We start from the raw sequence: 57,671 nt of genomic DNA, 5'->3' as shown, positions 1-57,671 counted from the left end.
AGCTACTCGGTGCTGAATCGTCGCTATGGTGCCGTACCAACGGAGGCGGTCGCGGGTTTTTGCGCCGTCGGTGCCATTCTTGCTGCTTTCTGTCACCTGCGCTTCGAGCAATGGGTGACACCCCAGGGCGTGCCCGCACTCCGTTTGTGCTGTTTGCATGGGGTGCCATGGTCTCAACGCACCCCAACGCACAATCCCGACAACCACCAGCCACCGAACCAAACATGCCCGGCTGCGGTCCATCCGACATTGGCAACAAGACTGCGAGGCTTCCACATGAGCGGTGGCGAAATCATGGTAATCGGCAAGCTGATTCTGACCTTTGGCGGTTTGCTGGCCTTCGCCATCTGGGAGCTTTACAAGCTGAAGAAGTAGCCTGCCATGGCACCGGCTGCATCACGAAATCAGGGCCGTCGGGCGGTCCACCAGTTGCCGGCCCAATAGGGGTTATCCAGTTCGGAAAGCATCACGCCCTGGCTCGTAGAGGCGTGCAGAAACTGCCCGCTCTCCACGTAGATCCCCACGTGCCGGGTCTTGCCGGTGCGGAAGAACACCAGATCCCCGGCCTCAAGCTCGGTGCGCGCAACGGGCCGCCCCACCCGCGCCTGGCCTTCCGTGGAGCGTGGCAGGCGGCGGTCGAAATGGCTGGCGAACGTCGTCTGCACGAAAGCCGAGCAGTCAATGCCCCGTCGGCTGGCACCGCCAAGGCGATAGGGCGTTCCGGCCCAGTCATCATGCTGGGCATAAAGGGCCTCGATCACGGCCTGGCGCTGAAGGCGATGATCCGGTGCCGGCGACGCCGAGCGCTCAGCAGCAGCCGGTGCACTCGGCCGGGCGTCCACCACCGGCGCCGGCTCTCTGGGCGCACTGGCGCATCCGGCGAGCAAGCCTCCCAGCAGCAACACACCTGCCGTGTACTTCCAGCGCGTCCCTATCACCGCAGACTCCCGAGATCATGTCTGTGAAAAAGTGTACGCGGCGACCATGAACACGACGATGCTTCAGTTCACATGAACCAGACCTGAATCTGCTGCCTGGACGTTTACCCGGCGGGCTTTGCTATGCTCCCCGAACTGGTTTGCAAAGAGGAGACCGACCATGGGATTTGCATTATCGGACATGCGGCTCACCAGCAGCGCTTTCAGCAGCGGCGGTGCCATTCCGACCAGGCATACGGGGGAATCCGATGATGTCTCTCCGGACCTGGCCTGGGCCGGCGCGCCGGAGGGCACCAAGGCCTTTGCGGTGATCTGCCACGACCCGGATGCGCCGCTGGTCAGTCCCAACGGTACCTACGGATTCGTGCACTGGGTGCTCTACAACATCCCGGCATCGGTGAATGCGCTGCCTGAAGGAAGCTCCGACTTCACGGCGGGCAAGAACGACTTCGGGAACACGGGCTACGGCGGCCCGATGCCGCCGGAAGGCCACGGGGTGCATCAATACTATTTCTGGATTCTGGCCCTGAAGGACGATGTCCGCCTGGAGGGCGGGCTGTCACTGTGGGAACTGCTGGGACGGCTTGAGCCGGCAATTATCGGTATGAATCGCCTGGTGGGCACCTACCGCCGGGGCTGAAACGGGACATGAAGACGGAGACGCTGATTCATTCAGCGTCTCCCTGTCGTTTATCCAGCCTCTTCCATGCTGTCGACTACTTCCTTGGCGACCTTGAAAGCGTCGATGCCTGCCGGAAAACCGCAATAGACCGTAGCCTGGAGCAGGATCTCGCGGATCTCCTCCTTGCTGCAGCCGTTGCGAATGGCTCCCACGGTATGAATACGCAGCTCATGGGGGCGACCCAGGGCCGCCAGCATGGCGATATTGATCATGCTCCGGGTCTTGCGATCCAGGCCGGGGCGATTCCATATCGCATCCCAGCAGTAGTCGGTGACCAGTTCCTGCAGCGGCCAGTTGAAGTCATCGGCGCCGTTGATCGAGCGATCCACATATTCGTCGCCGAGCACCTCACGGCGCGTCGCGAGCCCTTTCTGGTTGAGTTTCTCTTTCATGCGCATTCTCCTGGTGATTACTTGGCGAGCACGTCCGGATTGGCCAGGTTCTTCGGCGCACCTTCGGCAAAAGCGAGGACGTTGTCGAAGGCGTCCCCGAAGTACAGCTCGTAGCTGTCGAGTTCGACGTAGCCGAGATGCGGCGTGCACACGGCACCGTCGCGGTGCAGCAGGGGGTGATCCACCACCGGTTCATTCTCGTAGACATCAACCGCCGCCATGCCCGGCCGTCCGGCATCCAGCGCTGCCTCCAGGGCGCCGCTTTCGATCAGTTCAGCACGACTGGTATTGACCAGCAGCGAGCCCGGCTTCATCCGCGCCAGATCGTTCGCGGTGACGATACCCCGCGTCTGGGGTCCGAGCCGCAGATGCAGGCTCAGTACATCGGACTGCTCGAACAACTGCTCCTTGCTCTCGACAACGTCGATACCGTCCGCCTGGGCGCGGGTGAGCGACCCCTCCCGGCCCCAGGCCAGCACATGCATGTCGAAGGCCTTGCCGTAGCGGGCAACAACACTACCGATCTTGCCGTAGCCATAGATGCCCAGCGTCCTGCCACGCATACCCACGCCCAGGCTGCGCTGCCACTTGCCGGCCTTCATGCCGGCGACTTCCTGCGGAATGCGGCGCATGGCCGCCAATGCCAGGCCCCAGGTCAACTCGGCGGCGGCGTAAGGCGCGCCGGTGCCGGTGGCCACGGCCACACCGCGGGCATTGCAGGTATCCAGATCCACGTGGGCAATACCACCACCGGTCTGGCTGATAATGCGCAGATTCGGCAGCCGCTCCAGCAGTTCAGCGGTGATCTGCGTGCGTTCACGAATGAGCACCAGGGCCTCGGCGTCCTTGAAGCGCTCCACGAGAGTATCAACGTCAGTGACGGTATCGTTGTAGACAGTGACCTCGTGGCCGGACAGCGTCTGGAAACACCGCAGGGTCTTGACGCAATCCTGGTAGTCGTCAGGTATGACAATTTTCATGATGGATGGACTCTCCAGTCTCAAGTTTGGTCCGGGTTTCAGCGTGCCGGCTTGTCCGCGACGCTGGCGGCATCGCCGCCGCGATCGGGAGTCGCCCGCTGCCAGAGGAACACTGCGCCGATCAGCACGAAGCCGATTACGCCGGTGCCGGTGGCCATCATCACCTCCAATAGGGTGCCCTGGCCCAGCAGCGGCGGATGATAGATGAACATGTAGGGGATCAGGAATCCACCCAGCGAAATCTTGGTCGCCGTCAGCGCCGTACTGAACCAGTGTGAGCCGGAATGGCGCTGCCGGTATAAGCAGCCAACGCCGCCGGCGGCGTCACACGGGAGAGAATGGCGAAGTAAAGAATGAACAGATGCGACGACAGGGCCGGCAACCCGGCCTCCACGAAGGCGGCGGCCACCACCGTGGCAGCGAGCATGTAGGCGGCCACGGTTGGCAGGCCCATGCCAAGGATGATGGCCACAACCATGGCCAGGATCAGGGTGATCACCAGGTTGGTGATGTACTCACTGCCACCAGCGATGCTGCTGGAGTTGAAACGACGGCCTTCGAAGCCTTCCTTGCATAACACGCATTGCAAAAACCCGCCTGAACGGGCACGCCTTGCACTCAGCGCCCATTCCTGGACAGTTATTGTCAAATCCGTGGTACTACGGTGCATCTGGAGATCAGGTCTGGAGCTGATCCGCCAGATCGAGAAAATCCCGGGCAACCAGATCGAAATCCGGGTCGGGTGTGAGATCGATGTCCGCGTCAGGGCCGTATTCCAGCGGACGCAACACGAATGCGGTTCGAAAGCCCTCCTGCCGGGCCGCTTGCAAGTCATCCTGGTGTGCCGCGACCATCAGAACCTCCTCCGGCCGGACATCCAGCAGGTAGGCGGCCATGCGATAGACCTCCGGGTCGCGCTTGTAATGCCGCGCGAGTTCCGAAGACAGCACGCAGTCCCACGGCAGCCGCGCATGCCTGGCCATGTTCACCAGCAGGGAGATGTTGCCGTTGGACAGCGTTGCCAGCACGAATTTTCGCCGCAGCCGGGTCAGACCCTCCACGGAGTCCGGCCAGGGCTCAAGCCTGTGCCAGGCCCGGTTCAGGTGGGCGATGTCGGCCTCCGCCAGCCCGGTAATGCCGAACTCGTCGAGCAGGCGATCCAGCGTCATGCGATGCAGTTCGTCAAGTCGGGTCCAGGGCAGTTCGCCACGCCGAACCCGGTCCATGGCCGGTGCGTAGCCACCACGCCAGGCATCCACCAGGGCTGCCCAGTCGACGTCAACACCGCGCTGCCGGCCCAGTTCCTCGCATTCCCGGATGACGCTGCCGCGCCAATCGACCACTGTGCCGAACACGTCAAAGGTGAGGCACTTCACGCCGGACAGCTTCGCGCTGCTCATTTGACGCTGCGCTCCACAACCACCTCCTCCGCCGATTCCTGCATGGCTCTCACTGCCTCGTCCCGCGTCAGCAGGTCGGCGTATTTCTGGCCCATGTCAAACAGGCTGGCCTCGTGGGCCCGCAGACTCCTGTCGCCGCAGCAGTCGGTCAGCACCACCGGGCGCAGTCCCCAGGACATGGCGTCAACGACGCTGGCCCTCACGCAACCACTGGTCGTGGCGCCGGCCACGAGTAGCGTCTGCACGCCCCGCTGCACCAACCATGGCAGGAGATCCGTTCCAAAAAATGCGGAGGGTACTGTCTTGCGAACAACCAGCTCGCCTCGTTGAGGCGTCAGGGACTCGACGATTGCGCTACTCCGGGCATGCTCTGTCAGTGCCAGCAACTTGCGGGACTTCAGAGCGAATATATTCGGTGTCGCATCGTCCGCAAAGACAATTCTGCTGTGGGCGACGGGCAGACCTTCTGCACGGGCCCAATCCAGCATCGGCAAAGTGGTCTCTATCGCCGCCGGGATGTTGCCACCCCCGAAGAGATCGGGATCGGCAAAACCGTTGACGAAGTCAACCAGCAGCAGGCCCACGGGCCCGGCGACACCGAGGGTGCCGCCGAAGCCCTGCCGTTCGAATAGCGCGTTCTCCGGTTCCATCACTAGCCCAGCACGAACGGGTTGGCGATGTCACCGGTGTTGATGTAGATGCTCTTCACCTGCAGATACTCCTTGATCATCTCCTGACCGTTCTCGCGGCCGATACCAGAGCGCTTGTAGCCGCCGAAGGGCGACATATAGCTGATGACCCTGTAGGCATTGACCCAAACCGTGCCGGCGCGGATTTTCTTCGTCATGCGCAGCGCCCTGGACATGTCCTGGGTCCAGACCCCGGCAGCGAGGCCGTAGAGCACGTCATTGGCGATATGCACGGCTTCGTCCTCGTCCTTGAAGGGGATGATGGACAGCACCGGGCCAAAGACCTCTTCCTGGGCGATTCGCATGTTGTTGCTCACGCCGGTGAAGATAGTGGGCTCGACAAACCAGCCATCGCCGCACTCGGGGCGATCTGCGGCCTTGCCACCAAGCACACAGGTCGCACCTTCCTCTTTCGCGATGTTGATATAGGACAGCACCTTCTCGAACTGCGGCCGGGTGGTCACGGGCCCGACCTGGGTGCCCATATCCATGGGATTGCCCATCTTGGCGGTTTTTGCCAGCGCGATGAGGCGTTCGACGAATTCGTCGTGGATGCTCTCCTGCACCAGCAGACGGGAGCCTGCCATACAGGTCTGCCCGGTGGCGGCAAAAATGCCCGAGATGGCGCCTTTCACGGCGTTGTCCAGGTTGGCATCATCGAAGACGATGTTCGGTGACTTGCCGCCGAGTTCCAGGGAGACTTTCTTGAGCCCCCGGGCGGCCGCCTCGTAAACCTTCACGCCACCGATCTCGCCACCGGTAAAGCCGATCCGGGCCACCTTGGGGTGTTCCACCAGCGCCGACCCCACATCCGGGCCGTAACCGGTGACCACATTGAAAACGCCCTTGGGGAAGCCGGCCTGCTCCACCAGTTTCGCCAGTTCCAGCATCGAGGCCGAGGTGAACTCCGAGGGCTTCACCACCACGGTGTTACCGGCAGCCAGCGCTGGCGCGATCTTCCAGGTGGCGAGTAGCAGCGGCGAGTTCCACGGCGTGATGATGGCGACCACGCCCAGGGGCTCGTACTGGGTGAAATTGAACATGCCGGCCTTGTCGGTGGGGATGTTGGCACCCTCCACCTTGTCCGCCAGACCGCCGTAGTAGTAGTACCACTCCGGCATGTACTGCATCTGGCCGTACATTTCGGCCTTCAGCTTGCCGTTGTCGGTGACTTCGGTATCCGCCAGGTGCTCAGCATTCTCGGCGATCAGGTCGCCCAGCTTGCGCAGCAGGGCGCCGCGACGGCTGGCGGTCATATCCGCCCACTCACCCTTGTCGTAGGCGGCGTAGGCGGCCTCCACGGCACGATTGGCATCCTCGGCCGCACCCTTGGGGATACGCGCCCAGGTCTCGCCCGTGAACGGGTTCTGGGAATCGATCCATTCACCGCTGGACGGATCCACCCACTGCGAATCGATCCACATCTGGTAGGTCTTCATGTCAGGTCTCCCCTTGAAAATATGGTGTTTAACTTCTCATGAGATCAGGCAGCCACATGACGATGGCCGGGAAAGCAAGCAGCAGTCCGAGGATGATCACCTCGACGACCAGGAAGGGCGCGACGCCCTTGAACAGATCCGTGGGCTGCACCCGCCCATCGGATGCGCTGAGCACGGCAAACAGGTTGAGGCCGATGGGCGGAGTCAGCACACCGATCTCCACAAGCTTGATGACGATCACCCCAAACCAGATGGGGTCGAAACCGAGGCTGGTGACCACCGGGAACACGAACGGCACCGTCACCACCACCATGGAGATGGTGTCCATGAAGCAGCCAAGGATGATGTACATCAGCATGATCACCAGCATCACGGTGAGCGGTGACACGCCAAGCCCTTCGATATACCAGACAATCTCGTCCACGAAGCCGGAGTAAACGAAAAGCCGTGACAACATTAGCCCGGCGATGATCACCAGGAACAGCACCGCCGTGGTCATGGCGGCGCTCTGCATGGCACCCCCGATCTTGCCCATGGACGGCATGTCCTTGCGCAACCAGCCACGCATCAACATGATCAGGAACGCACCGACTGCGCCCACAGCGCCTGCCGAGGACGGGAACATGGCGCCGGAGTAGATGCCACCGATCACGATCACCGCCAGCAGGACAAACGGCCAGATGGAGTAGAAGCTGCGCAACTTGTCCTGCAGCGAGAAACGCTCTGTCGGCACCGGCGCAATGGACGGCCGTATCGTCACCATCACCCAGATGGCAATCAGGTAGGCACCTGCCGTCAACAGGCCGGGAACGATGCCCGCTACCAGTAGCGTGCCAATGGACTGTCCCGTGAGCAGGGCGTAGACCACCATCATGATGGAGGGCGGTATCAGGGCGGCAAAGGTACCGGCAGCGGCAATACAGCCCGCAGCGATGGCCTTGTTGTAGCCGAAAGCCATCATTTGCGGCAGGGCGATACGGGTGAACACCACGGCATTCACCATGGTGGAGCCGGAGATCGCCGCAAAACCCGCCGAACTCAGGGTGGTCACCATGAGCAGGCCGCCGCGCACCCGGCCCAGCACACGGTAGAAGAAGGTGTAGAAGTCCTTGGTGATGCCGGATATCTCGGCAAAGGCCCCCATGAGGATGAACATGGGTATGACGACAAAGCCGTACTGGCTGGCGAACTGGTACGGCAGGCCCTCGATGGTGCCCAGCATCAGCGGCATGCCACCCAGATACCACAGTCCGACGATGGCCACGATAAAGATGGAAAACGCGACGGGAATGGACAGGGCGATCAACAGCAGCATGGTGCCAATGGCGATCAGCCCGATGTACAACGGATCCATGGTGATCAGCCCTTTTGCTCGAGTGAGCCGGTATCGGCCACGGGATCGGCGCCAGCCACTGCCGCGCGGTCACCACAGAACAGGAAGCGCACCAGCTCTCGCAGAATCTCCAGTGCGCAGACCAGCGCGCCCATCCAGAACACGAGCTTGATGGGCCAGAGCGGAAAACGCACCGACGCCACAGCGCGCTCGCGGATATTAAGGCTGTGCTGAGCCAGCTCCCAGGCCCCCCAGGTGATGAGGGCGAAGACACAAAGGCCGATGAACAGGGCAAGGCCCTCGGCAAACACCCGCAACGGGTGCGGAAAGAAACGCCAGAACAGATTCACTGAGATATGGGCACGCTGTCGCTGGGTGTAACTCATGCCCATCATCACGGTGATGGAAAGCATTGCGGCGGAAAGCTCGGTGGCCGAAGGCACCGGACGGCCCAACAGATTGAGCGATAACACATCGGCGGTGCCGATAAGCGCCATGATGGCGAGCAGCACCGAAGCCAGGATCATGAACAACCGCGCGAGCCGCTTGATGCCCGTATCCATGAGCTGAAAGACAAACGTCATGAGACCACCCTTGTCGCTCTGGTGGGTCGGGCCGGCCAGTGCCGGCCCGACGCGCAGGCCCAACTAGATGTCGCCGTGCTCCATCCAGTAGTCCAGCACTTGCTGGGCAGCCTCACCGCGGCCTTCCCGCTGCATGTTTTCGAGCCAGAGCGCCCGGAAATCGGGGGCACGGGCCCGCAGCTCGTCCGGCTGCTCGAACTCCACGACTTCGACGCCGGCATCCAGCATCCGCTGCAGGCTCGACTCCTGCACGTCCGCCAGCGCCTGCAGGCTGCGCTCCCGGGCCTCGTCACTCACTTCCATGATCAGTGCCTTGACGTTCTCCGGCATGTCGTTGTGCCAGCGTTCGTAGTTGACCCAGATCGGCCAGGTAGGCTGGGGGCCGAAACCGAAGTCACTCAGATATTTGGCAACCTCGTACAACCGGGTCTGGGCGTAGAGGTCGGTGGAGAAGAAGCCGCAGTCGATACGGCCACGCTGCAGGCCCTCATACTTCTCGGCGGTCATGACGTTCACGCCCACCGCACCCAGGGAATCCCACAGGTACGGCTGCCAGGCGCCGAAGGTGCGAACCCGCAGGCCCTGCCAGTCATCCAGATTCCGCACGGGCTTGGTGCAGAGTGGCTGGTAGGTGTTGAGCGTGTGGAAGAACAGCGGCCAGATGTTGTTCTGCCGCAGCTCATCCCGAATTGCCGGCACATCCTGCACCAGCCCCTCGATAACGCGGGATGCCGCTTCGTTGCTTTCGAAAGTCAGCGGCAAGGCGTTCGGAGCACTGGTGAGTGGCAACTCGTTGGGGAAGTAGCTTGGTGGCACCGCGCCCATGTCCACCGCGCCGCTGCGCACCAGACGCAGGATCTCCATGGGCTCGCCGCCGGCGCCGGCCCACATCATGGTGACGCGGATGCGTCCACCGCTGCGTTCACGGATCTGGTCAGCCCACCACTGGTCCACGTCGGTCTGGGCCCAGCCGGCGGGGAATGAATGGGCAACCCGAAGGTTCATTCGCGGATACTCTTCTGCGTTGGCGGGTGTGGCCGTCAGCGTCGTCGCTGCCAGCAACCCGGCCGCAGCCATGGTCGCAACAAAGGCTTTCATCGTGTACTCCTCCAGTTGACAGACTTCAGTTGACAGACTTGCCGTGTCGTTGTGGTTATCGACGCCCCCGCGGCAGATGCCGCCGGATAACGTCGTGTTCCTAACATTCAGAAGGGGTCCGTCCCGGGCGTCTACGCGCCCTTGCTCCAATTATCTCGCGTTGACAAAACCGCCGGACAACAGCGATCCGGCGTTGGGCACCACTGGGTCGAGCCCGATGGTCTGCAGAAGCACCTCTTGGCCGATACGAAAATTCCTCGGGGACCCCATATGCTCCTCCTGCTGCCGGCCTGCGTGTCCACCGGCCGGCGGGCTACAGTTCTCTATCGTTGTAATTGATATGGGCTAACGTATACAACTTATCCGTTTTGAGGTCAAATAATCGCTTATTTGTAGCATTTACGGAAGAATGGTATACGATATTGAGAGTCCAAGCTTGGACAATCGAGGAGTAGAATCAGGAGACCGCGCCCATGACCGCGGCAGATCGCGTTTACGGAGTCATCAAGAAGCGCATATTGAACGGCCGCTATCCGCCCGGATCCTACGTCCGGGAAGCGACGATCGGCACCGAACTTGAACTCAGCCGAACCCCCATTCGCGAGGCGCTCCGCCGCCTTGTGTCCGAAGGCTGGGTGGAGATCATTCCACACCACGGGGCCCGTGTGGTTTCGTGGACGTCCCGTGACGTTGAAGAAGTCTTCGAGATCCGCGCCTTGCTGGAACCCCATGTGGTGCGCAGGGCCGCCAGCCGCATCAGCGATGAACAGCTCGACACCCTCTCGGCTCTGGCGGACGAGATGGAAGGCCTGGCTGTCGATCCGGACGAAGACGCGCTGGAGCAGATCGCCGCTCTCAACAGCCGCTATCACGGCTGCCTGATCGATGCCGCCGACAGCCCGCGCCTGCAACGCCTGCTCGAGGCCCTGGTCCAGGTTCCTGTTGGACGGCGCAGTTTCGAACATTATTCGGCGGAGGAACTGCAGCGCAGCATGCAGCACCATCGGGAGATGATCCGCGCGCTGGCAGCGGGGGATGGCGACTGGGCGGCGCCGATCATGCGCGCCCACGTTCTGGCGGCACGCAGCGCTCATCTACGGTGGACCCGTTCACGTCAGGGCAAGGCTGCCGCAGCGGCCAGGAGAAGGGGGGCCGATGGCACCACTTGACGACATTCGCGTAATCGAACTGGGCCAGCTGATCGCCGGACCCTACTGCGGGCAGATTCTCGCCGACTTCGGCGCGGACGTGGTGAAGATCGAACCCCCCGGCAAGGGCGACGCCATGCGCCAGTGGGGACGACCTGACGCCCAGGGGCGCACCCAATGGTGGCCGATCATAGCCCGCAACAAGAAATCCATGACGCTCGATCTGCGCCAGCCGTCGGGCCAGGACGTGCTGCGCAGGATGATCGAGGAAGCCGATATCCTGATCGAGAACTTCCGCCCCGGCACCATGGAGCGCTGGGGGCTGGGCTGGGAGCAGTTATCGGCCATCAACCCCCGGTTGATCATGGTCCGGGTAACCGGGTTCGGGCAAACGGGCCCCTATGCAAATCGCGCCGGCTATGCATCGGTCTGCGAGGCCATGGGTGGCCTGCGATACATCTGCGGTTACCCCGACCGGCCGCCGGTGCGGGTCGGCATATCCCTGGGAGATACCCTGGCCGGCATCAATGCGGCGATGGGGGCCATGATGGCCTTGCAGGAGCGGCATCGCAGCGGCAAGGGTCAGGTGGTGGACAGCGCCATCTTCGAATCGGTACTCGGCGTCATGGAAAGCCTGATTCCGGAATACGCCAATGGTGGCCATATCCGGGAACGTGCCGGGAGCTTTCTACCCGGCATCGCCCCCTCCAACGCCTATCCGGCAAGGGACGGCCGCGACATCATCATCGGCGCCAACCAGGACACGGTGTTCGCCCGGCTATGCGAGGCCATGGGTCAACCCGAACTGGCCGAGGATACCCGCTACGCCACCCACAAGGCGCGCGGTCGGCATCAGCAGGAGCTCGACGCCCTGATTTCCCAGTGGACGCTGCAACATGACGCCGAGGTTCTGGTCGACCTGCTCGCCGAACAAGGGGTTCCGGCGGGCCTGGTCTACCGCGCACCGGAGATGCTGGCTGACCCGCACTTTCAGTCCCGGCAGTCCATCGTGTCCGTGGATGACGAGCACAACGGCACCGTGCCGATGCAGAACGTGTTTCCCCGCCTCTCCCGCAGTCCGGGCCACATCCGCCACAGTGGGCCGCAACTCGGCGCCCATACAGAGGAAGTGCTGCAGCAGTGGCTGGAACTGGACAACAAACAGATCAGCGAGCTGCGCGACGACGGCATCATTTGATACTCGTGCGCCAGGCGCATAGCAAGAGGACAGACCAATGAGCATCGAAAAGGATCGCGACGTCGACATTCTCGAAGTCGCACCCCGCGATGGCTTCCAGTCCATCGCCGAACCGCTGCCGACGGAAGAGAAGATCGCCATCATTGAGGATCTGCTGGCCGCCGGCTATCGACGCATGGAAATCGGTTCGTTTGTCAGCCCCAAGGCCGTGCCGCAGATGGCAGACATGGGCACCATCGCCGACCATTTCGCGGCGCGCCCCGGCCTGCGCCTTGCAGTGCTGGTGCCCAATCGAAAGGGCGCCGAACTTGCCATACAGCATGGCATGCGCGAACTGGTGTACGTGTTTTCGGCCTCCGAGGCACACAACCTGAAGAACGTTCGCCAGACCATCGAGCAGTCGCTGGGACAATTGCGTGAACTCGTCTCACTCGGGGCGGGCGGTCGCGATCTGCGTCTCCGGGTCGCCATCGCGACCTGCTTCGACTGCCCCTTCGACGGCCCCGTCTCCACCGATCAGGTGCGGCATGCGGTGGACCAGGCGCTTTCCATCGCACCCACTGCAGAGATTGCCCTGTGCGACACCACCGGCCGGGCGAATCCCTACCAGGTGCGCGAGCGCTTCAACCGCATCATGGCGGAGTTCGACGCCGACGGCCGGGACTGGGCGTTCCATGGTCATGACACCTTCGGCATGGGCGTGGCCAATGCCCTGTTCGCCTACGAGGCGGGGGTGCGCAATCTGGATGTATCCGCCTCCGGCCTGGGCGGTTGCCCGTTTGCGCCAGGAGCCACCGGCAACACCGCCGCCGAGGATCTGGTGTTCGCCCTGGAGAGCGGCGGCATTCGCACGGGCATCGACATGGAGCGCCTGCTGGCAGTGGCCGATCGCATCAACAAGTTGCCCGGGGCCTGTACCGGTGGCCATCTGCGGGTCGTCCCCAGGCAGCGTGCGGTGGCGTGATGGAGGGGCTTGGCGCGCCTTGCTGCGCTCAGTGAATGGTGCGTTACGCGCTGCGCGCTAACACACCCTACGAGAGGCACGGCCGAATGTAGGGTGTGTTAGGCCGAAGGCCGTAACGCACCGATTCAGCGGTGGCCAGGCCACCCTAAACTCCGTTCCCGGATAAGGGCTAGCAGGTAGAACCACTACCTGCGACACCTTGCTCCTTGCCACGAACGAAAACCGGACTCGAGCGCGGCGGCGTGAATACTTCAGCGCTTCCTTAAATCCGCTCCACGTCCACCGCGACCTTGGTCTTTTGCGTGCCACCGCCTCCGAACACCACGCCACGAATGGGGCTGATGTCGGTGTAGTCGCGACCGATGGCGGTGACAATGTGTTGCTGCGAGGGCGTGATGTCATTGGTGGGGTCGTACTCCCGCCAGCCACCCCCCGGTTCGAACACCGCCACCCAGGCATGGGACGCATCGGAACCCACCAGCTTCGCCTGTCCCGGTGGCGGCAACGTCTCCAGGTAACCGGACACATACCGTGCCGCGACCCCCAGCCCCCGCAACCCGGTAATGGCCAGATGGGCGAAATCCTGACAGACACCGCGCCGCGCCTCGAAGACCTTGCTCACCGGGGTCGACACGTTGGTGGCAGCCGGATCAAATGCGAACTCGCGATGGATCCGTTGAATGAAATCCCCCACCGCTTGTGAAAATCCCCGGCCAGGCTTGAATGACTCGGCGGCGTAGGCCACCACGTCCGGAGACGGCTCGATGAGCGGTGAATCCAGCAGGTAGGCCCTGGCATCCAGCCCTTCCGGGCTCGGATCAGCCGCCGTCGCGGCGACTACCTCCTCCCAGCTCATCCCGGAAGCGAGATAGAGTTCAGGCTCATCACCAAAGCGCTCCACCTCGCTTACGGCGGTCACCGTGAGGCGGCTATGGGGCCGCTGCAGGGTGAAATAGAAGATCTCGTTACCGAAAAAATCCAGTCGCCGGGACGTATACGCCGGCGGTGGATCCACCTCGACACGGTGGCTTAACACGCGCTGCCTCCCAAGATCACCACGCGGCGTGAGATGGGCCTCGTTGTAGCCAAGAGCCACCGGGGCGCTGTAGACATAGTCGGTGCGATGCGTGACCCGATACTTCACTGCGATGCCCCTGCCACGTTGCCCGGCGAGGGCTCACCCAGCGGTCGGGGTCCTTCCTGGTCGGTGAAGTAGGACAGTGCCAGCTGTTGCGCCGCGGCCTGCAGATCTCGCCCGGCCAGCTCCAGCAACTGTCTCAGCGCGGCGCGCTCCAGGGGATCTCCGGATGGCTCGGCCAGATTTGCACAATCACCCAGCCTGAGGCTGGTTTGCGCCTCCAGAACAAGGCGCTGCTCGACACTCAACACATCGGGCTCCTGCTGATCGCTTGGCAGGCTGTGCAGCGCCTCGACGAGACGGGTTAACTGAAAACCGAGGGCGCGCGGATTGACCTCACTGACAAGCACCAGCCGCAGCACGGTATCGACCCTGGGCGCATCGTGATATTGGCGCCGATAGGCGGCCAGGCTCTCAAGGCAACCAAGCAAGGCCTCCAGCATACCGGGCTCGACACGGGCATCCACGGGGGTGAGGAGAGTCGCCCGCAGCAGTGTGCCCGTGAGCAGGCCGCGCTCAATACGCCGCCCCATATCGAGGAAGCGCCAGCCCTGGCCGTGGACCATGCCGTCCTGCTCCAGACCGCGCAGAGCAGCGAGCAGCGTAATGAGCTCATCGAGTTCCGCGGGCAGATCGCGGAACACCAGATCACTGGACGAGCGGGCGCTGGAAAGCCGCATCCGAATGGTGGTCAGCACCCGGAGCGTATCCGTGGACAGGCGGTCACGCACCCCATTGGCGGCGTTCAGCATGGCGTGCAGGTTGAACGCCAGCGTGCCGGTGCGCCGGCCGTCGAAAACAAGGGACGACAGCTCCGGCATTGGGTCGGCCATGCGCGCTTCGGCCTCTGGCCCGGCGAATCCGGGGAAGGTCGCCGTCACCCGGGTGAGCGCCTGCTGGAGCGTGCCAAGCACCCGCTGGTCCACCCAGTCGTCGTACTCGACCACGGCGCGGTGCAGGCGCAATACCGCCCGCAGCATCCGAATGGACAGCTCTGCGCGCTCAGCGTAGCGCCCCATCCAGAACAGGTTTTCCGATGCCGCCGGCGGCAGCATGACCCGGACCTCCGAACCACTGTAGGTTTCCGAAACACTGGGCATGAGGCTGACTTCACGGACCGGCTCTGTTGCCTGGATCCAGATGTCCTTGGACAGACCACCCACCTGGTTGGAGACGCTTAGGCTGTCCATGCTGGGCGCCACGCGGGCGAGACCGCCGGGCATCACGCTATAGCCACCCTTGCGCCCCACCATGAAGGTGCGCATTACCGCAGGCCTGGGGCTCAACCCCGTCTCCGACAAAGCCGGCACCGACGAAAGCTGGCCGTGCTCCTGGCCCACGTACGTCTGCGGTCGGGCGCGGATGCGCTCGGCCAGCGCCCGGCGCTGATCGTCGCCCAGCGCGGCACCGAATACCGGGCTTTGCCCGACGCCCCGGTAGATGCTCTTGATGACCAGCTTGTCCAGGTTGTCCAGCACGTAACGGCACGACTCCGGATCGCCACACCACCACGTTCTGACCGACGGCAGGTCAAGATCCCGCCCCAGGAAAAACCTGGATATGGCGGGCAGATAGGCCTTGAGCGCGGGATTTTCCAGCACACCCGCACCGAGCGGGTTGGCAACAGCCACGCGGCCGCGGCGCACCACCTCGGTGAGCCCCGGGACGCCGAGCATGGAGTCGCGGCGCAATTCCACCGCGTCGCAGTAATCATCATCGAGCCGTCGGAGGATGACATCCACCGGCTCCAGCCGGCGCATGGAGCGCAACCACACGCGCCCGTCCCGCACCGTCAGATCACCACCTTCCACCAGGGTGTAGCCCAGGTATCCGGCCAGAAACGAATGCTCGAAATAGGTTTCGTTCATCAGGCCGGGGGTCAGCAGTACGACCCGCGGCTGGTCCTCGTCGCGATTCGGCGCCAGTTCCGCCAGCGCCCCGCGCAGTTGATGGAAAAACAGGGCCAGGCGATGCACCCTCGACTCCCGGAACAGGCTCGGCAGGATGCGGGTCATCACGACCCGGTTCTCAAGCGCATAGCCGGCGCCGGAGGGAGACTGGGTGCGATCACCCACCACGCAGAAGCGCCCGTCCGCTCCACGGGCCAGGTCCGCCGCGTACAGGGTCAGCGGATACTCCGTGGCATCACTGTAGGGGTGGCAGGGCCGCAGAAATCCGGGGTGGGCATAGACCAGTTCCTGGGGCAGCACACCACGGCGAATCAATTCCTGGGGCCCGTAGATGTCGCGGAGGATGAGGTTGAACAGTTCCGCGCGTCGATGAAGCCCGGTTTCCACTTCGGCCCATTCATCGCTGGAGAGCACCAGCGGCACGGGATCGAGTTCCCAGAGCCGCTCACTTCCCTGGGGGTCGCCATAGACGTTATAGGTAACGCCCCGCTCGCGCAGCAGTCGACGAGCCTGCTGATGGCGCTGCCGCAGGGCATCCGGGCCCAGGCCTTCCAGGGCTTCGGCAAGGTAGCGCCAGCTCTCGCGGATGCTGCCATCCGCCAGCAGCATCTCGTCTACCCGGCCTGCAGGAGGCGGATAATCGCGCAGCAAGGGGGACTCGGGGATTACCGCCATGGTGCCAGCAGCCTGCATGTCGTCTCGGCGCCGTGGCTGCACTCACCGTGCCACGCGCCAGATTCTCGTTGGTGCCCGTCTCCGACGACCACACGTCGGACGCCAGAATCGTGGCAACCGAACGTCCAATACTAATCGGTATGGCTCCCGGAAAGCGAGGTATCTACCACTTCAGGGGCATGCGGTCTGGCGACGGGTTGTGGGTGCGGCGCTCAGAGACCGTATGCGAGAGGGACCTCGCATACGAGCCCCCATGGACGGGTTTACGACGTGTCTCTGGGGGCCGCACCCACAACCCGTCCTTGCCCTGGGCACCAAAGTGCACGGGACACGGGCTAACGGCGGGTGTCGCCAAGATCAAGCAGGTAGGGGAAATCCGGGTCGAACTGCGGCTCGCCCACGGGCTGCTCCATGGGCGCATCCGACAAGGGTTCGACCCGCCCGCCGGGCCGCTCGCGATTAAGCACCGGTGCCGCCCCGGCCTGATCCGTGGGCGGCCCGGCGGCCACAGTCCAGGGCATGTAGGGTGCGGCATGGGTCGTCTCGGCCCGGTCCCATCCCGCCGGAACCGGCGGAAAATAGTTGAGGCCACCCATGCGCTCGCCACGCCAGGCATCCATCAGCTCGAAGCTCAGGCGCTCCACCGATGGCACGGCAGGGTAAAGTGTGGAGGGTGGATCGAACACCTTGAACCGCACGCCCGCGACGGCCTCACCCCGCACGCCGGTGGGTTGCAGCGGCACCGGACGGCCATTACAGAGCAGGCGATGACGCCCTGGCGTGTAACCACGCAACTCAACCTGCAGCCGACTCATGGCCGGATCGATAAAGCGTGTCATGGCCCCACCCGCAGACTCTTCCGCCAGCACCGGCCAGGGTTCAAGGGCCGGCCGCAACTCCAGGCTCACGCCATGCAAGCGGGCCGTGCCAAGCCTTGGGAAGGCATTGTCCACCAGCGGCTGGAACCAGGCGTCGTCAAGCACCTGGCCGGTGCCGCGCAACTCCTTGAGCACGCTGTCCAGATCGTCCTGGAGGATACGCGGCAGCATATAGCGGTCATGCAGGGCCGTTCCCCAGTCCACGAATGGCCGATGCTCCGGTCGTGCCACCAGGTGGGCAACGATGGCCCGCAGAAGCAGACCCTGCAACGCCGCGAACTGCGGATGCACAGCCACCGCGAAGCTCTGCAGCGCGATCTGGCCAAGGCGATTGCCACCATCGCCGGCCGGGAACAGGGCATTGATGCAGAACTCGGCCCGATCCGGATCACCGGTGGGATCAACCAGCAGATGCGAGAGGACACGGTGGCCGATCCAGGGCCGATTCGGCGAAGACTCCGGCAGCCGCTCCAGCGCAATTTCCAGTTGGTAGCGCGCGTCTTCCCGGCCTTCATCAGGTCGTGGTGCCCAGGAATCGGGACCAACCCGAGGGCCGGCAAACAGGTAGGACAGACTGGGGTGCCGCTGCCAGTAACGAATCAGTGAACGCAGCAGACCGGGACGCTGCAGTAGCGGGCTGTCCGCCGGTCGTGGGCCACCCAGTGTCCAGACGGCGCGTTGGCCGATGACATCCAGACCACCGCTGTCCCGCGCCAGCCCGGCCACGAGGCCAAGGTGCCCGGCATCCTCGTGCACGCAGCGGATCCATGACTCCAGTTGCTCCCAGTCGTTGGCAGGCGGCAGATCGACATGGAGTATGCCGGTCTCAGGCTCCAGCACGAGCCGCCGAAGCCTGGGATCCTGCGGCGGCTCGTAGCCCTCCACCATGACCGGCAGGGCTATGCCGTCCGCCGCCGTCTGCACCGCATGGAGCAAGCTCTGATACTGCTCCGCGTCGGCGGTGGGTGGCAGAAACACGTAGAGCACCCCATCCCGGCACTGGGCACACAGGGCGGTGCCCGGCGAGGTTGTCACCGCCGACCGCGGGGCCGGCTGGGGGGACGTCGCCAACTCGCCAAGGTCGGGCAAGGCATCCCAGGGGGACACGGGCGGCATGGCCTTGCGCAGGGGGGTCTCCGCCACGGGAAGCTCGTTCAGCGGTAGGCGATAGCCCATGGAGGAGTCACCTGGCAGCAGGCAGATACGTCCACGGCGCGTCGCCCAGGGCCCGGTCTCCCAGACCTGTTCCCGGGCATGCCAGGCAAACGGCAGGACATGGCCACTGGCGCTGTCGACCTGCCCGGCAAGCTCTGCGGCGAGCCGCTGCCGGGCCACGGGGTCACGCAGGATTTCGGGCGACGGTCTGGCCACCGATTCGCCGCCTTCGGCCCGTAGGGCGTAGAGATGATCTTCCCAGGCAGGTAGCCAGGACTTGGGCGGCAAGCCAAGTGCCCCTGCCAGCAGGCGGGTGAATCGCGCCAATTCTTCCGCTGGCGCAATATCCGGTGGTGGCCTGTCCTGCGTATCCGGCCTGTGCCAGAGCGAGCGCTGGTCGCTGCGCCCGATGCACAGCAGTCGCCAGCGCGGCAGGGGCTCGCCACCATACCAGTCGCCCTGGGCCAGGTGCAGGACAGCGCCTGGCATCAGTGCATCCCGCAAGGAGCGCAGAAGCCGATTGGCCAGCCGCCACTTGTCCGGCCCCTGGGCAGTCACCGACCACTCCCGGGTCCGGCCCGGGTCATCCCGAGTCAAGGCCATGCGCAGGCCCTGGGCCAGGGCCACGCCCTGGCCACCGAGGCACTGATCGACGGCTGAGCCGGCCGCGCGTATGCGCTGCCACTCCACATCCGCGTAGGGCCAGCTTGACGCCTTCGGCAACAGGCGGCGCACGGTCACTTCTTCCGTGACCGTCTCGTTGCAGGCCTCGCGATAGCCGGACAGCGGCTGCATGCGGCCGGGGTTGGGTGCGGTGGCGAGCGGGATGTGGCATTCCGCCGTAAAAAGGCCGAGGCTCGGATCCAGGCCAACCCAGCCTGCACCCGGCAGGTAGACCTCGCCCCAGGCGTGGATCCGCGCCTGGTCATCGTCATCATCCAGCAGTGCGACGTGGTAACCGGAGCAATAGCGCGTCGCAAGCCCCAGTGACCGCAAAGCCGCGGTCAGCAACCAGGCAAGATCCCGGGCGCTGCCGGCCCCATCGGCAAGTACGGTGTCCAGGTCCGGTGGCGCCACGGCCGCGGCGACCATTGGCAGCAGCTGGAACTGCCCGGCCAAGTGGCGTATCAGGGTATCAAGGCGGTCCAGAGTCGCCATGCCTGAGCGATCCAGACCGGCCAACCAGCCCGCCAGACGGTCACCGCCCTGCACGGGACGCAGGTAGGGGGCAAGCTCCTTGCGCAACTGCTCGGGGTAATCGAACGGATGCGCGGTGGCCTCGCCTTCCAGCAGGAAGTCAAAGGGATTGGCTGGCTCCAGTGCCGCAATGATCTCGACATCCACCTCGGCGCGGCTGACCGGCTCGGGGAAATCCAGGCGACCCAGGTGATTCTCGAAGGGGTCTCGCACCCAGTTCAGGAAATGCGCTTCCGGCGACACCCTCAGGCTGTAGGCCTCTATACGGGCCCGACAATGGGGCGCGGGGCGAAGCCGCAGCCAATGTGTCGACAGGCGCACCGGCCGGTCGAAACGGGCGTCGAGACGATGTCGCAGGGCGATGCGTGGCACCTGGCTGTCAGTCATGCTGCCCCTCCCGCCGCAGATCAAGCGTGTGCACCAGGTCATCGGCTTGCTGCTCACCTCCCGGTCGTGCGGGAACGCCGGCCTTGTGGCCCCACTCCCAGAAACGGCTGATTCGCCGTGACTCCGCTTCAAAGGCGTTCACCGGGAAAGTTTCGTAGGAGCGCCCACCAGGATGGGCCACGTGGTAGACGCAGCCACCCACCGAGCGGCCGAGCTTCATATCCACCAGATCGAACACCAGCGGCGCATCGGTCTCTGCGGTGGGGTGGAAGCCATGGTGGGCGGCCCAGGCCTTGTAGCGCACGCCGGCGACGAACACGCCGGGCGTCGTGGTTGCCTGCAGTGGCAATGGCCGGCCATTGCAGGTGACGCGAAAGCGCTCGGCATCGAAGCCCGAGCAACGCAGTTGCAAGCGCTCGGCAGAGGAGTCCACGCTGCGGGAGGTGGACTGCACCGAACTGCGGTCCTCGATGACTGGCCAGGGCTCCAGGGCCATGCGCAGTTCCAATTCCACACCCTGGTAGCGAACCCGGCCATAAACCGGAAAGCGGAACTCCTGGAAAGCCTCGAACCACTCGAGCCGCACCGGGTAACCGGCGGCATTGAGTTCACCGATCACCTCCGAGAAGTCTTCCCAGACGTAGTGCGGCAGCAGATAGCGATCGTGCAGCAGCATGCCCCAGCGTACCAGCGGGCCGTGGCAGGGCTGCTTCCAGAAGTGCAGCACCATCACCCGTAGCAGCAGCATTTGAGCAAGGCTCATGCGGGGGTGGGGTGGCATCTCGAAACCCCGGAACTCCAGCAGCCCCAGACGGCCGGTGGGGGAATCGGGGGAATACAGCTTGTCGATGCTGAACTCCGAGCGGTGGGTATTGCCCACGAGGTCGGCCAGGCAGTTTCGCAACGCCCGATCCACCGTCGATGGGTTGGTCTCGGCGGTGATGGAGGCTAGCGCCCGCTCCAGCATCAGCACCGCCTGATCGCCCCGCTCGTCCACCCGCGGCGCCTGCGAAGTGGGGCCGATAAACAGCCCGGAGAACAGGTACGACAGGGACGGATGACGTTGCCAGTAGGTGACCAGGGAGCGCAGCAGGTCCGGCCGACGCAGCAGGGGGCTGTGTTCCGGTGTGGCTCCACCCAGTGTGACGTGATTGCCGCCACCCGTGCCGGTATGCCGGCCATCCAGCATGAACTTCTCGGTGCCAAGCCGGGCCTGCCGTGCTTCCTCGTAGAGGGTGACCGTGGTGTCTTCGAGTTGATCCCAGTTGGCCGCCGGATGAATATTCACCTCGATCACGCCGGGATCCGGCGTGACCTTGAACACCTGCAACCTGGGGTCGCTGGGCGGCTCCGCGCCCTCGATCAGCACCGGCAGTCCAAGCTTCGCGGCGGTTTGCTCGATGCTGGCCAACAGATCGCGGTAGTGATCCAGGCTCTCCAGCGGGGGCATGAAGACCCGCAGTTGGCCATCGCGGGCCTCAACACAGAGCGCGGTGCGGGGAACCTTGATAACCGTCGGCGCATCCGCCGACGATGGCGGGCCACCGGGTGCGTGGTCCAGATCCTCATCCGGCAGGTCGTGCACCGGCAGGCGGAAGCCCATCGGTGCCCCGCCGGGCAACAGGTACATGGCATCACGACCAAACCGCCAGGGGCCACCCGCCCAACGCTTGGTGCCGGTGTCCCAGCGCAGGGGCACGGCATAGCCGATGGGCGCATCCAGGCCACGGGCCAGGGCCAGGCTGAGGTCGTCGCGGAACTGGCGCGCCCAGGGCAGCACGATATCGTTGGCATCCACGGGGCTGGACGCCTCTTTCCAGAGGTAGTGCAGCCAGTCCTCGTAGCCGGGCGCGACCCAGTCCTGCCTGATCCCGAGACTATCCGCCAGGGCCTGGGCAAAAGCTGCCGCATCCTCGACGCCTCGCATGGCCTGGGCCTGCTCATCGGCAATTAGCCGTTCATCGCTCCACAACGGCTCGCCGTCCAGCCAGAAACAGCCGAGGGCCCAGCGGGGCAGCGGTTCGCCGGGGTACCACTTGCCCTGACCGAAATGCAGCAGTGCGCCGGGGGCCAGGCGTTGCTGCAGTCGCCGCAACAGGATGCCCGCGCGATGGCGCTTGTCCTTGCCCAGGGCCTCGGTGTTCCACTCCGCACCCTCCATGTCGTCGATGGATACGAAGGTCGGCTCGCCGCCCATGGTGAGGCGCACATCCAGCGCGTCCAGCTCAGCGTCGACCCGCCGCCCCAGGGCCTGCACCGCCTGCCACTGGTCATCGTCGTAGGGGTAGGTGACACGGGGGTCCTCGTGAACCCGGGTGACCTTGTTATGGAAATCGAAACTGACCTGGCACGGGTCGCTGAAACCGGTGACCGGTGCCGCACTCACCGGATCCGGCGTGCAGGCCAGGGGGATATGGCCTTCGCCGGCAAACAGCCCGGAGGTGGGGTCGAGCCCCACCCAGCCGGCGCCAGGGATGTAGACCTCGGCCCAGGCATGCAGGTCGGTGAAGTCCGCCTCCGGGCCGGAAGGTCCATCCAGTGACTTTTCGTCGGACCGGAGCTGCACCAGGTAGCCGGACACGAACCGGGCCGCGAAACCCAGGTGACGCAGGATCTGCACCAGCAGCCAGCCGCTGTCGCGGCATGAGCCTATGGCTCGCCCCAAAGTCTGTTCGCAGGTCTGCACGCCGGGCTCCATGCGCACGGTGTAGCCAATGTCCTGCTGCAGCATCTGATTGAGTTCAACAAGGAAATGGACGATGGGCCGACGCCGCCGGTCGACCTTGCGCAGCCACTCCTGGAGCAACGGCCCGCTCTCACCCACCTCGAAGTAAGGCTCCAGCGCGTGGTTCAGCAGGGCATCGTAGCGAAACGGGTAATGCTCGGCGTACTGCTCGACAAAAAAATCGAAGGGGTTGATGACCGTGAGTTCCGCCGTGAGGCGGACGTCGATGACCAGGCGCTCCACCGGCTCCGGAAACACCACCCGGGCCAGGAAATTACCGAACGGATCCTGCTGCCAGTAGATTCGATGATCCGCCGGCTCGATGTGCAACTTGTAGTGATGCAGCGGCGTACGGGCGTGGGGCGCCGGCCGCAGGCGCACCAGGTGCGGCGACAGCCTGACTGGGCGGTCGAACTGGTAGGCGGTGTAGTGCTCGATGCCGACGTGGATAGCCATGCGGCGAGGTTCCCTCCAGGAACTGGCGGCGATGCGATGGGACGATCAGGCAGTGGCGGGCAGACCGCCCGGCTGTCGCTCCACCAACACCCAGGTCGCCACGATCTGCTCGTGAACGTCGTTGATACCCGTCTGCAGGTTATCCATCAGTTCGTGCAGCTCTTCCAGCGTCATGGCGCCCGTGTTGGCCTCGTTGATGCGACGCTGCAGGCGGGCGATGGCACGCAGCGGTGCGTCGTTGCGAGGCAGCATGCGCAGGCAACTCTCTGCCGCCGCAACCGCATGGGCCACCGAGCGCGGGAAGTCGGAATCCTGCAACAGGAAGCGCACCACCTCGTCACCAATGACCCGCGGAATCACGTGTTGCCGGTACATCTGATACGCAGACAGCGACTTGAGCACGTTCACCCAGAGCAGGTTGTCGTATTCCGTGGGGCTTTCCTTGCGCGGCAGCAGCAGGTAGACAGCGCTGTCGACGATACGGGTGGTCATGTCGGCCCGCTCCAGCTCCAGGCCCATGCGCACGAAACGGTAGGAGGCGTCATGGCTCATGGTGCCGGACAGCAACCCGGTGATCTGCTGACAGCGAAAGATCACCGTCTGCAGGAATTCGAACCGGTGCTTGCGAGCCAGGGAGCGTTGCAAGTGCTCCTTCACGTACAGATACAGCTTGTTGGTATGCTCCCAGGCCTCCGTCGGCAAAAGCTCACGGGTGGTGCGCACATTTTCGCGGGCGGCACGCACCGAGGTGAAAATCGAACCCGGATTGTCGTCGTCCGCCAGAAGAAACTTCACCACGTTGCGTTCATCCGGGTTCTGGTACCGGCCATAGAAGGGTTCGGTGGCTCCGGCGATGTCCACGAGGCTGCGCCAACTGGCGTCCACACTCTTGGGCATATCCATGATTTCGTTGTTGTAGGCCCCCACCAGACGGGCAGTGTTCTCGGCGCGCTCGATGTAGCGCCCCATCCAGTACACACGCTCTGCAGCTCTAGAAAGCATCAGCCCTGCTCCAGTATCCAGGTATCCTTGCTGCCCCCACCCTGGGAGGAATTGACCACGGTCGAGCCCTTGCGCAGGGCCACCCGGGTCAGGCCACCGGGGGTCACGTACATGCGATCGCTCTGCAGAATGAAGGGCCGTAGATCCACGTGGCGCGGCTCTACCGCACCATCGATCACCGTCGGCACCGTGGACAGTTTGATCAGCGGTTGAGCGATGTAGTTGCGTGGGTCCGCCTTGATTCGGCGGGCGAACTCGGCACGCTCCTTCTTGCTGGCGGTCGGCCCGATCAACATGCCATAGCCGCCGGACTCGTTGGCCGGCTTGACCACCAGCTTGTCCAGATTGGCCAGCACATGCTCGCACTCCTTTTCCCGGTAGCACACGTACGTGTCCACGTTGGGTAGCAGCGGTTCCTGATCCAGATAATAGCGAATGAACTCCGGCACGAATGCGTAGACTACCTTGTCGTCGGCCACGCCGGCGCCGGGGGCATTGGCCAGGCCGACGTTGCCGGCCCGCCAGGCACGCATGAGCCCGGGCACGCCGAGGGCCGAATCCTCGCGAAACACCTCGGGGTCCAGGAACAGGTCGTCGATGCGCCGGTAGATCACGTCCACCCGCTGCAGGCCATCGATGGTTCGCATGTAGACGCAGTCATCGTCGCCCACCACCAGGTCCGCACCTTCCACCAGCTCGGCGCCCATGTGCTGGGCCAGGAAGGAGTGTTCGAAATACGCGGAGTTGAAGATGCCGGGGGTCAGCACCACGACCTCGGGATAATCCAGTGGCCGCGGCGAGATCGCCGCCAGCATGTCGAATAGCTGGGTCGGATAGTCGCTCACCGGGCGGATGCTGGAATTCTCCAGCAGCTCGCCGAAGACGCGCTTGGTCAGCACCCGGTTTTCCATCATGTAGGAGACACCGGAAGGCACCCGCAGGTTGTCTTCCAGCACCAGGAAACGCCCCTTGTGGTCGCGGATCAGGTCGGAACCGCAGATATGCGCCCAGACACCATGCGGCGGTTTGATGCCCACGCATTCCTTGCGGAAGTTCACCGAGTTGGCAAGCAGTTCCGCCGGGAAAACGCCATCCTTGACGACTTTCTGCTGGTCATAGATATCGGCGATGAACATGTTCAGTGCCTGCACCCGCTGGCGCAGACCGGCATCGACGGTATCCCAGTCCCCGGAGTCGATGATTCGCGGGATAATGTCGTACGGCCAGGAGCGATCGATATTCTCGCCCTCGGAATAGACCGTAAAGGTAATACCCATCTCCACGATAGCGGCGTCAGCGGCCCGCTGGCGTTCGCGGATTTCCTCGGTGGACAGTGAGTCGAGGTAGGTCAGCAGTTCTTTCGCCTGCGGCCTGATTGCCCCCCGCGGAGTGATCAGCTCGTCGTAAAAGCCCTTCGCGTTATAGTTCTTCCAGTCGATATCCATGCATGCCCGTTCCTGTCACCGCGCAGTGGCCCGACCCGGCACCGGGCCGCCCCGCCGAGCCACATATCCCCCGGCTCGACCGGACTGAGAGTAGAGTAAGGCTGGCAGGACTACCAGCCTGCCCGCAGCAAGACCGCATTGCTGTAACAGTTTGGTGCAATTGCCACAAATTGGTGCACCCTCGCGACAGTGGCGGAAACCACCATCACGGCACAAAAGGCGTCAGTGACCGCCCTGGCGCATCAGCCAGCGACTGTCCACCGCGAACGACCAGACCAGCAGAGCCAGGGCCAGCAACGCCATCGATGTTGCCAGTTGCACCGGCACAATGGGCGCCAGGCAAAGCGGCAGGGCGATGACCTGGATGACGCAGACGGTCTTGCGCCGAAAGCTCTCCGGCAGAGGTTGTCGCAGTGCCGGCAAAACCCAGCCCGCTGCCACGAAACCGTAGCGGAGCAGCCCCACCAGCAGCACCCAGGCCGGCGCCTGCCCCGTGCGCCAGACCAGAAAGGCAAGCAGCAGGATCAGCGCGGCATCCAGCTCCATATCGAAGCGGGCACCGAAGGCGGTGGAGGTGCCTGTGCGCCGCGCCACCAGGCCATCGACACCGTCCAGCAGCAGGGCAGCCACCGCCAGGACCACCACCCACCAGATCAGGGAGTCAGGCCATGGCCCGTGTCCGATCAAGCCGGCGATCAGCAGCACCGGCACTGCACGAACCAGGGTGACCCGATTGGCCCAGCCGATGCCGGGCCCGGGCGCAGTGGGCGGCAGACGCACGTGGAGTAACAGCGCCAGCAGCAGATAGAGCACCACCGCCTGCAGCAGGTGCGCGCTGTTGAAGGGCGCCAGCAACGCGAGGCTCGCGCCGCCAAGACCCAGGAGCAGCAGCAGACCACCGGATAAGTCCAACAACCTTTGTCCCGGCGCTCCGGCACTGGGCGGTGTCATCATCTGCGGTGTCGAGGTGGAACGATTCATGGGCACTGGAATTATGTGTCTAAGGTGATCTTCGGAACCTAAAGGAATCGCCAAGTTCCTATACTGGCAGACCGAAGCGCCGGGGGCATGGCCAACCACGGCGTTCGATCCGGCGCTTTCGGGGTCGGGGTTGCCGCTCATGGACCGTCAGCGGCATGGACGCCGCTGTCGAGCCTACATGGATGTATTCACGGCGTGTCCATGAGCGGCAACCCCGACCCCGAAAACGCCGGCCACCACAGACCACATGGCCACTGCCTGGAGCCACACCATGGCCGACACCACCCGCAGTTTCTGGATCGAATCGCCCGGTGAGGGCCGCATACGGGACGCAACCCTGCCCCGGCCCGGCCCCGACGACGTCATGGTACGCGCCCTCTACTCCGGCATCAGCCGGGGCACCGAGACCCTGGTGTTCGCGGGCCGCGTACCCGCCAGCCAGTACCAGGCCATGCGTGCCCCGTTCCAGGAAGGTGAATTCCCCGGTCCGGTGAAGTACGGCTATATCTCGGTGGGCACGGTTGAGCAGGGTCCCGACAGACTCCGCGGCCGCGACGTGTTCTGTTTGTACCCGCACCAGGATCGCTACCCGGTGCCCGCCACCGCCGTAACCCCCCTGCCTGACGGGGTGCCGCCGCAGCGAGCGGTACTTGCGGCCAACATGGAGACCGCCGTCAACGCCCTGTGGGATGCACAACCGCGGATCGGCGAGCGTATCATCGTGATCGGCGGTGGTGTGCTGGGCATGCTCGTTGCCTGGCTCTGCAGCCGGATACCGGGCACCGACACCACGTTGGTGGACGTCAACACGGCCCGGGCGGCCACCGCCGCAGCCCTCGGTGTGGATTTCGCCACACCGGGCACGATGTCCGGCGAGGCGGATCTGCTGATCCACGCCAGCGGTCATCCCTCGGGACTGGTCAGCGCCCTGGAACTGGCCGCGCCGGAGGCAAGAATCATCGAACTGAGCTGGTATGGGGAGCAGGCGGTACCGCTGCCCCTGGGCGAAGCCTTTCACTCCCGCCGGCTGACAATTCGCAGCAGCCAGGTGGGACGCCTACCGGCGGATATGGCACCTCGATGGGACTACGCCCGGCGCATGGCCGTAGCCCTCGGGCTGCTCGCCGACCCGGCGCTGGACGCGCTGATCACCGGCGAAAGCCCGTTCGAAGAACTTCCCGAGGTGCTCGCGCGTCTGACCCGGGAGCCCGGGGACACCCTCTGCCATCGTATTCGCTACTGACCCAGGAGTCGGAATGTACAGTCTGAATGTCCGTGATCACTTCATGATCGCCCACAGCTTTCGCGGCGAGGTCTTCGGCCCGGCCCAGAAACTCCATGGCGCCACCTACGTGGTGGACGCCACCTTCCGGCGTCGCGAACTGGACCCGGACGGCCTGGTGGTGGACATCGGCCTCGCCGGGGAGACCCTGAAGTCCACGCTGGCGGACCTCAACTACCGCAACCTCGATGATGAACCGGCGTTCAGCGGCCAGAACACCACCACGGAGTTTCTTGCCCGGGAGATCCACCGCCGACTGGTCCAGGCCATCCACGCCGGGCGTCTCGGTGAGCATGCCCGGGGGCTGGACGCGGTGTGCGTCACCTTGAATGAATCCCATGTGGCCTGGGCCAGCTATGAGCACGGGCTCGAACCAGCGTGACCCGGACAGCGCTTCAGTGGCACCTGCTCATTCCCGGGCCGCTGGATCAGCGCACAGGAGGCTATGTCTACGATGCCCAGCTGGTAAGGGGATGTCGGGCGCTTGGGCACCAGGTGGCGGTGCACAGCCTGCAGGGACGGTTCCCGGAGCCCGATGAGGCTGCGAGTCGGGACATGGCTGCAGCCCTGGCAGCCTTGCCTGATGATGCGCTGGTCGTCATCGATGGCCTGGCTCTGGGTGGTCTACCGGCGGTGGTGGCCACCGAGGCGCAACGACTGCGGCTGATCGCCCTGGTGCATCACCCCCTCTGCGATGAGACCGGCTTGTCGGAACCCGCCCGGCAAGCCCTGTTCGAACGTGAACGTGCAGCACTTGCCGTTTGTCGCGGCGTCGTCGTCACCAGTGGCTTTACAGCGCGACGCCTCACCGATTTCGACGTGGCAGCGCGACGCATACACGTCGTTCCCCCCGGAGTCACCGCAGCCCCGCAAGGACCGCAGCGTGATGACAGCAGCGCCGGTGCGCTGCTCTGCGTTGCCACAATCACCCCCCGCAAGGGGCAGGACTTGCTGGTCCAGGCACTGGCCGGACTGCGCGACCTGCCATGGCAATGCCGCCTGGTGGGCAGCGTGGAGCGGGATCCGGCGTATGCTGCGCAGGTCCGCTCGGCCATCGCCGGCAACGCGCTTGGCGAGCGTATCGAACTGGTCGGGGAAATTGACCCGGGGGCACTCCGGGCGCTGTATCGTGACGCCGGCCTGTTCGTGCTGCCATCCCATTACGAGGGCTTCGGCATGGTATTCATCGAGGCCATCAACCACGGCCTGCCGGTGGTCGGAACCACAGGCGGTGCGCTGCCGGACACCATTCCGGCGGATGCCGGTTTGTTGGTGCCGCCCGGTGATGCCACTGCACTGGGCCATGCCCTGAGAGACTGGCTGACCGATGAGGCCCTGCGATCCCGACTGCGCGGGGCGGCACGTCGACGCAGCCGGGAGCTACCGACCTGGGATGATACGGTGGCGTCCTTCGCTGAGGCCCTGGGAGAACTGGCGGCATGACAGAGACCTTTGATGCGGACTGGCTGGGCCTGCGCGAACCGGCGGACCACGCCGCCCGACCGGCGGAGATTCTCGACATGCTGCGACATTGGGCAGCTGACCGGGAGCCCTTGCGCGTTGTCGACCTGGGGTCCGGCACCGGCTCCAATGTCCGCTTTCTGGCGCCACGGCTACCCGAAGCCGGTCAATGGCTGCTCATCGACCACGACGAGCAGTTGCTGGCCCGAGCCTGCGCCTCCGCTGGTGCAGCAGTGCAAACCACCCGGATGGACCTGGCCGATGGTGCGAGGCTGCACGTCCTTGATGCCGATCTGATCACCGCATCTGCCCTACTGGACCTGGTGGGCGAGCAATGGCTAAGGACGTTAGCCGCAGTCTGCGCCGGACAGGCGGCAGCCGGGCTCTTTGCGCTGAGTTATGACGGAGTCATCGAATGGACTCCGGCCTTGCCAGCGGACGACGCCGTGCGGGTCGCGGTCAACGCCCATCAGCGCCGGGACAAGGGCTTTGGCCCGGCGCTCGGTCCCGCTGCAGCGGCACAAGCGGCTGCGGCCTTCGAAGCGCTGGGCTATCGGGTGTTGCAGGCCGAGAGCCCCTGGGATCTCGGCCCGGAGCAGGCGGCGTTGCAGGAACAACTCATGGACGGCTGGGCGGATGCCGCGCTGGAGCAAAGCCCCGCCATGGCCGAAGCGCTGGCGGACTGGCAACAGGAGCGCCGGCGGCTGATCCGAGCCGGCCTGAGCCGCGTTCGCGTCGGTCATGTGGACCTGCTCGCGGTGCCGCCGGACCCATGAACGGGCACCCCCTTGCCATGATCGCCAGAATGGCCGTCAGCCTGGGCCTGCTACTGCTGCTTGCCTGGCTGCTGGACCCTGCCGTGATTGTTTCGACACTGGCCGGGCTGCATCCGGGCTGGGTGACGGCGGCGCTGGCCATCACCATCGCGCAGACCCTGCTATCCGCCTGGCGCTGGCGCTACACGGCCTCGCGGCTCCGGCTGGCGATGCCCGTGCCATTCGCCGTGCGCGAATACTATCTTGCGAGCTTCATCAATCAGGTTCTGCCGGGAGGCGTGCTGGGAGATGTGGCTCGCGCCTGGCGGCATGCCGGGCGAGCCCACCGACGCCGGGCTGCCGTGCACGGTGTGATTCTGGAGCGTGGCTCCGGTCAGCTCGCCATGGCCCTGATCGCCGTGGCCAGCCTGTTGGTTCTGGCGGATGTGCTGGCCGTCCGGCCCTACCTCTGGGTGCATGCAGGCCTGCTGGCCTGCATGCTGACGTGGTTCGCCCTGGGGAAACTGCTCTGGCAACAACGAAGCGGGCGCGCACTGGTGCTGGATCTGCGCCGCGCCCTGCTCAACCGCAACGCCCTGCCAGTGCAACTGTTTACCTCCCTGACCGTGGTCCTGAGCTACCTGCTGGTTTATCTGGCCGCGGCCCGGGCCGTAGGCGATGCGACGCCGACGCTGCAACTGCTGCCCCTGATTCCGCTGGTGCTGCTGGCCATGCTCATCCCGGTCAGCTTTGCCGGCTGGGGTCTGCGCGAGGGCGCTGCCGCGGCCATCTGGGCACTGGCCGGGCTTGATCCTGCGCAGGGTGTGGCCATCGCCATCGCCTACGGCCTGCTGGTGCTTGCCGGGACGCTACCGGGGGCACTGGTGCTGTGGATGGAAACCCGGCGGCGGACGGCGCTGGTCAGTCCCAGCTGAACTCGTAGAGCGTGTCTTCTCCCAGGTAGCGGCGACGGCAATTGGGGCGGAGCGCCTCATCGAGGCTTGCAATCTCGGGTAAACTGATACCGTGGATACCGGAGCCGATGAGCATGGGGGCCACGGTGATGTAGAGCCGGTCCAGCACGCCGGCGTGCAGACAGCGTGAGACCGTTTGGCCACCGCCTTCGATCAGAACCCGGCGCAGACCGCGCTCGCGCAGACACGCCAGCAGCACCCGGGGGTCCAGCCCCTCCTCGGTGATCGGCACGGCCAAGGTCTCCACTGCAGTGGTGGCCGGACGCAGACCAGCACCGTGACACAGCAACGTCGAGGCGGCGCCGTCGGTGAACAGCCCGTGCTTGGGCGAGAGCCGTCCATGGGGGTCCAGCACCACCCGAACCGGGTTTTCGCCAGTCACCTCTCGCACGGTCAGTCGCGGATCATCCGCTGCAACCGTCCCGGCGCCCACCACCACTGCGTCGCTCAAGGCGCGCAGGCGGTGGAGGTGGCGAATATCGTCGGGCCCGGTGACGAAGTGGGAATGGCCAGTGCTGGTGGCGATGCGACCGTCCAGGCTCTGACCAAGCTGGGCGACTACAAAGTCGGCTCGGGCGGCAAGCGGCGCGTAGAGCTCGAATAGTGCAGCGGCCGATTCATCCGCCGCATGGCTCGCCCACCACTGGCCATCAGCAGACGGACGGAAGGCGACGCCGCCGGCCCGGCGCTCAGCGGCGCGGTCCCGTAGTAACGTCCAGGCCAGGTTTTCGTCTATCCGTGTCATTGGGTCCTCGGTTAACATCAAATGCTGGCAAATCGCACTTCAAGGCACATTACGTGTCTACAAGCGATTGCCACCTGCAGGGAACTGGAGCATGCAACAGGCAGAACGCGCAGTATTCGATATCAGAAGAGGGCAACCGGTTCACATTTCCGGTCCCGAGGCGGGTGTGCTCGTCGCAGCGGTGGAGGGACTGACACCTGCCCTGATCAATCGCCTGCGCGTTCTGGGGTGCGAGAAAACTCGACTGGCGGTGACGTCGCATCGGGCTCGCTGGACCGGAATTGCCAATCATGCCAGCGCGGCCATGAGCCTGCTGCTGCCCGACGGCATACCGGTTTCGGAGATCGTCGACCTCTGCACCGCCCGCCACGACACCACACCAGCGGAAATCGCCGACCGCGCCCGCCCGGTCACGCCGCTGGAATCAGCGGCACTGGCGGTGGTCCGTGCCAGCCGCCTGCTGCCTGCGGCCCTGGTCACGGGCACCGGCCCGGTGCACCGCGAGGAACTCGCTGCCCTTATCAAGGATGGCACCATACTCGACGTGCCTGCAGATCAGGCCCTGGCCCTGGCCAGCAGCCCCCGACTGCAGGTCAGCGAGACCAGCGATGCCATCGTGCCCCTTGCCGATTCCGAGGAAAGCCGCTTCGTGCTTTTCCGCGAAGCCAATGGGGTTCAGGAACATGTGGCGGTCCTCATTGGCGACCCCAAGACATGGCCGAACCCGGTGCCGGTGAGGCTGCATTCCGCCTGCCTGACCGGCGATCTGTTCGGCAGCCTGCGCTGCGATTGCGGGGAGCAACTGCGGGGCAGCGTGCGGGAGATTGCCAACACCGGAGGCGGCGTCCTGCTCTACCTGGCCCAGGAGGGGCGCGGTATCGGTCTCGCGAACAAGCTGCGTGCCTACAGGCTGCAGGATCAGGGCATGGATACGGTGGACGCCGACTGCTCGCTGGGCTTTGGCGCCGACGAGCGCCGCTACGAGGCTGCGGTGGAGATGTTACAGACCCTGGGCATCGATCGGGTACGACTGCTGACCAACAACCCGGACAAGGTGCGCGCCCTGCAAGAGGCAGGCATCGACGTTGCGGACCGGCAGCCGTTGCTTGGCAAGCTCAACCGGCACAATGCCCGCTACCTGACCACCAAGGCGGATCGCGCCGGTCATTTCCTGGAAGAACTGCTGCGCAAGGCCTGAGGCCGGCGTCAGCCCTCGCTGCCAAGGCTTGCCAGCGGGAAATCGCGGGCATCCCGCAACACATCCGCGAGCGCCGCCGCATAATGTGCCACCAGTAACTCGCCCAGTGCCGGATCCGCCCGAAGCGCATCACCCACAACGCCGGCTGCGTTGAGGTCCTGGGCCATCCAGGAGAACGATGCGTCGCCCCCCGGTCCGACTCGACGCAGGTCACGCTCCAGGGTCTGCCCCAGGGAGACCGCCGTGGTGGCCTGGGCCATATCCACGGCATCGGGTCGCAGATGCAGCATCATGGCCGTCTCGATGGTGCCGCCATGGAGCCCGTGGCGGAGTTCCGCAGCCGACAGGCCCAGGTCATCCGGCAGCGGCGTGCGGAAGTAGTTGGCCTTGACCACCAGCAGGCCGTGATCCCTGCGCAGATACAGACCGGCCAGATCCAGCACCTGACGATTGCCCCCGTGACTGTTGTGCAGAACCAGGCGCCGTACGCCGGCCCGGGCAACAGCTGCGCCGTACTGGCGGATGGTGGCGATGGCGAGTTCCGGGTCGAGGCTGAGGCTGCCGGCAAAGTCCTGATGCTCCATGCTGGCTCCCACCGCCATGGGCGGCAGCATCCACAGGGGAAAATCAGGCTCCAGTTCCCGGGCTGCGGCCTCCAGCAAGCCGATGCCGATGTCGTAATCCGTGGATAAGGGCAGATGCGGGCCGTGCTGCTCGATGGCAGCCACCGGCAACACCACCACCGGATCTGACTCTGCAAGCGTGGCCGCCTGGCCGGTGGTCATGTCCTGCCAGTGGCGCAGCGCGATATCGGCCATGAAATGGTCTACCTCCGAGTGGAACCGTATCGCTGAGGCTAACCGGTTCAGTCACCCGGTGAAAGCTCGCCGGCTCCGCGACGCGACTGCTCGGACGCAGCCACCAGCACCCGTCGGGCGAGAATTCCGAGGCGCTGCCAAAGGGCATCGTCCAGCGTGATGCCATGCTCGATGCAGGCAGCTTCAGCAGCGTCCAGGCTGGCCCCCTCGACGGAGAGCAGCACGCGCTCCGATGCCTCGTCCAGGTGCAACTGGGGCAACAGGTCGAGATTACGGCTGAAAACCAGGGTGAGCCCCTGATCGAACACATCGCCACTGGAAACGCTTGTGGTCCAGGCGCGCAGGGTGGGGGCTCCATCCCCTGCTCGCAGCGACGCCACGTAACGTCTGGGGTCGCGCCGCGCATTGCCCCAGGACGCCAGCACGCTGACGCCCAGGCTCGCGCTGCGGGCAAGGTAGCCGATGATGAGCAGGCGATTGTGGCAGTGCTCGAGACGGACCGTGGCCAGGGCAACATGCCGGGCCATGGCGACACCGGCATCCACCGCCAGGGCGCCGCCGGCAAGCACGCTGGCGCCACCCGCGTCGAACACCCGCAACCCGCTGGACCGGAAAAGTGTCCGTGGCCGGGGATCCGTCTCCTGGTCCAGGAAGTCCAGCGCCTTTTCCAGTTCCGCCAGCCCGTTCAGGCCATGCAGCTCCAGCCAGGCCACCATGGCGGCGGCGTCCTCGCGGTCGCCGGGGGCGAATCCCAGCCCTTCGAAGGCCTTTCCGACGGTGGTCAGCAGTTCATTGGCAGATATTTTCACCAGTGGCCTCGCCGCCCTCCGGCATCACCGGGAAACACCAGTCGGGATCAGGCTCGTGGTGGAGTTCATCCGGCAGCGGCGCCCCCTGGAATAGCGTGATACGGACCCAGCGGTCGGATCGCGGATCGAACTTGGTGGCTCCGAAAAAGGCAAGCTTGCACCGCAGCAGATGGATGGGCAGGCAGTCGACGGCCAACAGGTTGGCCCGCACTTCGCCGTAGTGCAGGTCGCCCACGTTCTGGACGCGTCGGACGATACCCCGATGTTGCGGGTAGTCGATGAGAAAATCCACCACGCCGGCCTCGGGCTGGTGTCGCAGGAAGGCTGCAAGATCGCGGTGGCAGCCAGCCACCAGCCGGGCGATACCCAGGTCCATTTCCCGTTCGGCACCCGGCTCCTCGTGGCGCACCCCGAGCCGGGGTTCCTCTTTTTCCTCCGAGCGGTACCAGAAGTAGTGCATCTGATCGGGCTGATCGAAATCGTAGGCCAGGGCCCAGACATACCGGCTTTCCACCAGTTGCTTGAGGGTCTGCGCTGACATGTCCGGGCGCAGATCATCCCGCTCCGGGGCCAGCATGTCGTCTTCCAGCGAGTCCACCAGTTCCGGATGGAGCTCAAGCAACAGGCTTACGAGCAGCTCCTGGGTTTCAACGCTCCAGCGTCGCCGGGCGCTGGTGAAAAGGCGCCGCCAGGGGCTGTCGGGCAGTGCCGCGTGCCGTCGCTGCCAGCGAATCCAGCGCAACAGGCTCCCCAGCTCGCGAATGGTGATCTGATTCGCCGCCTGCTGTGCCGGATCGTCGGCAAGCCACTGTGCGACGTGAGTGCGGGCGCGCCGGGTCAGGACCTCCAGACGGTGAAGCAACTCCATGGATGGTGTCCGTGACGCGCTCAGCACCCTGGCCAGCCCGCGCTCCCGGTTCCAGACCCAACGGTTGATGAGCCGCGGGTGGCGGATCAGGAAAGGCGCCATGCCAAGCCCGGTGGAGTTGCCGATACCCAGGTACCGGGCCATGGCCCGATCCATGGGGACTGCGGTCCGCGGTGACTTGCAGCGGGCCATGTGTTCGATCTGGTCCAGGCTGAAGGCGCGCACCAGGTAGACCGTCAGCATCTGGGCGCTGAACGGTCGGGCAAAAGCGGGCCAGCGCTGCAGCCGGGCGAAATCGGCAATGCCGAACTTGCCGTTGCCGTAAACAGCGGTGGTGCGATACAGGTAGCCGACCCGTGCGAACCAGGCCGGGTCGGGCTGCTCCCCCGCCGCCAGCCGGTCCAGCACGGCGTCGAAATTGCGCGCGCTGCGGTTGGCCCGGGACAGCACTAGCACCCGGCTGTCGCAACGCCCGGCTTCCTGACGCGGCACATTGGCCGCAAGTTCGGCAAGATAGGCATCGTCCACTGGCGCCTGACACAGTGCGCAGGTGAGATCCCAGCGTTCGGCAATGACGCGGTCGCTGCGCTCCTCGGGGCGCAGCTTGTCGGCGAAAACCACGAAGTCGAAATCGCCATCGCGGGTTTCCACGCGATAGATGGCCTTGCCGCAGCCATGGCTGTCCAGGTCGAATCGCAACCGTCGGATCCGCCAGCGCTGGGCGCACATCTGCCGCACCAGGCTGCGCACAAAACTCAACCGTGACTGGTGCCCGCACCCGAGACGGCCCAAATCCATGACCTCGGCCGCCGGTCGCAAGTCCTCGTCCGGCGCGTCCGTCGTGGCCTCGCCAGGAGCGCTCCCTGTCGCGTGCATTACCGTCGCCATCCCGCGCCTCCGCAAGGGGAGTCAGGCGGAACGCGGTTGCGTCCCGTCCTCGAGTATCCGGTACCAGTTTCCTCCCATGATGCGGGCAATGTCATCCTCGCTGAAGCCGTGGGCGAGAAGACCCCTGGTGAGCTGGGGAAAGTCCGCAGCGTTGCGGAACCAATCCGGTTGCGTCGGCCAGTCGGGCTGCTCTGCAGAGCCCTCGCCATAGTCCAGCTCCCGGGCCCAGCGGCCATTGCGCATCCAGGTGAGAACCTCTGCCGGCTGCTGCTGACACAGATCGGTGCCGATACCGATATGCTCGATACCCATGAGATCGGCGGTGCGGGCGATCATGTCGCAGTAGTCGGCCAGGGTGCAGTCGCTACCACCACGCAGATGGAAGGGATAGGCGCTGAAACCGAGCAGGCCTCCGGACTCCGCCAATGCGCGCAACACCGCATCGGACTTGTTGCGCCTGGCAGGGTGAAACGATGCCGGATTGGCGTGGGAAATGACGATGGGCCGCCGCGACAGCTCGATGGCCTCCAGCGTACTGCGCTCGGCGCTGTGGGACATGTCCACCAGCATGCCGACACGGTTCATCTCGGCGATGACCTGCCGGCCGAAGCGGGTGATCCCGCTGTCCACCTCTTCATAGCAGCCGGTGCCAAGCAGGCTCTGGTTATTGTAGGTGAGCTGCATGACGAAGACCCCTAGCTGACGGAAGATCTCCACCAGGTCAATGTCGTCCTCGATGGGCGAGCAGTTCTGGAAGCCGTAGAAAATGCCCACCCGGCCCTCATCGCGGGCCCGCCGAATGTCGCTGATCTCGCGAACGGGGCGTATCAGGTCCGCGTGAACCTGGTAGCGCCGGTTCCACTCGCCGATCCGACTCAGGGTCTCCCGCGCCAGTTCGTGGTAGGCGATGGTCACATGCACCGCGGCGAGACCGCCTGCCCGAAGCTCCTCGAGAACGCCGCGGTTCCAGTGCGAGTACTGGAGTCCGTCAACGACCAGCATCGCGTCATGCAACTCGGCAGCGCGCCGCTCCAGATCCTCGCCTTCTGGCACCTGGGCTGGGGTGGAATCCATGGGACCTCCTCAGGCGCGGATATAGCTGGTCTTGACGGCGGTGTAGAACTCCCGGGCGTACTGTCCCTGTTCCCGTGGACCAAAACTCGAGGCCTTGCGACCGCCGAAAGGCACATGAAAATCGGTGCCGGCGGTGGGCAGGTTGACCATCACGCAGCCGGTCTTTGCCTCGCGCCGGAAACGGGTGGCGTAGTGCAGGGAGTCGGTCACGATGCCCGCTGTGAGCCCATATTGGGTGTCGTTGACCACCGCGAGCCCCTGTTCGAAGTCGTCGATGGGGATGACCGCCGCAACGGGGCCAAAGATCTCCTGGCGGTTGACCTCCATGGCGTTATCGGTGTCGGTAAACAGGCAAGGTGACAGGTAGTGGCCGGGTGTCGACAGGCTGAGGCGCTCGCCACCGCAAACCCTGGTGGCACCAGCCTGCTCGGCGCTGGCAATCGCCGACAGGATGGACTTCAGGGCGGCGCCATCCACCACCGGGCCCATTTGCGTAGCAGGATCGGTGGCCGGACCCACCACCATGCTCCGCAGCCGCGTCGACAACTTGTCGACAAATGCATCATGCACAGCCCGATGCACCACGAGGCGAGACGAGGCGGTGCACTTCTGGCCGGTGCCTGAATAACCGCCGGCCAGCGCCGCCTCCACAGCAAGGTCCAGGTCGGCGTCGTCCATCACCAGCAGGGCATTCTTGCTGCCCATCTCCAGCTGGCAGCGCACCAGGTTCGCCGCCGTGGCGCTGGCGACCCGCCGGCCCACGGATAAGGATCCGGTGAAGCTCAGCGCGTCGATATCCGCGCTGCTGATCAGTGCCTCACCGACGCTGCCACCGCTGCCCATGACCAGGTTGAAGGTGCCGGCCGGAAGGTTCTGTCGGCTGATGATCTCGGCGAGGGCCCAGGCGCTGGCTGGGACCAGGTTGGCCGGCTTGAACACGACGGCGTTGCCATAGGCGAGTGCCGGCGCGATTTTCCAGGCGGGAATGGCGGTGGGGAAATTCCAGGGGGCGACGATACCGACCACCCCGACGGCCTCGCGTCGGATATCCACCTCGATACCAGGGCGTACGGAATCCGCCGTCTCCCCCATCTGTCGGTGGACCTCGGCCGCGTAATAGTGGAAGAAGCGCGCCGCGCGCTGCACCTCGCCGACGCCTTCGGCCAGGGGCTTGCCTTCCTCCCGGGACAGTAGCGTACCCAGTTCCTCGGCGCGCTCCTGCAATTCCTCGGCGATAGCCTGTAGCACTGCATTCCGCGCTTCCAGCCCCACGGCCTCCCAGGCGGGCTGGGCCTGGCGTGCGGCCGCGATGGCTTCCCGCACCTGCTCGGCATCGGCCTGCGCATAGTGGCCGATGATGTCGTTGGTGTCCGACGGGTTGTGATTGGCGATGGCGCTCTCGCCGTCCTGCCAGCGTCCGGCGATGAAGTTGGCGTATGCCGCCATGCGGCCTCCTGGGTGTTACGGGCACATGCCGGGCGCAGCCCGACGGTCTGCTTGCATCTTCGCAGGGTAGCGAGGCGGCTTTCCATTTGAGAACTTTATTTTCTATATTGTGCGATCAGGTTTGCTAATGAGCCAGGTTCACCCGATGCACCCTGATCTGTCCATGGCCCAACTGCATCATTTCATCCTGGTCGCCGACCTGAAGAGTTTTCACGCGGCGGCGGAGCAGGCGTTTCGAACCCAGCCTGCGATCTCCCTCTCCGTCAAGGAGCTGGAACGGCGGCTTGGCGAGCCGCTGTTCGAGAAGAATCGGAAAGTCGAGCTGACACCTTACGGCGAGCGATGCCTGCCCCTGGCCCGAGCCCTGGTGGACCATTATCAGCAGGTCAGTGGCGAGATGCTGCGACTCGCCAACTGCGAGGAAGGAGCGGTCAGCATTGCCGCTGTGCCCTCTGTGGCGTCACGGCTTCTGCCGGGCATCCTGGCGGAGTTCGCTCGCAACCACCCGGAGATTCGCCTGACGGTGAAGGACGGCAGCGCCCGCGAGGTGCAGGGTATGGTCAGTCGGCGGGAGGCTGACTTCGGCATCTGCAGCCTGTGGGAAGACGATCCGAGCCTGTCCTTCACACCACTGCTGCGTGACAGTATCGGCGTGGTGTGCCGGGGCGATCACAGGCTTGCGGGGCTTGGCCGGGCGCTGGTCTGGAATGATCTGCAGGGGGAGCGGCTCATCGAGAACGGCACCACGCGCCTGCTGGACAATCCACAGGCCCAGGCGGCCATTGCCGAGAGTCACTTTGCAGTGTCCAACATGATCAGCCTGATTGCCATGCTGGAGGCGGGTCTCGGCATCACCACGCTGCCCCGGCTGGCCTTCCCCGGCGACAACGAGTCGCTGGTGTTTCTGACGTTGGACGAACCGGCGGTAGAGCGCTGTATTGGCATCCTGACGCCCCGGGACCGCTCATTGACCCCAGCCGCCGCTTCGCTGCTGCAGACCACCCGCGATCAGCTCGTATCGGCCACCGCTGCCATATAGCGCCACCCCTTGGCTTCCAACGATCTGTTTACCGGCAACGCCAGCGCCCGAGCGAAGCCATACACCCTGCAACTGCCGACCCCTGGGGCGGTGGCATGGATCGGGGAACGCCGGGTGGGCCCGCCCCGCAGGGACACGCCGTAAACCCATCCATGGGGGCTCGACAGCGACATCCCTGTCGCTGACGGTCCCTGCGGGGCGGGCCCACCCGGCGTTCGTGCCAACTGGCGGCTGCCAGAGCTCACCTTTCGGGGTAGTTGGCAGGGGTGGGGATGCGATTACAGCCGCGGACGGTTATCATTTGCGTTCTTGTTTCGTCCCCCCACGGCTCTTGAGGTCCACTGGTGAGTTCAGAAGCCCCAGCCACAGACGATCGCGTCCTGACCCGCGCCCGTGCGCGTTTCGACGGCTGGTCGCTGCTGACGGTGATCATCGCGGCATTCGTGGCCCTGCCCGTGGTTACCGTGCTGGCCCATGTGGTTGTGCCTGCGGGCGATATCTGGGGACATCTGAGCGAAACCGTGCTGTCCCGCTATGTGACCAACACCCTGGGGCTCATGGTGGGTGTGGGGCTGGGTACACTGATCATTGGCGTCGGCACAGCGTGGCTGGTTGTGATGTGCCGGTTCCCGGGGCGCTGGGTCTTCGAGTGGGCACTGTTGCTGCCCTTGGCCGTTCCCACCTATGTCATCGCCTACGCCTACACCGACCTGTTGCAGTTCACAGGGCCGGTTCAGACCTGGCTGCGTGAGATATTCGACTGGGGACGGGGGGACTACTACTTCCCCAACATCCGATCCCTGGGCGGCGCCATCACGCTGATGTCGCTGGTGCTTTACCCTTACGTCTACCTGCTCTCGCGGGCTGCCTTTCTCGAACAGTCCGTCTGCGTCCTGGAAGTGGGGCGAACACTGGGTCGAAGCCCATTGCGACTGTTCTACGGTGTCGCCATTCCCCTGGCCCGCCCGGCCATCGCCGGTGGGGTGGCTCTGGCGTTGATGGAGACGCTCAACGACTTTGGCGCGGTGCAATTCTTCGGGGTCGACACCTTTACCACCGGCATCTACCGCACCTGGTTCGGCCTGGGCGAACAGGTGGCCGCAGCACAGCTTGCAGCCTGCCTGCTGGTATTCGTGATGATCCTGGTGTTACTGGAGCGCTGGTCCCGCGGGCGGGCAAAGTACTTTCATACCTCCAGCAAGTACCGGGAGCTGCCCCAGTACCGCCTGAGCGGTGGCCGTGCGGCACTGGCGTTCATCGCCTGCGGAACGCCGGTAGTGGTGGGCTTCCTGCTGCCGGCGGGGCTGCTGACCTCCATGACCCTGCAGGGCGGTGACGCCCTGCTTGGAACCCGCTTCATGGAATTCGCCTGGAACAGCCTGATGCTGGCCACGGCGGCCGCAGTCGTCGCGGTGTTTCTGGCCCTGCTGCTGAGTTATGGCGTACGGCTGCGGGGATCACGCATAACCTGGGGAGCGGCGCGGGTTGCGTCCATGGGTTATGCCGTGCCCGGCTCAGTGATCGCCGTCGGCGTGCTAATCCCCCTGGGCTGGATGGATGACCGCATCAATGTGTTCATGAACGAACGCTTCGGCATCCTGCCCGGGCTGATCTTTACCGGCACCATGGTGGCCCTGGTCTACGCCTACGTGGTTCGTTTCCTCGCCGTGTCCTATAACGCGGTGGAAGCGAGCCTGGACAAGGTGACGCCGAGCATGGACGCGGCCTCCCGCACCCTGGGCAAGACGGCCGGAACCACCTTGCGCCTGGTTCATGCTCCGATCATGCGAGGCAGCCTGCTGGCCGCGGGCATTCTGGTGTTCGTGGACGTGATGAAGGAATTGCCCGCTACCATCATCCTGCGGCCGTTCGATTTTGACACCCTGGCGGTGCGGGCCTATGACCTGGCCTCCGACGAGCGGCTCAACCAGGCGTCGACAGCGTCCCTGGCCATTGTGCTGGTGGGCATCATTCCCGTGATTCTGCTCAGTATCGCCATGCGCAAGTCGCGCCCGGGACACGGGAAAAAGTAGAGCGGCGGACGCCTGTTCAGGCCCCCGCCGGAAAAACGAAGATCTGGCTGCGATCCAGATGCAGTTCCACAGGCTGGTTTTCCTCGGGCAGGAAGACGCCAGGCATCCGGGAGTGCAGGTGATACTCGCGACCAGAGTCATCGTGGACACAGAGGTGGGTGAGGCTGGTCCGGCCGAGCAACCGCGACATGATCACATGGGTACGGTCGTGCGTGCCCGGTTCGCCCACCACGACCACCCGCAAGGCCTCCGGCCGTACCAGCACCTGCGCCAGCGTGCCGTCCTGCAGACCGGTGGCTTCGACACGACCCACGGGCGTCAAGACCTCGCCGCGTTCCACCACTCCCTCGAATCGGTTCACATCGCCGAAAAAGGTCACCACGAAAGGATCTGCGGGCCGGCAGTAGAGATCTACCGGGTGGCCGATCTGCAGGATACGGCCATCCCGCATGATGGCGATGCGATCGGCCATGAACATGGCCTCTTCCGGATCATGGGTCACCAGCAGGGTGCCTGCGCCACTGCTCTTCAGGGCATGCAGCGTGTCGTCGCGAATCTGATCCCGCAGGCGCGCGTCCAAGGCGGAAAACGGCTCGTCCAGCAGCATGAGCCGGGGCGCGGGGGCCAGCGCCCGCGCCAAAGCCACACGTTGCTGCTGCCCACCGGACAGCACATGGGGATAGGCGTGGGCGTACTGCCCCATCCGCAGTTGCTCGAGTAGTTCATGACCGCGCCGCCCACGATCGGCCAGGGGCAGACTGCCTAGACCGAACACCACGTTTTCCAGTACGGTCAGGTGCGGGAACAACGCAGAGTCCTGAAACATCAGGCCCACGCTGCGTTTTTCCGGGGGAACCCCTCGGCGCCCCGCCTCGGCGACCAGATCGCCATCAAGCTGGACCCGGCCGTGCTGCACGTCCTCCAGACCGGCGGCGATCCGCAGCAGCGTGGTCTTGCCACAGCCCGACGGCCCCAGAAGGCAGACCACCTCACCGGGGCTCACATCAAGGCTGACATCATCCACGGCGATGAGGTCGTCGAACCGATGGCGAATGTCCGTCATGCGCACCGCAGGCCGGGGCGCGACGGTCGCAGCGCCAGGGTCGATCAGATCGCTTAGAGGAGACGGGCTTGCCATGGCGGCCTCACACAGAGAGGGGCGTATGAGTCAAAGGTATGGAAACAAGAATCATTTGTAAACACTAAAACATTCTCATCCACTTGCTTTCCGCGGGGAGACCCTGTTTAATCCGGGATGTAAACACGATTCATTCTCATTACGATTTTTGAGAGGACTCCAGATGGACCGTCGCATTCGTCTCGGACTTGGCACCCTGCTCGCCGCCGCCACCCTGGCGGTCTCGGTTGCCGCAGCAGCACAGCAGGTCAACGTTTACTCCGCCCGTCATTACGACTCGGACAACGAGTTGTTCGATCGCTTCACAGAACAAACGGGCATTTCCGTGCGAGTGCTGCAGGGCGATTCCGATCAGCTGATCGAGCGTATTCGCCGGGAGGGCGCTGCCAGCCCGGCTGACGTTCTGATCACCGTTGACGCCGGTCGGCTCTGGCGCGCCGAAGAGTCGGGTGTGCTGCAGAGCGTCGAATCAGATGTGCTTGATGAGCGTATCCCGGCGTATCTCCGGCATCCGGAAGGCCTCTGGTTCGGCCTGAGCCAGCGGATGCGGGTGATCTTCTACAACAAGGAAGCCTTCGATCCCTCGCTGATCTCGACCTACGAAGATCTGGCCGACCCGCAGTTCGAGGGCCAGATCTGCATACGCTCTTCCACCAATGTGTACAACCAGTCCCTGCTCGCCTCCATGATCGATGCCCACGGCGTTGACGGCACCACGGACTGGGCGCGGGGCCTGGTGAGCAATCTGGCGCGGCAACCCCAGGGCGGTGACACGGATCAGATTCGCGGCGTCGCCGCCGGCGAATGCGAGATCAGTGTGGCCAATCATTACTATTATGTCCGTCTGGCAGTGTCCGACGACCCAGCCGACCGTGAAGTGGCGGACCGCGTTGGCATCATCTTTCCCAACCAGGATGACCGTGGCATTCACGTAAACGTGGGCGGCGCGGGTGTGGTGGCCGGCGCCCCGAATCGGGACAACGCCATCCGCTTGCTGGAGTACCTGGCGTCCGACGAAGCCCAGGAGCTGTTCGCCAAGGGCAACCACGAGTATCCCGTGGTCGATGGCGTGCCGCTGGACGAGGTCGTGGCCGGCTGGGGTGAGATCCGGTTCGATGAATTGAACGTAGGCACCCTGGGCCGCAACAATCCGGACGCCGTGCGCATTGCCGACCGGGTCGGCTGGCGCTAAGTCACCAACTTCCTCCTCTGCCAACGGCCGCCTCGCGCGGCCGTTGTTGTTTCCGCAATTGATCTGAACAGCCACGCCAGTACAATCGCAAAGGTTTTGTGTCGACCGACGGGAAAGACAGTCGATACCTGCGCATCGGGGGCTATGCCTTGATCAAGATCGAACATGTATCCAAGGCCTTCGGCGGGATACAGGCGGTGGATGACGTGTCCTTCGAAGTAGCGGAAGGCAGCATCACCGGCCTGATCGGGCCGAACGGGGCTGGCAAGAGCACACTGTTCAATATCGTCGCCGGGCTGATCCGCCCGGACAGCGGCCGCATCTCCCTCGAAGGACGTGACATCACCGGGCGGCGCCCACACCAGCTGTTCCACCAGGGTCTGGTGCGAACCTTCCAGATTCCGCATGAGTTCTCCCGCATGACGGTGCGCGAGAACCTCATGGTGGTGCCGGCGGGACAGGCTGGCGAGAACCTGTTCAAGGCATGGTTCCGCTGGGGTCAGGTCCGGGAGCAGGACAGCAAAGTGCTGGAGCGGGTCGACGAGGTGCTGGATTTTCTCGAGATCAGCCATGTGGCAGACGAACTGGCGGGCAACCTCTCCGGCGGCCAGAAAAAGCTGCTGGACCTTGGTCGCACCATGATGACGGATGCCCGTGCAGTGCTGCTGGATGAGCCCGGTGCCGGAGTCAACCGAACCCTGCTCGGCAAGATTTCCGAGGCAATCCAGCGCCTGAACACCGAGCGCGGCTACACCTTCTGCCTCATCGAGCACGACATGGATCTCATCAGTAAACTGTGCGACCCCGTGCATGTCATGGCCAATGGCGCGCTGATTGCCTCCGGCCCCATGAGCGAGATCCGCCAGAACGAGCAGGTGCGTGAAGCCTACCTGGGCGGCGGTGCCAGTGGCCGGATGGGTGAGCAGCGATGAGCCTGCTCACCGCAACCGACATCTACGGTGGTTACGGCGGTGCCGACATCCTCAAGGGGGCGGGGCTGCGGGTTGAAACCGACGAGATCGTAGTGATTGTCGGCCCCAATGGTGCCGGCAAATCCACGATGATGAAGGCCATTTTCGGCCTGTTGCGTGTCCGCACGGGGCAGGTGCTGTACCAGGGCGATGACATCACCAATGCCAAGCCCGAACAGATGGTCCGCCGCGGTATCGCCTACGTGCCCCAGGAAAAGAACGTGTTCCCGTCCCTGACGGTCGAGGAAAACCTGGAGATGGGGGCATTCCTGATGAGTCGCGACATCAAGCCGCGGCTCGAGAAGGTCTACGCGGTCTTCCCCAAGCTGCGTGATCGGCGCCGCCAGCAGGCCGGACTCATGTCCGGTGGCGAACGCCAGATGGTTGCCATGGGCCGGGCCCTGATGATCGACCCGAAGCTGCTGATGCTCGATGAACCCACCGCCGGCCTGTCGCCCCTGCTGATCGACGAGACCTTCGAGCGCATCAAGGAAATTCAGGCGCTGGGCATCGGCGTGCTGATGGTGGAGCAGAACGCCAAGCAGGCACTGGCCATCGCCCACCGGGGCTACGTGCTGGCAACCGGAACCAACCGCCACGAGGACACGGGGCCGAATCTGCTGGCCAATCGCGAGGTAGCCGAAATGTTCCTGGGGGGCTAACGGCGTGGATCTGCTTATCGACCTGGTACAGCTCAGCATCTACGGCATCGTGCTGGGCAGCATACTCACCCTGGGCGCCATCGGTGTGTCGATGATCTTCGGCATTCTGCGTTTTGCCCACTTTGCCCACGGCGACCTCATGACCATTGGTGCCTACGTGGGCCTGAGCTTCCTGGTATTCACCGGTCTGCCAATCTGGTGGGCACTGCCGGCGGGCATGATCGGCGCGGCTCTGACCGCGCTGCTGGTGGATCAGGCCGTGTACAAGCACATTCGCCGCACCCAGCCGGTCATCCTGCTGATTTCCTCCTTCGGAATGGCGCTGGTGCTGCGCAGCCTGGTGCAATTGATCTGGGGTCCCAACGTCTACAGCTACAGCGGCGGCATCCAGCGCCCCTGGTGGTTCGGCGAAATCGCCATCGTTCCGAACCATGTGTGGATTCTGCTTGCCGCCGTGTTGATCGTTGCTGCCCTGCACCTGTTCCTGACCCGCACCCGCATGGGCAAGGCCATGCGCGCCATGTCCGACAACATGGATCTGGCGCTGATCACCGGCATCCCCGCCGAGCGCGTAATCATGCTGACCTGGATACTCGGTGGTGCTCTTGCCGCCGGCGCTGGCGTGCTGCTGGGCATGGACTCGCGGCTGACCCCGACCATGGGCTGGAACATCCTGCTGCCGGTGTTTGCGGCAGCCATACTGGGTGGCATCGGTAGACCTTACGGGGCCATCGCCGGGGGCATGATCATCGGCATGGCCATGGAAATCTCGACACTCTTCCTCGAGCCCTCCTACAAGCCCGCAGTGGCCTTCGTCATCATGGTGGCCGTGCTCATCGTCCGGCCGCAGGGCATCTTCAAGGGGACGCTGTAATGGAATTTGCCGGTATCGCAGCCTACCTGGTGTCGTTTTTCACCTTCGTCGGCATCTACGCCATCCTCGCCCTGGGCCTGAACATGCAATGGGGCTTCACCGGCCAGTTCAATATCGGCATTGCCGGCTTTTTCGCGGTGGGCGCCTACACCAGCGCGATACTGACGGTGCCGGAAAGCCCCTGGCACGTGGGCGGTTTCGGTCACACCTTCCTTATCGGGGTAGCGGGCGCCGTCATCGCTTCGGCGCTGCTCGGCCTCATTATCGGCTGGATCACCGCCCGGCTGCGCACGGATTACCTGGCCATCGCCACCATCGGCATCGCCGAGACGCTGCGGCTGGTCATCGCCAATGAAACCTGGCTGACCAACGGCGTTCGCGGCATGTCGCGCATCGAGCGCCCCTACGCCGATTTCTTCCAGGCGCTGGGCCTGACTTCCGCCATGGGATCGCTGATCGTGGTGACAGCCTTTCTGGTGGCCGTCTACTTCCTGGTGGAGCGGGCCCGGCAATCGCCCTGGGGGCGGGTGCTGCGGGCCATACGCGAGAACGAACCAGCAGCGGAGGCGGCGGGCAAGAACATTGGCCGCTTCCGGCTGGAGGCATTCGTGGTGGGCTCTGCCATCATGGGACTGGGAGGGGCGCTGTACGCGCACTACTTCGGATTCCTGAGCCCCGAGGCCTTCCTGCCGCTGTACGGCACCTTCCTTGTCTGGGTGATGCTGATTGCCGGCGGCAGTGGCAACAACAAGGGAGCCCTGCTCGGTGCTGTGGTGATCTGGATTATCTGGTCCGGCAGCGAGTTCGTCATGAGCGCAACCCTGCCGGATAGCTGGAGCAGCCAGTCCGGCCCGCTGCGGGTGCTGCTGATCGGTGTGCTGCTGCAGGTGATCCTGATTACCCGACCGCAGGGTCTGTTGCCGGAGAAAGCGCCGAAGACGGTGCCAACCGGGCGCAGTCGAGAGTCCGATTAAGGCCATGCAAGGCATGTCCATTGTGGTGCGTTACGCGCTGCGCGCTAACACACCCTACGAGAGTGTCGGGGAACGGGGTGCGGGTACGCCGCTCGGAGACACGCCGTGAACCCATCCCTGGGGGCTCGTATGCGAGGTCCCTCTCGCATACGGCCTCCGAGCGGCGCACCCGCACCCCGTTTGTGCCCTGTGCATGGGGTGGCATGGCTAACGCACCCTACGAGGGGCTTCGATCAGGCACCGCCTCTTGTAGGGTGTGTTAGCGCGCAGCGCGTAACGCACCACAACCGCGCCAGCCTAATGACCCAAACGAAAAAGGCCCGGCCGGGAAATCCCGGCCGGGCCTTTGGCAATAGCGAGCCTGAGTTGGCCCGGAGAGTGGTTTTACTCTTCCGGCGCGAACACCCGGACGTCGACAATCTCGCCGTTCTCGACGCGCCAGTGGGCGAAGGTGCCCGGGACGTCGCCATTCTCGTCGAAATCAACCGAACCCGACGCGCCCTCGTAGTTGATCTCTTCACCAGCCTCGAGGAGTTCAAGGGCACGACGCCACTCACCAGGGTAGACCCGCTCACCCGGAGGTCCGGCGACGGCACGCAGGTTGTCACGAATCGCCACGCGGTCGGTGGTGCCAGCCCGTTGAGCCGCCAGGGCAATCAGATACACCGCATCATAGGCCGAATCCATGAACGGCTGCGGCGGTACTTCACCGTGCTGCTCGCGGTAGGCATCGCGGAAATGCTGTGCGCCCGGGTTGTCGTCCAGCGCCCGTGGCGCCGAGCCGATGGTGCCATCCATGAATTCAGCGCCGATGGCGCTGATCATTTCCGGCGAGCGCAGGCCGTCAGTGAATACGAAGCGCTCGAAGAAGCCGCCCTCCAGCGCCTGGCGAACGATCGTCTGGCCATTCTCCGGATAGCCGATCAGCACCAGGCCTTCCGTGCCGCCACGACCCACCCGCCGCAACTCGCCTCGATAGGACGACTGGCCGGGTTCATAGGACGCGGAATTGGCGATTGTTCCGCCCTGTGCCTCGAAAGCCTCGCTGAAGGCCTCTGCCAGTCCGAGACCATAGTCGTTGTTGATATAAAGCACCGCCAGACTCTCGAAACCCTCATCCCGGGCGATCTGCGCCAGCGCTACGCCCTGGAAAGCGTCGGACGGAACGGTGCGGAACAGGAAGTCATCATCGTCCAGGTCGGTGATCACCGGTGACGTGGACGCGCCGCTGATCTGGGCCAGGCCTTCCTGTCGGCTCACACTCTGGGCGACGGGGATGGTCACGCCGCTTGCGAGGGCGCCGACGAAGGCGTGAACGCCCTCGATCGTAGCGAGTCGCTGTGCCGCATCGACGCCAGCCTGGGGGCTGGTTTGCGTGTCGCCGGAGCGTAAGCGGATATTCTCACCCAACACCCCCCCTGCGGCATTGATTTCGTCCACGGCCAGACGGATGCCATTCAGTGACGTCTCACCGTAAACCTGCAGATCGCCCGTGGTGGGGACCAGCGCACCAATGCGCAGGCCGTCCGCCATGGCCACACCACTGACCGCCACCGTCAGGGCGGCCGCCACTCCAAATGTACGCGCCGTTCTCAGCATGGGTATCCCTCTTGGCATATAGGCTTGACTCGGAGAGTCTTTCATTATGTCCAGCGAACCGAGAATACGCAGCAAGCCCAAGTCATGTAAACAGTTCGCGGACCCTTTACAGGCCAGCTACACAGATGCCTGCGCCTGGCTATCGGTGAACCACGACAACTCAACCATTTCAGGCCCCTATGATACAGTTCACTTCAGCTTCCGCCGGGAAGTGCTTAATATCCACAGTGCGGACACAATCAATAATGTCTTTTTGGGGGGACGGGGATGACAATAACGCGGTGCCGCAATCGGCCACCTTGCGCCATCCCGTAATCGTTCGGAGAGCCTGAACGATGGTGGAGCGTTGGCAGGTAGCCGATTACGACGACCTGATACCAAGCGATGATGCCGAGACCGAGCCAGGCGGCCTGTCCGCCATGGAGCTGCAGGCCTTGGCCCAATCCAGCCGTGACACGGTGGTGGTACTCGACGCTTCCGGCGTGGTGATTCGCACATGGAACGGGTCGGGTGGCGGGCTTGGCCTCTCACCCGGCCAACCGCTGACGCTGCATCTGCTACAGGACGACGCCACCGCAGTGCAGCGAGCCCTCCAGTATTGCCTCAGCCACGGACAACCCGAACCGGTCAGCTTTTCAAGTCGATTGCCGGCGGCAAGCGGTGCGCAGGCGTTCAGCGCCATCCTGCGCAAAATGCGCAATGGCGAAGTGATGTGTATCGCCCAGGATGTGACAGCACAGCAAGCCGCCGACTCCGCCCTGGCCCGTCATCTGGCCGTAGAGCGCCTGCTACGCAGTTTCTCCGGTCAGTTCATCAACATTGCGCCGGATGGTATCGATCGTGCCATCGACCACGCCCTGTCCGAACTGGGTGACTATTGCGATGTTGATCGCGTCTATCTGTATCAACTCGCGGAGCACGAGCAGTACCTCGTTCACACCCACGGCTGGTATCGCCGTAGCCGTGACGGCAGACTGCCGTTCGGAAAGCGCATCGCCGTGAGTCGCCTGCCCTGGCTGCATCGTCGTCTCTACAACAGAAGCCTGATCCAGGTCGCGAATCTGGACATGCTGCCCAGCGAGGCCCACGGCGAGCATGCCATGCTCCAGCAGCGCGGCGTAACCGGGCTGATCATAGCCCCCATCGTCTATTCCGGACGTCTACACGCATTTCTCGGGCTGGATGCGGGTCAGACTGAGGCGCACTGGAACCAGGAACAGATTCACCTGGTCACCGCTGCCGCAGAAATCTTCGCCAGTGCTCTGCAGCGAAAGCAATCTGAACGACGCATCTTCCGCCTGGCCTACTACGACCGCCTCACCGGCCTGCCCAATCGAATGCTGCTTCGTCAGCGTCTCAAGCAGTTCATGCATGAGCGCGGCGATCACGGTTTTGCGCTGGCGGTACTGGATCTGGATGACGCCAGTAATATCAACGATCTGCTGGGCCATGACGTCGGCGACCTGCTGCTCAAGTCGCTGAGCGGGCGCCTTGAGGCCTTTGCGCCCGCCGGTCATCCCCTGGCGCGCTGGGGCGGTGACGAGTTCGTGCTCACCTTGCCCGACGCCGACAGTGACACGGCCGCCCTGGTGCGGCAGGTGCAGCAGTTGCGCGAGGTGCTGGGAGAGCCGGTTCGGATCGCCGGCCACGAGCTCCGTGTATCGTCCTCGGTGGGAATCGCACGCTATCCGGGTCATGCCTCGTCGGTGGATGAACTGTTCCGCTATGCGGAGATGGCGTTGCGGCAGGCCAAGCAGCAGGGCCGCGAGGGGCTCGCCATTTACGAAAACCACCTGGAGCGGCGGGCCACGTATCGCAGCCAGGTGGAGACCCGCATGCGCCTGGCCCTGGAGCAGGGCGCATTCGAATTGCACTACCAACCGCTGGTGCGGACTCAGGACACCAATCGCATCGCCGGCGCCGAGGCCCTGCTGCGTTGGCATGACAAGGAGCTGGGAACCATCCCACCGGATGAATTCATCGACGTCGCCGAGGAAACCGGCCTTATCGTACCACTGGGTGACTGGGTGCTTGAGCAGGCTTGCCGTGACCTCGCCGCCTGGCGTGCCGAAGGCTTGCACATCCCCCGGGTTTCGGTGAACGTCTCCGGCCACCAGTTGCTGGACGACCGCCTGCCCCGCACCCTGGCCCAGGCACTGAAGCGCCACGGGCTGCCGCCCACTGCCATCGAGCTGGAAATCACCGAAACCACCCTGATGGAACGCGAGAAGGGCAGCCTGCCACTGCTTCAGCAACTGCGCGATCTCGGCGTGGGCATCGCGGTGGATGACTTCGGGACGGGCTATTCCAGTCTCAGCAAGATCAAACATCTGCCGGTGACCGTGCTGAAGATCGACCGCTCATTCATTCAGGACATTTTCACCGACGATAACGACAAGGCGATCATCATCGCCATCGTCGCCATGGCCCATCAGCTGCAATTGCGCACCGTCGCCGAAGGCGTCGAGACCCCCGAGCAACTGGCATTCCTACGGGACAACGGTTGCGACCTGAGTCAGGGCTATCTGCACAGCCGACCTTGCTCCGCTACGGCATTGCGCGACTTGCTACGCGCAGCGCCAAGGGACCAGACCTGATCACTGTTCCAGGCGAATGGTCTCGGGCATTCGGAGTTCCATCATGATCGGCAAATGATCGGAGAGGGGATAATCCACCACCTCGGCCTTGTCCACCGTCAGGGTATCGCTCACCAGAATGTGGTCGATATTGCGATGGGGCCGCCAGCTGGGATACGTGTTCAGATGCGCCAGGGGTTCGCCCAGGTTGGTGCAGGCCAGCAGGTGGCGCAGCTCCGGGCTGTCGGCCCGGCAGTTGAGATCTCCCATGACCACGGCGTGGCGACAGTCCTGAATCAGTTCCGCAACGTAGCCTAGCTGTGACATGCGCGTCCGCCGCCCCAGGGAGAGATGCATCAGGATCACATCCAGATCATCCTCCGCGCCACCGAAACGCAGATGCAGGGCGCCCCGTCCGGGGATCATACCCGGCAGGCGGTGTTCGCGAATCTCCAACGGTCGGAAACGCGCGAGCAGGCCGTTGCTGTGTCTGGCCAGACGACCAATACGCCGGTTGGTCTGATCCGCCCAGTAGGGAAAACCAGAGCGCTCGCTCAGGTATTTGGTCTGGTTGATGAAGCCGCTGCGCAAGCTGCCGGCATCGACTTCCTGCAGACCGACCAGATCGAAATCCGTGAGCAGATCGGAGATGCGGTCGATATTCTTCGGCCGCTGGGCATTGGGAAATAGATGCTGCCAGCTCCGGGTGAGATAGTCGCCGAAGTGGCGTGTGTGCATCCCGGTCTGGATGTTGTAACTCATCACCCGCATCACCCCCGGCGGTCGGGTGATGACGCGGGCTTCCTCCGGCAGGATCAGCCCGGATTCGGGCTGTCCGTCGTCGCGTTCGGCGCGGTTCACTGTCCCGCCTGCCGCTCCCGCTCGATCAGGTAGTCGACAACCTGCAGCAACTCGTCTGCCCCGCCTGCCATCCGGGCATCGGTGTAGTACTTGCCGTTGACACCCAGCGACGGTGTGGCGCGCACGCCGTAGACCCTGGCAGAGCGATCATAGCGGCGCAGTGAAGTCTCGACCCCGAAGGAATCCCAGGCGTCCGCAACGGCGTCGGCATCGACATCCGCATAACGGGTAAACAGTTCCTGCGCGTCGCCAACGGAGCGAAGACGCATGTTTTCCTCATGGTAGGCGACGAAGATCGCGCCATGAACGTCATCAACAATATCGAGCTGTTCGGCCACGAAGTAGGCGCGGGCCAGCGGCTCCCAGTCATCGCGGAACACCACTGGGTGATGGACCAGCACGACATCGTCCGGCGCGCCACGCATGTAGTTGTTGATCACCGGGTAGAACTGGTGGCAGAACGGACAGGCATAGGAGAAGAATTCGCGCAGTTCGATGCGCTCATCGTCCACCGTGGATTGCGACCGTTCCAGCACCCGGTAGTGGGTCCCCTCCTGGAATTGCTGCGCCTGAGCGGCCCCCGTTACGACAAACATAGCTAGCCCCGTGGCGGCGAGAATTCTTTTCAGCATCTGTGCCTCCGATACCTGTTCTTTTCCGATTGTCGCTTTGACCGGGGACGGCAGCGTTAGTGCCGTCCCCGATGAAGCTGTCAGAGCTCGCCGTAGGAATGCAGTCCCGACAGGAAGATATTGACGCCAAGGAAGGTGAATGTGGTCACCAGCAGGCCGATAATCGCCCAGATCGCCATCGGTACGCCGCGCCAGCCCTTGGTGAACCGCAGATGCAGCCAGGCGGCGTAGTTCAGCCAGAGGATCAGCGACCAGGTCTCTTTGGGATCCCATGACCAGTAGCCGCCCCAGGCCTCGGCAGCCCACAATGCGCCAAGAATGGTCGCCACGGTGAAGAACACGAAACCCAGCGCGACGTTCTTGTACATGATGTCATCCATGACCTCCGCCGAGGGCAGCCCGCGCCGCTCCCAGGCCTCGGGGTTGCGGGCATAGAAGAGGTAGGCGACACCGATCATGGCGGCGATTGAGAACGCGCCGTAGGCAACAAAGTTGGTGGGCACGTGGATCTTCATCCACCAGCTCTGCAGGGCTGGGATCAGCGGATCGATCTCGTGGGCCTGGCGATCGAAGTGATACCACAGCAGGAACCCCACCGACGCCGTCAGAATGATGCCGACGAAGCCACCCAGCGCCCGGGTACGGTGGCGTTCCTCGTAATAGAGGTAGAGCAACCCCGTGCACAGCCCGAACAGCACGAACACTTCATAAAGATTGGTGACCGGGATGCGCCCGACTTCCGGCGCAATCAGATAGGACTCCCACCAGCGTACCAGCAGACCCACCAGTGCGGCGCCACTGGCACCCCACATCAGCGCCGTGCCGACCTTCTCCGGGAAGGGTGCGCGGGCGATGAGGCCGACGAAGTAGAACACCATCGCCGCCGGGAACAGGGCGCACATCCACATGATGGCGGACTGGCTTGAGACCAGATAGTTGAGGAAGAAGTCCTCCGTGCCCGCCGACAGCGTGGGATAGCGGGACACTGCGAACAGCGTCACCAGGGTCACGACAATGGTGAAGATGCGCGCCGCTTTCCAGTTCCAGCCGATCCACACCGTCACCCCGTAGGTGCCGTAGAGAATGGCTTGCTCGTAGCCATCCATCCACTCGGCGAAATAGACGCTGGCGTAGATGGTGCCGACAAGAAAGGCGGCGGCCCAGAGCCAGTCGAACCAGCTGAGCCGGCGCAAGAACCCACGATCGTCGAAGTCGTGGACCATTGTCTCCTGGGGCGTACTCATAGAGGTTTCCTCACGTCTTCGGAGGTAGACGGTCTGTGGACCGGTCATCGCGTGAACCCAGCCGGGCGGCGAGTTCCGCGGTCACGGAATCATACAGCTTGGCAAAACCAATGGGATCACGATGGCTCACCGCCGCAAACAGCAGGCGACTGCCGCCCTTGCCGTCGGGTCGGACCACACACCAGGCCCGACGGTGACTGACATAGAACATCAGGATCACGCCCAGGACCAGCAGCGCCGATCCGAAGTAGACGATGTTCTTGCCCGGCGCCCGGGCGATCATCAGGCCGGTGGCCTGGCGATGCTCGAAGTCCCGCAATTCCAGGAACAATGGCGCCCCATACTGATCCAGGGACTCAATCGCCGCGATGGCGTCACGGAAAAATGCCTGATGTGACTCATCGAAGGCATCCTGCTCCAGGTCGGCGTCAAGCCCGGCGGCTTCCTGGTAAGCCTCCCAGAGTGTCTGCTCAAGGGCCATACGGGAAAACCGAACCAGCAGTTCCCGGCGTTCTTCGGGGATGTTTCGATCATCCAGCGTGCGCTCCATATGCGCCATCACCGACGGAAAGTCCTCCTCCAGCAGGCGCCTGACCAGATCCCGCGCCGTCGCCGCAATCTGTGGGGTCAAACTCGAATCGGCGAGGCCGAAGTCCTCCATGACGAGCCCGGCAGCCCGCTCCGAAGCCGCGCGCAGACGCTGCTCTCCCGACAGGATGGCATGAAATGCGAGAAACGTGTCGGGTCTGTGCGAGGAATCCGCCGGGATGTGCAGATAGCGGAAATCCTCCTGGGGAGAGCCGCGAACACCACTGAGGAAATACCAGCGGCCGGCGACCTCCACCGGCATCATGTAGTTGTCGAACTCCCGGGCCTCGCCGGTCTCGCTGCGCAAGCGATAGGTAAAGCGGGGACCGACGTTTCGCACGTCCCGGCGCGTTTCCGCCCCCTCGTTCGGCCGCACGTTCAACGGCTCGAATTCGGCGAGTTCCAGGGTCCAGGTGGTGCCGTTGATCTCGATGGGCCGCCGCCGCTCCACGCGCTCGTCAAACTCAATGGGCTCGCGATCATCGCCGGCCAGAGGCCAGGCACGCAGATCAAGACGCGACCCCCCGTCTCCGAAACTGGCCTGGTAGATGGCATAGCCGTTGTAGACCAGCGGATGGTTGACGCGGATTGTCTGGCGTATGGGCTCATCCAGATCCGGCGCTGTCAGAATGACATCACTCTCGAAGGAGCGGGGCTCGCCGGTATCGTAGTGTTCGATGCGGAACTCCTCCACCTGCAGGCGGAACGGCAGATCCTGGACCACGTAGCCTTCGCGGAGATTGAGGAAGGCAACGCTGGCGGCGCCACCCTCGGGAATCGTGACATTGCCCCGGAATGCGCCACGCCCCACCGGCAGCCGACTCTCGGACCCAATCTGCGAGACGGGAATGTCGTTGCGGGTCTCGATCTGCAGCTGCCCCGTCACCTCGCGGAGCTTGAGCATCAGGTTTCCGTCGATCAGCCCGCCGACACAAATCACCACAATGGCCAGGTGGGTGAAGATGTAGCCAATGCGGTTGCTGCGGCCGCGCATGCCTGCCAGCACCACAGCGTCGTCCTGCGCCTTGCGCCGCATCCGGAAACCATTGCGAGCCAGCACTCTGGCTGCGGTCTGTTCGGCATCCGCCGGCGACGCCGCCACCTGCCACTCCGTGTGATGACGCAGGCTGCGCAGGGAGCGTTCCTGCTGGTGCTCGCGGAAGCGGGTCATTTCCTTGATGACCACGGGCGAGTGGCGGTACACGCACACCGACACCGACACCACCAGGAAGGCCAGAAGAAACAGGTACCAGCTTGCGGAATAGACATCGTAGATGCCGAAGCTTTCGAAGATCTCGAACCAGAACGGGCCGAACTTGATCAGGTAATCCTGATAGGGCTGATTCTGATGGACCACCGTGCCGATGATGGACGCGATGGCAATTACCACCAGCAGCGTGATGGCGAGATTCATGGACCCGAGGAACTGCAACAGGATCGAGGCGGTGGACTGTCGCCCCCGACGCCTCTCCGAGCTGTCGATATCGGTGCTCACACTGGCCATGGAATCACTTGACCGCTCTGCATGCCTGGACCTTGTCCGTCGAGACGGACAGTTGACGCCGGCGGAGGGAGGGCTGGCCGTAGGCCCGACGCGGACTCGCCGATCGGGGGCGAGCCAGCGGCCCGCCGCGCCGCGAACGATCCGCCGGCGTCAGCGGACCGCTCGCCGGAGGAGTTGAACTAGTTGCCTTGTCGGTACAAACCTTCGATGTACGAGGATACCGCACGAATCTCGTCATCGGTCATGCGTTCGGCGATTGACCGCATCATCCGGTTGGGGTCGGTGGCCCGCTCGCCGGAGCGATACTTCTGCAGCTGCTGGGCGGTGTAAGTGGCATGCTGCCCCTTGAGACTGGGGAAACCAGCTGCGCCCATGCCCTCGCCAGCGGCACCATGGCAGGCGATACAGGCAGCAACGCCGCTGTCGGGATTCCCACCACGGAAGATCTGCGCGCCCAGCTCCACCAGATCCGGATCGGCGACGCCGATCTCGATTTCCAGCGACTCGTAGTAGGCGGCCAGATCCTTCATGTCCTGATCACTCAGGTTTGCCACCTGACCGGCCATGAGGGCGTTTTGTCGGTCCCCCGACTTGTAAGCCTGCAGCTGCCGATACGTGTAACTCGCGTGCTGACCGGCCAGTTTCGGCCATTCCGGATTGGAGCTGTTCCCG

At 64.2% G+C, this 57,671-nt stretch carries 50 protein-coding genes (1 of these 50 running past the window's edge); 19 read left to right on the top strand and 31 right to left on the bottom strand.

Translation table 11 applies throughout. From position 1 onward, the window contains the following. Positions 1–249 precede the first annotated feature (249 nt). Complete coding sequence (locus J2T57_RS22100; protein ID WP_301289054.1) at positions 250–375, top strand: hypothetical protein; 126 nt, start codon at positions 250–252, stop codon at positions 373–375. Positions 376–404: 29 nt separating this feature from the next. Here J2T57_RS22100 and J2T57_RS02950 read toward each other — a convergent pair whose 3' ends face one another. Further along, positions 405–938, bottom strand: a complete 534-nt coding sequence (locus J2T57_RS02950) for an NlpC/P60 family protein (protein WP_366519055.1) — start codon at positions 936–938, stop codon at positions 405–407. A 160-nt stretch (positions 939–1,098) separates the two neighbouring features. Between J2T57_RS02950 and J2T57_RS02945 the strand changes: the two genes are divergently transcribed. Continuing rightward, the gene (locus tag J2T57_RS02945) at positions 1,099–1,578 is read left to right on the top strand and encodes a YbhB/YbcL family Raf kinase inhibitor-like protein (protein WP_253473944.1); all 480 of its coding nucleotides are present in this window, start codon (positions 1,099–1,101) and stop codon (positions 1,576–1,578) included. A 50-nt stretch (positions 1,579–1,628) separates the two neighbouring features. Here J2T57_RS02945 and J2T57_RS02940 read toward each other — a convergent pair whose 3' ends face one another. The 10 genes from J2T57_RS02940 to J2T57_RS02895 form a co-directional block, all read right to left on the bottom strand. Continuing rightward, positions 1,629–2,012 (bottom strand): carboxymuconolactone decarboxylase family protein, encoded by a 384-nt coding sequence (locus tag J2T57_RS02940; RefSeq protein ID WP_253473941.1) that lies wholly within the window; start codon positions 2,010–2,012, stop codon positions 1,629–1,631. A 17-nt stretch (positions 2,013–2,029) separates the two neighbouring features. Further along, the gene (locus J2T57_RS02935) at positions 2,030–2,992 is read right to left on the bottom strand and encodes a D-2-hydroxyacid dehydrogenase family protein (RefSeq protein ID WP_253473938.1); all 963 of its coding nucleotides are present in this window, start codon (positions 2,990–2,992) and stop codon (positions 2,030–2,032) included. A 38-nt stretch (positions 2,993–3,030) separates the two neighbouring features. Then, complete coding sequence (locus J2T57_RS02930) at positions 3,031–3,204, bottom strand: hypothetical protein (RefSeq protein ID WP_253473935.1); 174 nt, start codon at positions 3,202–3,204, stop codon at positions 3,031–3,033. 41 nt (positions 3,205–3,245) lie between these two features. After that, positions 3,246–3,572: a TRAP transporter large permease subunit gene (locus tag J2T57_RS02925; protein WP_253473932.1), complete on the bottom strand. Its 327-nt coding sequence runs from the start codon at positions 3,570–3,572 to the stop codon at positions 3,246–3,248. 97 nt (positions 3,573–3,669) lie between these two features. Continuing rightward, complete coding sequence (locus tag J2T57_RS02920) at positions 3,670–4,392, bottom strand: haloacid dehalogenase type II (RefSeq protein ID WP_253473929.1); 723 nt, start codon at positions 4,390–4,392, stop codon at positions 3,670–3,672. Next, positions 4,389–5,042 (bottom strand): isochorismatase family protein, encoded by a 654-nt coding sequence (locus J2T57_RS02915; protein ID WP_253473926.1) that lies wholly within the window; start codon positions 5,040–5,042, stop codon positions 4,389–4,391. The genes J2T57_RS02920 and J2T57_RS02915 overlap by 4 nt, the downstream gene beginning before the upstream one ends. A 2-nt stretch (positions 5,043–5,044) precedes the next feature. Further along, entirely contained in the window at positions 5,045–6,520 is a 1,476-nt protein-coding gene (locus J2T57_RS02910; protein ID WP_253473924.1) for an aldehyde dehydrogenase, read from the bottom strand. Between the two features lie 28 nt (positions 6,521–6,548). Then, positions 6,549–7,874: a TRAP transporter large permease gene (locus J2T57_RS02905; protein ID WP_253473921.1), complete on the bottom strand. Its 1,326-nt coding sequence runs from the start codon at positions 7,872–7,874 to the stop codon at positions 6,549–6,551. 5 nt (positions 7,875–7,879) lie between these two features. After that, a complete protein-coding gene (locus J2T57_RS02900) occupies positions 7,880–8,500 on the bottom strand; it encodes a TRAP transporter small permease (protein ID WP_253473918.1) in 621 nt (206 codons plus the stop codon). Beyond that, the gene (locus tag J2T57_RS02895; protein WP_253473915.1) at positions 8,501–9,535 is read right to left on the bottom strand and encodes a C4-dicarboxylate TRAP transporter substrate-binding protein; all 1,035 of its coding nucleotides are present in this window, start codon (positions 9,533–9,535) and stop codon (positions 8,501–8,503) included. Between the two features lie 473 nt (positions 9,536–10,008). Here J2T57_RS02895 and J2T57_RS02890 point away from each other — a divergent pair, with 473 nt between their 5' ends. Genes J2T57_RS02890 through J2T57_RS02880 form a run of 3 tightly spaced genes read left to right on the top strand, consistent with a single transcriptional unit; the run spans position 10,009 to position 12,845 of the window. Further along, positions 10,009–10,704, top strand: a complete 696-nt coding sequence (locus tag J2T57_RS02890; protein WP_253473912.1) for a GntR family transcriptional regulator — start codon at positions 10,009–10,011, stop codon at positions 10,702–10,704. Continuing rightward, positions 10,691–11,881, top strand: coding sequence for a CaiB/BaiF CoA transferase family protein (locus J2T57_RS02885; RefSeq protein WP_253473909.1), 1,191 nt, complete (start codon positions 10,691–10,693; stop codon positions 11,879–11,881). The genes J2T57_RS02890 and J2T57_RS02885 overlap by 14 nt, the downstream gene beginning before the upstream one ends. A gap of 37 nt (positions 11,882–11,918) precedes the next feature. Further along, the gene (locus J2T57_RS02880) at positions 11,919–12,845 is read left to right on the top strand and encodes a hydroxymethylglutaryl-CoA lyase (RefSeq protein WP_253473906.1); all 927 of its coding nucleotides are present in this window, start codon (positions 11,919–11,921) and stop codon (positions 12,843–12,845) included. A gap of 262 nt (positions 12,846–13,107) precedes the next feature. Here J2T57_RS02880 and J2T57_RS02875 read toward each other — a convergent pair whose 3' ends face one another. The 7 genes from J2T57_RS02875 to J2T57_RS02845 all read right to left on the bottom strand — a co-directional run bounded on the left by J2T57_RS02875 (position 13,108) and on the right by J2T57_RS02845 (position 26,794). Further along, positions 13,108–13,989 (bottom strand): transglutaminase family protein, encoded by an 882-nt coding sequence (locus tag J2T57_RS02875; RefSeq protein WP_253473903.1) that lies wholly within the window; start codon positions 13,987–13,989, stop codon positions 13,108–13,110. Next, the gene (locus J2T57_RS02870) at positions 13,986–16,586 is read right to left on the bottom strand and encodes a circularly permuted type 2 ATP-grasp protein (protein ID WP_253473900.1); all 2,601 of its coding nucleotides are present in this window, start codon (positions 16,584–16,586) and stop codon (positions 13,986–13,988) included. Before J2T57_RS02870 ends, J2T57_RS02875 begins: the two co-directional genes overlap by 4 nt. Before the next feature lie 317 nt (positions 16,587–16,903). Next, complete coding sequence (locus J2T57_RS02865) at positions 16,904–20,185, bottom strand: transglutaminase family protein (RefSeq protein WP_253473897.1); 3,282 nt, start codon at positions 20,183–20,185, stop codon at positions 16,904–16,906. Continuing rightward, positions 20,178–23,366 (bottom strand): transglutaminase family protein, encoded by a 3,189-nt coding sequence (locus tag J2T57_RS02860; protein ID WP_253473895.1) that lies wholly within the window; start codon positions 23,364–23,366, stop codon positions 20,178–20,180. Before J2T57_RS02860 ends, J2T57_RS02865 begins: the two co-directional genes overlap by 8 nt. A gap of 45 nt (positions 23,367–23,411) precedes the next feature. Next, positions 23,412–24,368, bottom strand: coding sequence for an alpha-E domain-containing protein (locus tag J2T57_RS02855; RefSeq protein WP_253473892.1), 957 nt, complete (start codon positions 24,366–24,368; stop codon positions 23,412–23,414). Then, complete coding sequence (locus tag J2T57_RS02850; RefSeq protein WP_253473889.1) at positions 24,368–25,813, bottom strand: circularly permuted type 2 ATP-grasp protein; 1,446 nt, start codon at positions 25,811–25,813, stop codon at positions 24,368–24,370. The genes J2T57_RS02855 and J2T57_RS02850 overlap by 1 nt, the downstream gene beginning before the upstream one ends. Before the next feature lie 222 nt (positions 25,814–26,035). Further along, entirely contained in the window at positions 26,036–26,794 is a 759-nt protein-coding gene (locus tag J2T57_RS02845) for a CDP-alcohol phosphatidyltransferase family protein (protein ID WP_253473886.1), read from the bottom strand. A 247-nt stretch (positions 26,795–27,041) separates the two neighbouring features. On the opposite strand from J2T57_RS02845, the gene J2T57_RS02840 reads away from it, so the two are divergent. From J2T57_RS02840 to J2T57_RS02820, 5 genes are read left to right on the top strand one after another with little or no spacing between them, the layout of a single operon-like run. Further along, a complete protein-coding gene (locus J2T57_RS02840; protein ID WP_253473883.1) occupies positions 27,042–28,037 on the top strand; it encodes a zinc-dependent alcohol dehydrogenase in 996 nt (331 codons plus the stop codon). Between the two features lie 13 nt (positions 28,038–28,050). Then, entirely contained in the window at positions 28,051–28,458 is a 408-nt protein-coding gene (locus J2T57_RS02835) for a 6-pyruvoyl trahydropterin synthase family protein (protein WP_253473881.1), read from the top strand. Then, on the top strand, positions 28,455–29,519 hold the full coding sequence (locus tag J2T57_RS02830) for a glycosyltransferase family 4 protein (protein ID WP_253473878.1): 1,065 nt from the start codon (positions 28,455–28,457) through the stop codon (positions 29,517–29,519). Before J2T57_RS02835 ends, J2T57_RS02830 begins: the two co-directional genes overlap by 4 nt. Next, complete coding sequence (locus tag J2T57_RS02825; RefSeq protein WP_253473875.1) at positions 29,516–30,313, top strand: methyltransferase domain-containing protein; 798 nt, start codon at positions 29,516–29,518, stop codon at positions 30,311–30,313. Before J2T57_RS02830 ends, J2T57_RS02825 begins: the two co-directional genes overlap by 4 nt. Beyond that, positions 30,310–31,227, top strand: coding sequence for a lysylphosphatidylglycerol synthase transmembrane domain-containing protein (locus tag J2T57_RS02820; RefSeq protein WP_253473872.1), 918 nt, complete (start codon positions 30,310–30,312; stop codon positions 31,225–31,227). The genes J2T57_RS02825 and J2T57_RS02820 overlap by 4 nt, the downstream gene beginning before the upstream one ends. Here J2T57_RS02820 and J2T57_RS02815 read toward each other — a convergent pair. Next, positions 31,214–32,011, bottom strand: coding sequence for a RibD family protein (locus tag J2T57_RS02815; RefSeq protein WP_366519054.1), 798 nt, complete (start codon positions 32,009–32,011; stop codon positions 31,214–31,216). The two genes, J2T57_RS02820 and J2T57_RS02815, sit on opposite strands and share 14 nt — an antisense overlap. Before the next feature lie 91 nt (positions 32,012–32,102). Here J2T57_RS02815 and ribA point away from each other — a divergent pair, with 91 nt between their 5' ends. Then, a complete protein-coding gene (gene ribA, locus J2T57_RS02810) occupies positions 32,103–33,209 on the top strand; it encodes a GTP cyclohydrolase II (protein WP_253473869.1) in 1,107 nt (368 codons plus the stop codon). An 8-nt stretch (positions 33,210–33,217) separates the two neighbouring features. On the opposite strand, the gene J2T57_RS02805 is transcribed toward ribA, so the two are convergent. Genes J2T57_RS02805 through J2T57_RS02785 form a run of 5 tightly spaced genes read right to left on the bottom strand, consistent with a single transcriptional unit; the run spans position 33,218 to position 39,112 of the window. Continuing rightward, positions 33,218–34,027, bottom strand: coding sequence for a creatininase family protein (locus tag J2T57_RS02805; protein WP_253473866.1), 810 nt, complete (start codon positions 34,025–34,027; stop codon positions 33,218–33,220). A gap of 47 nt (positions 34,028–34,074) precedes the next feature. Further along, positions 34,075–34,836: a DUF3726 domain-containing protein gene (locus J2T57_RS02800; RefSeq protein WP_253473863.1), complete on the bottom strand. Its 762-nt coding sequence runs from the start codon at positions 34,834–34,836 to the stop codon at positions 34,075–34,077. Continuing rightward, the gene (locus J2T57_RS02795; RefSeq protein WP_253473860.1) at positions 34,817–36,592 is read right to left on the bottom strand and encodes a hypothetical protein; all 1,776 of its coding nucleotides are present in this window, start codon (positions 36,590–36,592) and stop codon (positions 34,817–34,819) included. Before J2T57_RS02795 ends, J2T57_RS02800 begins: the two co-directional genes overlap by 20 nt. Before the next feature lie 21 nt (positions 36,593–36,613). Continuing rightward, positions 36,614–37,666 (bottom strand): dipeptidase, encoded by a 1,053-nt coding sequence (locus tag J2T57_RS02790; RefSeq protein ID WP_253473857.1) that lies wholly within the window; start codon positions 37,664–37,666, stop codon positions 36,614–36,616. A gap of 9 nt (positions 37,667–37,675) precedes the next feature. Next, a complete protein-coding gene (locus tag J2T57_RS02785) occupies positions 37,676–39,112 on the bottom strand; it encodes an aldehyde dehydrogenase family protein (protein WP_253473854.1) in 1,437 nt (478 codons plus the stop codon). 127 nt (positions 39,113–39,239) lie between these two features. Between J2T57_RS02785 and J2T57_RS02780 the strand changes: the two genes are divergently transcribed. Both J2T57_RS02780 and J2T57_RS02775 read left to right on the top strand, forming a co-directional pair. Next, positions 39,240–40,151 carry a LysR substrate-binding domain-containing protein gene (locus tag J2T57_RS02780; protein WP_253473851.1) on the top strand — a complete coding sequence of 304 codons (912 nt, stop codon included), beginning with the start codon at positions 39,240–39,242 and terminating at the stop codon, positions 40,149–40,151. A gap of 344 nt (positions 40,152–40,495) precedes the next feature. Next, positions 40,496–42,184, top strand: a complete 1,689-nt coding sequence (locus J2T57_RS02775) for an ABC transporter permease (protein ID WP_253473848.1) — start codon at positions 40,496–40,498, stop codon at positions 42,182–42,184. 16 nt (positions 42,185–42,200) lie between these two features. On the opposite strand, the gene J2T57_RS02770 is transcribed toward J2T57_RS02775, so the two are convergent. Beyond that, positions 42,201–43,322 (bottom strand): ABC transporter ATP-binding protein, encoded by a 1,122-nt coding sequence (locus tag J2T57_RS02770; RefSeq protein ID WP_253473845.1) that lies wholly within the window; start codon positions 43,320–43,322, stop codon positions 42,201–42,203. 163 nt (positions 43,323–43,485) lie between these two features. On the opposite strand from J2T57_RS02770, the gene J2T57_RS02765 reads away from it, so the two are divergent. The 5 genes from J2T57_RS02765 to J2T57_RS02745 all read left to right on the top strand — a co-directional run bounded on the left by J2T57_RS02765 (position 43,486) and on the right by J2T57_RS02745 (position 47,995). Beyond that, positions 43,486–44,514, top strand: coding sequence for a Fe(3+) ABC transporter substrate-binding protein (locus J2T57_RS02765; RefSeq protein ID WP_253473843.1), 1,029 nt, complete (start codon positions 43,486–43,488; stop codon positions 44,512–44,514). Between the two features lie 149 nt (positions 44,515–44,663). After that, positions 44,664–45,446 (top strand): ABC transporter ATP-binding protein, encoded by a 783-nt coding sequence (locus tag J2T57_RS02760; RefSeq protein WP_253473841.1) that lies wholly within the window; start codon positions 44,664–44,666, stop codon positions 45,444–45,446. After that, positions 45,443–46,147 (top strand): ABC transporter ATP-binding protein, encoded by a 705-nt coding sequence (locus J2T57_RS02755; RefSeq protein WP_253473839.1) that lies wholly within the window; start codon positions 45,443–45,445, stop codon positions 46,145–46,147. Before J2T57_RS02760 ends, J2T57_RS02755 begins: the two co-directional genes overlap by 4 nt. A 4-nt stretch (positions 46,148–46,151) precedes the next feature. Beyond that, on the top strand, positions 46,152–47,021 hold the full coding sequence (locus J2T57_RS02750; protein ID WP_253473837.1) for a branched-chain amino acid ABC transporter permease: 870 nt from the start codon (positions 46,152–46,154) through the stop codon (positions 47,019–47,021). After that, a complete protein-coding gene (locus J2T57_RS02745) occupies positions 47,021–47,995 on the top strand; it encodes a branched-chain amino acid ABC transporter permease (protein WP_253473835.1) in 975 nt (324 codons plus the stop codon). The genes J2T57_RS02750 and J2T57_RS02745 overlap by 1 nt, the downstream gene beginning before the upstream one ends. A 384-nt stretch (positions 47,996–48,379) precedes the next feature. Here the strand turns inward: J2T57_RS02745 and J2T57_RS02740 are convergent, their stop codons facing one another. Then, on the bottom strand, positions 48,380–49,594 hold the full coding sequence (locus J2T57_RS02740) for an ABC transporter substrate-binding protein (RefSeq protein ID WP_253473833.1): 1,215 nt from the start codon (positions 49,592–49,594) through the stop codon (positions 48,380–48,382). Positions 49,595–49,929: 335 nt separating this feature from the next. Here J2T57_RS02740 and J2T57_RS02735 point away from each other — a divergent pair, with 335 nt between their 5' ends. After that, a complete protein-coding gene (locus J2T57_RS02735) occupies positions 49,930–52,191 on the top strand; it encodes a putative bifunctional diguanylate cyclase/phosphodiesterase (RefSeq protein ID WP_253473830.1) in 2,262 nt (753 codons plus the stop codon). On the opposite strand, the gene J2T57_RS02730 is transcribed toward J2T57_RS02735, so the two are convergent. The 5 genes from J2T57_RS02730 to J2T57_RS02710 form a co-directional block, all read right to left on the bottom strand. Beyond that, positions 52,192–53,031 (bottom strand): endonuclease/exonuclease/phosphatase family protein, encoded by an 840-nt coding sequence (locus J2T57_RS02730; RefSeq protein ID WP_253473827.1) that lies wholly within the window; start codon positions 53,029–53,031, stop codon positions 52,192–52,194. Further along, the gene (locus tag J2T57_RS02725) at positions 53,028–53,663 is read right to left on the bottom strand and encodes a thiol:disulfide interchange protein DsbA/DsbL (protein WP_253473825.1); all 636 of its coding nucleotides are present in this window, start codon (positions 53,661–53,663) and stop codon (positions 53,028–53,030) included. Before J2T57_RS02725 ends, J2T57_RS02730 begins: the two co-directional genes overlap by 4 nt. Positions 53,664–53,743: 80 nt before the next feature. Next, complete coding sequence (gene ccsB, locus J2T57_RS02720; RefSeq protein WP_253473823.1) at positions 53,744–54,907, bottom strand: c-type cytochrome biogenesis protein CcsB; 1,164 nt, start codon at positions 54,905–54,907, stop codon at positions 53,744–53,746. 10 nt (positions 54,908–54,917) lie between these two features. Continuing rightward, positions 54,918–56,999, bottom strand: coding sequence for a cytochrome c biogenesis protein ResB (locus J2T57_RS02715; protein ID WP_253473821.1), 2,082 nt, complete (start codon positions 56,997–56,999; stop codon positions 54,918–54,920). Between the two features lie 179 nt (positions 57,000–57,178). Beyond that, positions 57,179–57,671 carry the 3' portion of a c-type cytochrome gene (locus tag J2T57_RS02710; protein WP_253473819.1) on the bottom strand. 125 nt of this gene lie beyond the right edge of the window, so the window shows 493 of its 618 coding nt (coding positions 126–618); the start codon falls outside the window, past its right edge — the gene reads right to left on this strand; its stop codon occupies positions 57,179–57,181.

It is taken from the genome of Natronocella acetinitrilica, from assembly GCF_024170285.1.
Classification (GTDB): Bacteria; Pseudomonadota; Gammaproteobacteria; order Nitrococcales; family Aquisalimonadaceae; genus Natronocella; species Natronocella acetinitrilica.
Note: the sequence above shows the minus strand (reverse complement) of the source record. Positions and strands in the feature narration are given on the sequence as shown.

Bases quoted from the DNA above. Each gene is read 5' to 3' on its own strand.
- J2T57_RS02945 (WP_253473944.1), top strand. From the start codon at position 1,099: ATGGGATTTGCATTATCGGACATGCGGCTCACCAGCAGCGCTTTCAGC.
- J2T57_RS02940 (WP_253473941.1), bottom strand. From the start codon at position 2,012: ATGAAAGAGAAACTCAACCAGAAAGGGCTCGCGACGCGCCGTGAGGTG.
- J2T57_RS02935 (WP_253473938.1), bottom strand. From the start codon at position 2,992: ATGAAAATTGTCATACCTGACGACTACCAGGATTGCGTCAAGACCCTG.
- J2T57_RS02930 (WP_253473935.1), bottom strand. From the start codon at position 3,204: ATGTTCATCTATCATCCGCCGCTGCTGGGCCAGGGCACCCTATTGGAG.
- J2T57_RS02920 (WP_253473929.1), bottom strand. From the start codon at position 4,392: ATGAGCAGCGCGAAGCTGTCCGGCGTGAAGTGCCTCACCTTTGACGTG.
- J2T57_RS02915 (WP_253473926.1), bottom strand. From the start codon at position 5,042: ATGGAACCGGAGAACGCGCTATTCGAACGGCAGGGCTTCGGCGGCACC.
- J2T57_RS02910 (WP_253473924.1), bottom strand. From the start codon at position 6,520: ATGAAGACCTACCAGATGTGGATCGATTCGCAGTGGGTGGATCCGTCC.
- J2T57_RS02905 (WP_253473921.1), bottom strand. From the start codon at position 7,874: ATGGATCCGTTGTACATCGGGCTGATCGCCATTGGCACCATGCTGCTG.
- J2T57_RS02895 (WP_253473915.1), bottom strand. From the start codon at position 9,535: ATGAAAGCCTTTGTTGCGACCATGGCTGCGGCCGGGTTGCTGGCAGCG.
- J2T57_RS02890 (WP_253473912.1), top strand. From the start codon at position 10,009: ATGACCGCGGCAGATCGCGTTTACGGAGTCATCAAGAAGCGCATATTG.
- J2T57_RS02885 (WP_253473909.1), top strand. From the start codon at position 10,691: ATGGCACCACTTGACGACATTCGCGTAATCGAACTGGGCCAGCTGATC.
- J2T57_RS02880 (WP_253473906.1), top strand. From the start codon at position 11,919: ATGAGCATCGAAAAGGATCGCGACGTCGACATTCTCGAAGTCGCACCC.
- J2T57_RS02870 (WP_253473900.1), bottom strand. From the start codon at position 16,586: ATGCAGGCTGCTGGCACCATGGCGGTAATCCCCGAGTCCCCCTTGCTG.
- J2T57_RS02865 (WP_253473897.1), bottom strand. From the start codon at position 20,185: ATGACTGACAGCCAGGTGCCACGCATCGCCCTGCGACATCGTCTCGAC.
- J2T57_RS02860 (WP_253473895.1), bottom strand. From the start codon at position 23,366: ATGGCTATCCACGTCGGCATCGAGCACTACACCGCCTACCAGTTCGAC.
- J2T57_RS02855 (WP_253473892.1), bottom strand. From the start codon at position 24,368: ATGCTTTCTAGAGCTGCAGAGCGTGTGTACTGGATGGGGCGCTACATC.
- J2T57_RS02850 (WP_253473889.1), bottom strand. From the start codon at position 25,813: ATGGATATCGACTGGAAGAACTATAACGCGAAGGGCTTTTACGACGAG.
- J2T57_RS02845 (WP_253473886.1), bottom strand. From the start codon at position 26,794: ATGAATCGTTCCACCTCGACACCGCAGATGATGACACCGCCCAGTGCC.
- J2T57_RS02840 (WP_253473883.1), top strand. From the start codon at position 27,042: ATGGCCACTGCCTGGAGCCACACCATGGCCGACACCACCCGCAGTTTC.
- J2T57_RS02835 (WP_253473881.1), top strand. From the start codon at position 28,051: ATGTACAGTCTGAATGTCCGTGATCACTTCATGATCGCCCACAGCTTT.
- J2T57_RS02825 (WP_253473875.1), top strand. From the start codon at position 29,516: ATGACAGAGACCTTTGATGCGGACTGGCTGGGCCTGCGCGAACCGGCG.
- J2T57_RS02820 (WP_253473872.1), top strand. From the start codon at position 30,310: ATGAACGGGCACCCCCTTGCCATGATCGCCAGAATGGCCGTCAGCCTG.
- J2T57_RS02815 (WP_366519054.1), bottom strand. From the start codon at position 32,011: ATGACACGGATAGACGAAAACCTGGCCTGGACGTTACTACGGGACCGC.
- ribA (WP_253473869.1), top strand. From the start codon at position 32,103: ATGCAACAGGCAGAACGCGCAGTATTCGATATCAGAAGAGGGCAACCG.
- J2T57_RS02805 (WP_253473866.1), bottom strand. From the start codon at position 34,027: ATGGCCGATATCGCGCTGCGCCACTGGCAGGACATGACCACCGGCCAG.
- J2T57_RS02795 (WP_253473860.1), bottom strand. From the start codon at position 36,592: ATGGCGACGGTAATGCACGCGACAGGGAGCGCTCCTGGCGAGGCCACG.
- J2T57_RS02790 (WP_253473857.1), bottom strand. From the start codon at position 37,666: ATGGATTCCACCCCAGCCCAGGTGCCAGAAGGCGAGGATCTGGAGCGG.
- J2T57_RS02785 (WP_253473854.1), bottom strand. From the start codon at position 39,112: ATGGCGGCATACGCCAACTTCATCGCCGGACGCTGGCAGGACGGCGAG.
- J2T57_RS02780 (WP_253473851.1), top strand. From the start codon at position 39,240: ATGAGCCAGGTTCACCCGATGCACCCTGATCTGTCCATGGCCCAACTG.
- J2T57_RS02770 (WP_253473845.1), bottom strand. From the start codon at position 43,322: ATGGCAAGCCCGTCTCCTCTAAGCGATCTGATCGACCCTGGCGCTGCG.
- J2T57_RS02765 (WP_253473843.1), top strand. From the start codon at position 43,486: ATGGACCGTCGCATTCGTCTCGGACTTGGCACCCTGCTCGCCGCCGCC.
- J2T57_RS02755 (WP_253473839.1), top strand. From the start codon at position 45,443: ATGAGCCTGCTCACCGCAACCGACATCTACGGTGGTTACGGCGGTGCC.
- J2T57_RS02745 (WP_253473835.1), top strand. From the start codon at position 47,021: ATGGAATTTGCCGGTATCGCAGCCTACCTGGTGTCGTTTTTCACCTTC.
- J2T57_RS02740 (WP_253473833.1), bottom strand. From the start codon at position 49,594: ATGCTGAGAACGGCGCGTACATTTGGAGTGGCGGCCGCCCTGACGGTG.
- J2T57_RS02735 (WP_253473830.1), top strand. From the start codon at position 49,930: ATGGTGGAGCGTTGGCAGGTAGCCGATTACGACGACCTGATACCAAGC.
- J2T57_RS02725 (WP_253473825.1), bottom strand. From the start codon at position 53,663: ATGCTGAAAAGAATTCTCGCCGCCACGGGGCTAGCTATGTTTGTCGTA.
- ccsB (WP_253473823.1), bottom strand. From the start codon at position 54,907: ATGAGTACGCCCCAGGAGACAATGGTCCACGACTTCGACGATCGTGGG.
- J2T57_RS02715 (WP_253473821.1), bottom strand. From the start codon at position 56,999: ATGGCCAGTGTGAGCACCGATATCGACAGCTCGGAGAGGCGTCGGGGG.